Origin of the sequence: Candidatus Methanoprimaticola sp. MG2 (assembly GCF_047501175.1) — an archaeon.
GTDB lineage: Archaea > Thermoplasmatota > Thermoplasmata > Methanomassiliicoccales > Methanomethylophilaceae > Methanoprimaticola.
Map to the genome: position 1 here is coordinate 1 of NZ_JBEQWH010000008.1, position 56,508 is coordinate 56,508.

A 56,508-nucleotide genomic window follows, 5' to 3' on the forward strand; every position below is an offset into this window, starting at 1 on the left:
CGGATCTTCTCCGGTGACCGGACACTCCGGACGCCTCGGCCTCTCTCCAGACCATAGCTTCCCGTGTCCGATCGCGTCGATGCATCCTCGATATAAACCCGAGACCGTCGGGAATTCGGAGGAAGTGTGAGATTATCGGCATGATTCCATCCCGTCTGAGGATGGGGCGGAAGAACGAGGCCGCACGCAGGGCAACGGGCGGACTTGATGCTGAGGCGATCCGGAAATGCCGTCCATCAGATGGAGACGACCTCGGTGCGGCATCTCGGGACCTTCCCGAAGAACGCGAGACCGACGAGGACGACCTTGCCCGTCATGCCGAGATGGTACCTCCTGGAGCGGATCTGCTCCAGGGCACCGTCGACCTCGGAGTCCAGCACGGACTCTGAGTCAGCCACCTTCAGCTCCATGATCATCGGTACGATCCCCTCGCGGGTGGGCGTCAATATGAGGTCGGCCCTCCCGTTGCCGCTCTCCTTCTGCGACCTCACCTCATAGTCCCCTAGGATCCCGTGCATGATCGTCAGGAGCACGAGCTCGTATGACGACTCGTCCCTCAGGTCGAAGTAGCTCGCATCGCACAGGATCGTCTGCAGGATGGACGCCATCCTCTCGGCATCCCCTTCGAGGACGGCCGAGTTGAAGTCAGAGAAGATCGAGTCGCTGACGCGGACGTTCTTGGACATCATGTCGTCCACTATGCTCCGGACCTCCTTGTTCGGGATGGTGATGACGCAGTCGTCACCGTCGGGGACGGCGTTCATGTAACCGGTCATGACCATGAGGGAGTAGAGGTCCTCCTCCGAGGATGCGTTCATCTCCTCGTAGGTCATGGTGAAATGCAGCCTCTGCCTGACGGGATGCCCGTTGATCAGGTTGGCCACCGTCCCCAGGCTGTCGGCGTCCACCCTCTGGATCAACCACTTCAGGGGGACGTCGGCACTCGTGTTCACCCAGTATGCGGCCGGTTTGAAGCCCTCTGCGACGTAGTTCATCACGCTGAACGGGTTGTACACCTCAGCGTTCCCGAAGCGGTATCCGTCGTACCACTCCCTGACCTCGTCGAACCTCTCGGGATGCCCATAGTATCCCAATATCTCCCTGACTTCGGACTCGGTGAACCCGAACCTCTCGTCGGACCTCGTGGAGAACACGTTGTTCACGGTTATGTTGTTCAGTCCGGAGAACATCCCTGCCCTGGCCACCTGCATCACACCGGTGACATAGGCCATCTGCAGGCTGCTGTTGCTCTTGAGCGTGGAGGACAGGAAGCTTCCCAGGAATCCAATGACCCTCTCCTGCAGGGGGGTGCCGAAGGAATCGGTTATGGCACGGTCGTACTCGTCTATGAGGACGATGACCTTCTTCCCATGATGCTTCTCCAACAGATAGCATAGGTTCTTCATGGAATCGATGAGCTCGGATTCATCCGCTGTCTTCTCCAGCAAGGATCTCAACAGATCCTTCTCGTATCTGCCGATTGACTCGGAATCGAGCAGGTATTGGAATCCGAAGCAGATTCTACGCATGACCTCCCCGATCCTTTTGATGAAGAATCCATAATCGGAACTGGATGCGATCGCGATGTCCTTCATGTCCACGCAGATCACCGGAAACGCGTTCTTGTATCCCGCATACTCGGGATGGTCGGATATCGCCAGGCCGTCGAACCAGTCGTTCCCCTCGTACTCGATGTTGAAGAAGGCGTCGAGCATGGTGATGTTGGTGGTCTTCCCGAACCTGCGGGGTCTGGTGAACAGATAGACTCCCCGTTCGTCGTTGTCAAGGACATCCTTTATAAGCAGTGTCTTGTCGACGTAGAACTTGTCGCTTTTGCGGATCTCCTCGAACGTCAGACCTCCCGTGTTCACCTTCTTCATGGTCCGACATGCCCTTCGGCGGTATTAAAGGTTGAGAGGACCCTCTCGGGTGGATAAGTGGTCAGATCGTGATGACCTCGGTGCGGCATCTCGGGACCTTCCCGAAGAACGCGAGACCGACAAGGACGACCTTCCCGGTCATGCCGAGATGGTACCTTTTGGAGCGGATCTGCTCCAGGGCACCGTCGACCTCGGAGTCCAGCACGGACTCGGAGTCAGCCACCTTCAGCTCCATGATCATCGGTACCGCTCCGTCACGTGTCGGAGTCAGCACGAGGTCGGCCCTCCCGTTGCCGCTCTCCTTCTGGGATTCGACCTTGTAGTTCCCGAGGATCCCGTGCATGATCGTCAGGAGCACGAGCTCGTATGACGACTCGTCCCTCAGGTCGAAGTAGCTCGCATCGCACAGGATCGTCTGCAGGATGGACGCCACCCTCTCGGCATCACCGTCCAGCACCGCTGAGTTGAAGTCAGAGAAGATCGAGTCGCTGACGCGGACGTTCCTCGCGAGGCTCCGGTCCACTATGCTCCGGACCTCCTTGTTCGGGATGGTGATGGCGTAGTCATCACCTTCCGTGGGGACCGCGTTCAGGTAACCGGTCATGACCATCAGCGACAGCAGGTCCTCTGTGCTGGAGGTGTTGAGCTCATCATAGGTCATCGTGAAATGGAGGGTATGCGTCGTGGGCTGATCGTTGATCAGGTTGGCCACCATTCCCAGGCTGTCCGCATCGACCCGCTGGATCAGCCATCTCAACGGAACATCTGCGCTGGTGTTCACCCAGTATGCGGCCGGTGTGAAATCCTTCGCGACATAGTTCATCACGCTGAACGGGTTGTACACCTCAGCGTTCCCGAAGCGGTATCCGTCGTACCACTCCCTGACCTCGTCGAACCTCTCGGGATGCCCATAGTATCCCAATATCTCCCTGACTTCGGACTCGGTGAACCCGAACCTCTCGTCGGACCTCGTGGAGAACACGTTGTTCACGGTTATGTTGTTCAGTCCGGAGAACATCCCTGCCCTGGCGACCTGCATCACGCCGGTGACATAGGCCATCTGCAGGCTGCTGTTGCTCTTGAGCGAGGAAGACAGGAAGTTTCCCAGGAACGCGACGATGCTCCTCTGGAGCTCCGTTCCGAACGAATCGGTTATGGCACGGTCGTACTCGTCGATGAGCACGATGACCTTCCTCTCATGATGCTTCTCCAGTGCCTGGCACAGATTCTTCAGCGAACTCGCGAGCAACGATTCGTTGGACGTCATGTCGAATATCGGTTCCAGTCTGTTCTTCTCCTTCTCCCCAAGTCTATCGGAGTCCAGCAGGTATTCGAACCTTAGGTAGGTGTCGCACATGAGAGTCTGGATGTTATCGATGAAGCCATCATAGTCCGACCCAGGCCCTGGCACGACATCCTTCATGTCCACGCAGATCACCGGAAACGCGTTCTTGTATCCCGCATACTCGGGATGGTCGGATATCGCCAGGCCGTCGAACCAGTCGTTCCCCTCGTACTCGATGTTGAAGAAGGCGTCGAGCATGGTGATGTTGGTGGTCTTCCCGAACCTGCGGGGTCTGGTGAACAGGTAGACTCCGTTCTCGTCGTTGTCGAGGACGTCCTTTATGAGCAGGGTCTTGTCGACATAGAACTTGTCACCTTCCCTCATCCTCTGGAATGCGAGACCTCCCGTGTTCACCTTCTTCATGGATTATCATATGCCCCGGGCGATAATAAAGGTTGAGAGACGTCGAATGGAGAAGGCGGGAATCGCTTTTTCAAATATATGCAGCACCATTACGTGTCATGGACCCGTTCACCATTGCGATAGTGTTGGTCGTCATAGGGGCAGTGTTCCTCATAATAGAGGCCTTGACCCCCGGCGCGTTCATGATCATCCCTGGGCTGGTCCTTCTCGTAGTGGGCATCATCGGCCTGGTCTCCCCGGACATCCTCATGTCCGTATGGTCGCCGGTCATAGCGGTCGCGGTAGCGATCCCCGTGACCCTGCTGACCCTGAAAGGGTACCAGAGGCTGGCCAGGCCCGTCCCTCCGTCCACCACGGTCATGGAATCGCTGGTCGGGAAGGAGGGCGTGGTGGTCACGGCCACCGAGCCCGGCAGCATGAGGGGCAAGGTGAGGATAGGTTCGGACACATGGTCCGCCACATCCGACGAGGGGATCGAGGAGGGTGCCCGTGTCACGGTGGAGAGCAGCGAGGGCGTCCACGTCCACGTTCGCAGGTCGTGAGTCAGGAGGTTGAGGATATGGATTTGACAATGATAGCGTTGGCCATCATCGCGATGGTGGCAGTGATCACCGTGCTGCTCAGCGGGGTGAAGATCGTCCAGCCGTACGAGCAGGCGATCTACATGAGGCTGGGTAAGTTCGTGAGGGTCCTGAACCAGGGTCTGAACTTCGTGTGCCCCCTCATAAACCAGGTGGTCAAGCTCGACCTGAGGACGGAGGTCCTGGACGTCCCAAAGCAGGAGGTCATCACCAAGGACAACTCCCCCGTCGCGGTGGATGCAGTCATATACATCAAGGTCACCGACCCGAGGAACGCCTTCTTCGAGGTCACGAACTACCGTCTCGCCACGGTCAACCTCGCACAGACCACGCTCAGGTCGATCATCGGGGAGATGGAGCTGGACCAGATCCTGTCCTCCAGGGAGAGGATCAACGTGAGCCTGAGGGACATCCTCGACGAGAACACCGACAAGTGGGGGGTCAAGATCGAGGCCGTCGAGATCAGGGAGGTCGACCCGGCCAAGAAGGTCAAGGACTCCATGGAGGACCAGACGTCCGCGGAGAGGAAGAGGCGTGCGGCGATCCTGGAGGCGGACGGTCAGAAGAGGGCCGCCATCCTCGAGGCCGAGGGAAAGAAGAAGTCGATGATCCTGGAAGCCGAGGGAAAGAGACAGTCCATGATCCTCGAGGCCGAGGGTCAGAGGCTCGCGACGATCCTGGAGGGACAGGGAGAGGCCCAGAAGCTCAGGATAATGTCCGTCGGGGCCGCCGCAATGGACTCCAAGGCGATGTCGGTGCTGTCGATGCAGACCCTGCAGGAGGTCGGGAAGGGCGAGTCCACGAAGTTCTTCTTCCCGATGGAGCTCACGAGGCTGGTCGAGGGGATATCGGACTACGTAGGGACGGCATCCAGGATACCCGACCGTCCCGTCTCGGACATGAGCGACCTGGAGAGGGCTGTCGGAACGGCGGACGACATACTCGGGCCGATCCCGACGCCGGAGGAGATCCACGAGGAGACCGCCAAGGTCGACAAGCAGGTCCGCGAGGACATGGAGGACGTGGACGAGGTCCTCTCGAAGAAGCCCAAGCAGTGAAACATCGGAGGGGGGCGACCCCTCCATCCCTTTTATCCTTCTAATATGGGCACGGGTCGTACCCGAGGCGGCGCCGACGTGTCGGGACGTCAGTCCCTGTCCTTCCTGCTCCTGCTGTCCTTGTACATCCCGTTGATGTGTATCGCGTCGCAGAACGGCATGTTCCTCGACCTTCCGCACCTGCACAGCACCGCGCGGTTCCTGGTCTCGTACTCGAAGCCGTCTGAACCTATGATGGGTATCCCGCCCATGACGTAGATGCCCCCCGACACGTTCTTCCCGGGGTCCTGGATTATCCATATCGCCGGTTCGGGACACTCGTCGACGATGCTGCCGTCCGGCCTCACCAGGAGCATCCTCCCCGACGGGCACTCCAGGGACCCGCGGACGATCTCCTCGAGGACCGCTGGGTCATCGCTCCTGTCCAGGAGCTTCCAGGGGGTCCCGGCCTTCCTGTGGCAGAACCTGGACATGGAGCATCTCATGTCGTCCTTCAGGACGACCCCCGGCCCCTCGTGGATGTCGCATCTCTCGTCGAACGGTCTCCTGTCGGCGACCTCCTTCCCCTTGAAGCGCTTGTGAGCTCCGCCGTCGCAGAACGGCGGGTCGGACGTCTTCCCGCATCTGCACAGCGAGTACACCGGGCCGTGCTCGATCTCCCTGATGGTCCTCCATGCGTACCCTGCACCCTCGTCGTACGTTATGGCCTTCTCGAACAGGGGAACGTTCCCCTCGACGATGTACGGTCCGTTCTCGACGATCCTGATCCTCATGCCGTCCGTCCCGGTCATGAGGGCGCGTTCGCGGTATGCGATGAAAAATGTATTGGCCCTTCCCGACGGGGGAAGGGCCGTTTGTGCTCAAACGTATCTGACGGCAGTGCCGTAGGCGATGACCTCGGCCGCTCCGGCGGCGACCGTGGACGTGGAGTAGCGCATCATCACGACGGCATCCGCTCCGAGCCTCTCCGCATCCTCCACCATCCTCTTGGTGGCGACCGCGCGGGCCTCGTTCATCATCTCGGTGTAGGTCGACAGCTCCCCTCCGACCATGGACTTCAGCCCCTGGCCGATGTCGCGACCGATGTTCTTGGTCTGGATCATGTTCCCTTTCGCGATCCCGAGGATCTCGTAGCTCTTCCCCGGAATGTTCTCAGTAGTCGTCAACAGCATCGTCCAATCCCTCCTCTATCTCTTGCAGTCTCTCGCGGGTGTAGTACGCCATCCCCCCGGCCAGTGCCAGGTAGATCACGGCGGCGACCGCGACCATCGCGATCGGAGCCTCCAGGACGAAGTACATCAGCGGAATGGTCAGGCAGAGCGCGATGAACATGACGGCGATGAACACCACCGCCATGCGCTTCAGGGCATCCTTCTCCATGCGCGGGGTATCGTCCCCTTCTTAGATAAGGATGTCCCGATGGGTCGACGGGAGGGCGTCTGCGATGCAATTAACTACGATGCCCATCATAGGGCCGGCAGTGCCGGGAGACGGAGGACGGCCGACGGTAGGCGTGAGCCAGCTGAGGAAGTTCCCTCCTCCTAGGGCAAGGTGGATGCGCGTAAGCGCATGCGGCGAGAGCCGTGGCAAGGGCACAGAAACGACACAGATCCGGTCCACAGGATGATCCGCCAGGCGGTGACGTTCCCGGAGATTTGGTGAAACGGCGACTCCCCACCGGAGCAAGTCCGCACAACGGGGAAGACCTGCCCGGGACCCGTGGGTAGGACGCGTAGTTGAATGCCGTCTGAAACAGAAGGGGGGCTACTACCGTGACCCGGCACAAAACATTCTATCACACCGGAGGCAGTGAATGCTGGATCTGAAGCCATGTCCAAAGTATGCGAAAGACACCGGAATAAGGGTGGTGCCCCCAGAGCAGACGCTCGCGAGGGTGCTCCCGCTCCTGGATGCGGCGGGCCTCGGGCAGCCCGAGGACATAACGTCGAAGGACGACGTGGGCATCCCGGTGTTCTCCGTGGACAGGCAGGAGACCGCGCTCGGGATACCCAAGTACTACAACGGGAAGGGCGTCACGAAGGAGCAGGCGGAGGCCTCCGCCGTCATGGAGTCCATAGAGCGCTACAGCGCGGAGATGAGGGATTCCGACGAGGTCGTGTTCGGGACATACGAGCAGGCGAAGGACGTCATGGCCGCCGTGAACCCGGCGGACCTGATCCTCCCGATATGGGCGTTGGACAACCTCCCCGGGGCGGAGATCGCATGGACCCCCGGATGGGAGATGTTCAGGGGGGAGCCGATATGGGTGCCGGCATGCGAGGCGTTCTACCCGTACAAGCCGGACACGGACCTCCAGCTCTACAAGTTCCACACCAACGGCATAGCCGCCGGGAACACCATGGAGGAGGCGGTCCTCCACGCGACGTTCGAGCTGATCGAGAGGGACGCATGGTCCATAGCGGAGTACAGGAACGACCCCGTCCCAGACGTCGTCGTGGACCCGGACTCCGTGCCGGGACAGCTGCTGGAGAGGTTCGGGACGCATGGCATAGAGGTCCACCTCAAGGACCTGACGAGCGACGTGGGGGTCCCGACCATCGGGGCCGCAGCGGACGATGTCGGGACCAAGGACCCGGAGATGCTCACAATCGGGGTCGGGACCCATCTGAACCCGGAGATAGCCGCCATCCGCGCCATCACGGAGGTCGCGCAGAGCCGTGCCACGCACAAGGACGGCAAGAAGATAAACGCCCAGATCCAGAGGGCCACGCGGGAGATGGGTTATGAGAGGATCAAGGCGGTCAACCGCCTGTGGTACACGGACTCCAAGAGGAGGACGCGCCTGTCTGACATGGGGGACGCCTCCACGGACGACGTCCTGGACGATATAGAGGTGGTGTTCGGGAGGCTCGTCGACGCGGGGTTCGACAGCGTGATCGCGGTCGACCTCACCCGTCCGGAGCTCCAGGTCCCGGTCGTCAGGATGGTCATCCCCGGGATGGAGGTATGGACCATGGACGGCGACAGGGAGGGCAGCAGGCTGAAGGGCATGTGGCCGTCCGGGCACTGACGCCCGCGGCATGCCCTCTCCGGGAATCCCGATTTATAGGTTCTCCCACATCACGGTAGCATGGTCGGGCGCTTCAAGGCCGTGGGATTCGACATGGACGGCACCTTTCTCAGGACGCATGTCGACTATGATAGGTTGAACAACGTGGACCGCGAGGTCCTGGCCCGTCACGGCGTCCCGTTCGACGAGATAGACTTCGAGGGCAGGGCGAAGAGGCTCAGGACGCCCATAAGGAGATGGCTGGAGGCCAACGGCCGCGGGTCCGAGTGGGAGGGGATCAATTCGGAGATCGACGACCTGGCCACCGAGTGCGAGTGCGAGTTCGTGGACGAGGCGGAGCCGTTCCCCGGGTCGCTGGAGGCCATCGACGGCATCAGGGCCAAGGGTCTGAAGGTCGGCATCCTCACCAGGGGGAGCCTCCAGTATGCCAAAAGGGCCCTCGGCCCGGCATTCGACGACTTCGATGCGGTCATGGGCCGCGACTACTCCTTCTACGACGATGCCAAGCCATCGCCCGTCGCGATGGTCCAGTTCGCATCGCTTCTCGGAGTGGACCCGTCCGAGATCCTCTACGTCGGGGACAACATCTCGGACTGGCAGTCCGCCGTGGGGGCCGGGGCCGTCTTCGTCGGGGTGCTCACCGGAAGCTGCACCGAGGCCGAATGGCTGGATGCCGATCCGGACATGATAGTGGTCGACCGTGCCGGCGATGTGGTAGAGCTGCTCCGATGACGACGGCGGATCGGACCGATGGTCCGCGCCAAATGCGCGGCGACGCAGGGACCCTCACGGTCGAGGGGATCCTCATGGACAGGCACGGCCCCAGGGAGGGCTGGCTCATCGCCGAGGACGGTGCCGTCGTCCGTTCCGGGACCGGGCAGGCGCCCTCGGAGCCGGATGTGCGCGGGTACATGCTCGCGGACGTCCTGAACATGCACACCCACTGTGCCGACTACGGTCTCCGGATCCCGGAGGGCATGTCCCTGGAGGAGCTGGTGGCACCCCCCGACGGCCTGAAGCACAGGTACCTCGGGGAGGCCCCCGCATCGGAGCTGGCGGATAGCATGCGCAGGTTCGCATCCGATTCCCGGGGGTACGGGTCTGCTACCTTCGTGGACTTCCGCGAGGGCGGGCTGCAGGGGTGCCGGCTCCTGAGGCAGGCGGTGCCCGAGGCGGTCATACTTGGAAGACCAACCTCCCCGGAATGCGACCCCCAGGAGATCGAGGACATACTCTCGGTCGCGGACGGCATAGGGATCTCCGGCATGTCCGACATGGACCCCTCGTATGTGGAGGAGGTCGCAGACATCGTCCGCGAGAGGAGGAAGGTCTTCGCCATACACGTGAGCGAGAGGGCGCGCGAGGACATAGACCAGGTCCTCTCGCTGGACCCGGCGTTCATAGTCCACATGTGCGAGGCCACGGACGACGACCTGGCCAAGTGCGCCGAGGCGGAGGTGCCGCTAGTGGTGTGCCCCACGTCCAACGCGTACTTCGGGAAGGTCTCCCCTATAGCGCGCGCACAGGCTAACGGGGTGGACCTGGCCATCGGGACGGACAACGGGATGCTGTGCCGGCCGGACATGGTGTCGGAGGCACGCGAGTTCCTCCGTATGGCGGTCGGGCAGGGTGGCGACGGGGACGATTCCCTGCGTGCTCTCGCGCGCGTATCTGGAAAGATATTAAATGCGGTCTCATCCAATAGAGGTGCAGTGGTCAAAGGTCCCGTGACAGTGCTTCCGACGACGGAAATGAGCGTTTCCCAGGCATTGGACGGCACGGGTCACAGGATCGTGCTAAGCTAAAGGAGGCTTTGAAATGACATTCAAGAACATATTGGTGCCGACAGACGGCAGCGAGTACACCAAGTCCGCTGTCAAGAAGGCCATGGAGCTGGCGAAGCTCTCCGGTGGGAAGGTCACCGCGCTCTACGTGCTGGACCAGACGATCCTGACGAACATGCCGATGGACACAGCGGTCATGAACGTCTACAACACCCTCGAGAAGGAGGGGAAGGTGGCAGTCGACTACGTCCGCGACCTCGGGGCCGAGGAGGGCGTGGAGGTCGAGCTGTCGATCAAGGAGGGGACCCCCGTCAAGGTGATCCTGGAGGAGTCCCCGAACTACGACATAATCGTCATGGGTACCCTCGGAAGGACCGGGATGTCCAAGCTCCTCATGGGAAGCGTCGCGGAGAGGGTCGTCAGGGCGTCCATGTGCCCGGTGATGGTCGTCAGAGCCTCGGAGGCTTCGAACTAAATGAGCAAGACAGTAGCAGATGTGATGACCGCCGCGCCCATAGTCGTGGAGGTCCCTGGATCGCGCAGCGATGCGATCAACATAATGGTCAGGAACGGACTCACCGGACTCCCGGTCATCCGTGCGACCGACGGGAAGCTCGTCGGAGTCGTCTCCAGAAGGGACATCTTCAGGAACTTCGAGGAGGACCAGCTGTCCCTCGTGATGAAGAGGGAGTGCATAACGATCGGTCCGGACGACCCCATCGAGAAGGCCGCCGAGATCTTCAGCACCCTCAGGATACACAGGCTCCCCGTCGTGGAGGATGGGAGGCTCATAGGGATCGTCACGCCCACCGACCTCCTCAGGCTCGTGAGGGACATGAAGACGACCATGCTCGCGGAGGACGTGATCCGCACGACGTGCGTCACCGCCTGGGAGGGGGAGCCCCTCTCCTACACCATCCCCGCGATGCGTGTCAGCGACGTCCCCGCGGTCCCCGTCCTGGACTCCGTCGGGAAGTTCGTCGGCATCCTCACCGACCGTGACCTGTTCAGCGACCAGGTGAAGGACTCGGACGCGCTGAAGGAGCTCGGCATCGCCGACATAGGGAACATGTCCGGGGCGAGGAACGTCCTTCCCCTGTTCTACTCCGCCACCGACAAGTACCTCAACGACAGCCGCCTCGTCAAGGACGTCATGGTCAGGAACCCGTACTCGGTGTTCAAGAAGACCAACCTGTCCGAGGTCGCCAAGGCCATGATCTCCAACGATTACGGACAGGTCCCGGTGCACGGCAACAAGGACGAGCTCCTTGGCATGATTTATGATGTGGATGTCCTTTGCGCGATTACGGGATCCAAATGAGCGATAACAAAGACAACGCGGTCAACGCAATGGACCTGATGTCCCTCTGCAAGCGCAGGGGGTTCATCTGGCCCTCCTTCGAGATCTACGGAGGGGTCGCAGGGATGTACGACTACGGTCCTCTCGGCTGCACACTCAGGAACAACATCGTGGACACCTGGCGCGCCATCTACAAGGGACGCGAGGGATTCATCGAGATCGATTCGGAGACCGTCAATCCCAGGGAGGTCTTCAAGGCCTCCGGTCACGTGGACGAGTTCGCGGACTACATCACGTACTGCACCAAATGCCAGTCCCCGTTCAGGGCGGACCACATGGTCAAGCAGTACTTCGAGAACCCCGACATCCTCAGCCCCAAGGAGCTGGAGGATGCGTTCGTCAAGTACGGTGTGAAGTGTCCCGAGTGCGGAGGGGACCTCGGGCCGGTGGACGAGTTCAACCTGATGTTCAAGACCAACATCGGTCCCGGCTCGTCCCGTGTCGGGTACATGAGGCCGGAGACCGCTCAGGGGATCTTCGTGAACTATCAGAACCTCTACCGCTACAACAGGGAGAAGATGCCCATGGGTGTCATCCAGACCGGCAGGGGATACCGCAACGAGATCGCGCCCAGGCAGGGCATGATCCGCATGAGGGAGTTCAATATGATGGAGGTCGAGCTCTTCGTCGACCCCGATGACAAGGACTGGCCCCGTTTCAAGGACATCGAGAACAAGACCATCGACCTGGTGCCCAACACCGGCATCGGAACCGTGACCACCACCGTCGGGAAGGCCGTGGAGGACGGCATCATCGCCAACCGTGTCCTCGCATACTTCGTGTACACCACGAGGCAGCTCCTCGTGAGGTTGGGCGTTGACCCGAAGAGGCTCAGGTTCAGGCAGCACGACAAGGACGAGATGGCCCACTACGCCGCGGACTGCTGGGACGCGGAGGCGCTCCTCTCCTACGGATGGACTGAGATCACCGGTATCGCCGACAGGGGATGCTGGGACCTCTCCAGGCACGCCCAGTTCTCCGGGCAGGACCTCACCCACTTCAGGAGGTTCGACGAGCCTAAGGAGATGGAGGTCGAGAAGGTCAAGGCCAAGCACAAGGCCCTCGGCCCCGAGTTCAAGGGAAAGGCCAAGGACATCGCCGCGGCCATGGAGACCAAGACCCCCGCCGACGTGAAGGACGGGAAGCTCGTCATCAGCGTGGACGGCGAGGAGATCGTCCTCGACGACAGGTTCTTCGAGGTCGCGACGGTCAGGGAGAAGGTCGCAGGGGACCGTGTGATCCCTCACGTCATCGAGCCCTCCCACGGTCTCGACAGGATATTCTACACCGTTCTGGAGCATGCGTACTCCCATGACGACGCGGAGGACTACACGGTCCTGAGGCTGAGGCCCGAGGTCGCGCCCATAAAGGTGGGTGTGTTCCCCCTGATGGAGAAGGACGGCCTGGACGACCTCGCGCGCTCGATCTACGAGAGCGTCCATTCCCACCGCGTCGAGGCGTACTACGACGGCGCGGGAACCATCGGGAAGAGATACGCCCGCATGGACGAGGTCGGTACACCCTGGTGCATAACCGTGGACTACGACTCCATGCCCGGAGGACAGTCCGAGGGGACCGTCACCATCCGTGACAGGGACAGCAAGGACCAGAGGCGCGTGAAGATTGCCGATGTCCCCGCCATAGTGGACAGGCTGATCGCGGGCGCACCGTTCTCGGAGCTCTGAGAGCGCATCTCCCGACCGCGACCCTGGCGTGTCACGGTCCGGTCGGGAGGCAACCAGTATTTAATACCTTTCGACTCTGACAAAACTTCTTACTTTTTCTGACACGGACCTGGACCATATCTGGGATATCCGAAGCAAAGGCTACGGATTTCGTATCCAATAGGCAATCTGTTATATCCAATGTACTTGAATATTGAGTTCAGAGGTGTAAAATGGGAGTAAAGGACCTAGAAGACCTGAAGAAGCTGGCTATGCTGAGATCGCAGATCGATGGCATGTCCGTTCAGAAGATCATGTCTGCAGAATTCCCCACGGTCTCTTCCGATGATCGCATCGCGGACGTTCTCGCGTTGATGAAGGAGACCAAGTATCAGGATATTCCTGTTGTGGATGGAGGGGAGTTCCTTGGAATGGTCAGTTATGCATCCATCCTCAGGAAGAAGAGCGTGACCCTGGACGCCAAGGTCAAGGGTCTGATCAAGGGGATGCCTGCAGTCTCCCCCACGATGGAGATCACCAAGATCGCAGAGCTCATGGTCTCCACGAACAGCAGGCAGCTTCCCATAGTGACCGGCAAGAAGGTCACGGGGATAATCCAGAGGAACAGGCTGATCGAGGTCGCGAGGGACATCAAGGCCCTCAAGGAGATCAAGGTCTGGGAGATAATGAGCAATCCCGTGGAGTCCGTCAAGGCCAACGACCTGATGGATGAGGCGCTGGAGCTCATGATCCGCGAGGACTACAGGACCATACCGGTCGTCAACGACATGAACGGTGTCGTCGGAATCGTCGGGATGAGGGAGATCATCGACAACAACTGGAAGAAGGACAACAAGACCATCGGAGACCTGGAGAAGAGCTCCAGGTCCCAGATAACCGTCGAGTCCATCGCCCTGACGTCCGTCAAGACCATCGGGTGGGACGAGGACATCGCGGCCGCGGTCGACATGATGGTCGACAACAACATCTCCACGATACCCGTTCTCGAAGGCAAGGAGCTCGTCGGGGTCATCACCGAGTACGACATCATCGAACTTCTCTCCGCATGCAGGGAGAGGGACATGATGTTCGTCCAGATCAGCGGTCTGGATGACAACGAGAAGGATGCGACCGATGCGATCTATGCGGACATAGAGGAGATGGTGAAGAAGGTCTCGAAGATCTACAAGCCCGAGTCCCTGACCATGCACGTGTCCAGGTACAACGATGCCGGTGGCAACTTCAAGTACAGCATCAGTGCCAGGCTGTTCATCAACGGTACGGCTGTCATGGCGAAGGAGGTCGGTTGGGACCTCATCAAGACGGCAGCAGACCTCATCGAGAAGCTGGAGGACGCCGTCGTCAACATGAAGGACTCCAAGGTCACCTTCAGGAAGAGGAAGAAGTAAGCCCATCATCCGTCGGGATGATGGTAATCGCCCCCATCACGGGGGCTTAAACTGTTTATCCGGAATTTCTCATTCCTTGATCTTCTTGCCGCACTTGGGGCACCAGTCCGCGTTGGCGGGGATCTGCTCGTTGCAGTGGGGGCACGTCACGGTATCCACCGTGGCGTCCACGGATCCGTCGGGATGTGCGACCTCCACGACGACCTCCTCGTCGAAGGACGATCCGCACTTGGGGCAGACCTTCGCATCGGACGGAACCTCGGCGCCGCATTCGGAGCAGGTGAAGAAGTCCTTCTTCTGTGCGCGCATCTCGTCTGGGACGTCGATGTACTCTCCGCATTTCCTGCAGACGACCTCTCCCGGCAGAACCGTCGCACCGCACTTCTTGCAGAGTCCGTATCCCTTGGGGTACAGCCTCCCCTCGGCCTCCATCTTGTCGCGGGTCTTCTCGGCGCTGCGCCTCATGAAGAACGAGAACAGGAGGATGATCATGAACAGGGCCACGATCTCGGCCGTGATGATGGCAGCTCCCTTGAAGAAGACGCTGCGGGCATCGGAGTTGGAGATTCCCGAGTCGTAGTAGCCGCTGGCGATGGAATCTCCTGATCTGACTATGTAGTAGGGGTCCTCTCCTTCTTCCGATTCGTTCCATTCAATTGCTACCATTATGCTGACGATGAACCCGTCCTTCATGTCTGGGAGGGTAGTTGTGCACTTGTACACGCTACCGACTTTTTCCATATCCGCCAATGTGATGGTCTCCCTGTTGGAAGTACTCGGTGCCTGTGGTATTCCGAAACCTATCTCCGATATGTTTCCATAGACCACTTTGACGTGCCAATCATCTTTCGCTTCCACTATGGCGGGGTCAGCGGTGAGGGATATGGAGTATGTCTCCGCAGTCTCATCATAAGATATGCTCATGTCAGTGATGCTCTTGTCATTTGATTCCTGACTAAGCGCATCATTGTCAGGGGGACTCATTATGAAGGTTCCGCTGACAATCGACAGTATGGCAAAGACCACGCACATGATGGTCTTGACCTTCACAGACCCGACACGAACCAGATGAGGAATCATGTACAGTACTACGGCTATGAGTAGAATGCCGAAGCAACCGAACATGAGAAGCCCACTTACCTCCAGGATAAGGGCTATCATTATCGCGACAACGATCGCGACTATCTGCTTGGTGGATAGGGCCTTGAAATCATCGACTATGCCGCCGATGATGGACCGTTTTCCACTGACGTTCTCTGTCATCGTCATCGCATCGCGACGGCATTAAAAGCCTTTCGTAGAAGTCAATCGTATCGGATGTATCATCTTCTCTAATATCCCTTATAAATAGGGGTTTCAGATATGGTAGCTCATATGAGCTTCGTTGTTCTGACCTGTCCCAAGTGTGGAAACAGGATTCTCATGGATGAGAAGGATGGAAAGGGATTCTGCATGTATTGCGGGGATCCCATCGCCGCAGAGGATACGGACGCGGAGTTCCTGGATTCGCAGTCGGAGTCCCTCATCGAGATCATAATCGGCGGCGGGGAGTCCGCCGGATCCGAGAGCAGGCCGTGGTTCGGCCTCATGGCCGATTCCGTGGACCACCTGATGACAGGCGATGCGGAGGAGGCCGGAAGGTCGTTCGCAGAGGCGATCGAGGGTCAGGACCCCGAGGTCCAGATGTCCATGAAGGACGCGATGGCGGAGGCCGTCGCCCAATGGATCCTGAGGACCGTGTACGACGGGGGCTCCTACCACGGGGGCCTGATGTCCGTGGCACCACTGCTGGAGGTCGACGGCATAGCCGACACCGTCCCGTCAGTGCTGATCGAGACCATAATGGAGGCGCTCTGCAACTCGAAGAGCATGGTCCAGAGTGCGGACGATGCGTATAACATGGTCGAATCCGCATACATACTGATGACCGAGTACTTCCTCGCGGAGCCTGCGATCACGAACCAGGCCATCGTCATAGACGAGTTCATTCGCGAGGCGGGGGAGTTCATGGAGGTCGTCGCGGGCACCTCCAAGGGAGACATCCCAGGTGTCAGGAGCTCTATAGAGTGCATGCGCAGGGCGACCGAATCCATCCAGGCCGCCATGGCGGAGGCCATATCCTCGACGGATCAGGAGAGGATCGACGGTCTCGAGCTCTATTGGGGGGACAAGGGGATCGACAGGATCGGGAAGGATGCGTCAGACATCCTGATGCGCGTCTATGACGATTCGTTCGAGGATACGGATCCGTTCTGGACCGCGATGGACGATGATGCGAAAGGGTACGTGCACTCATATTTCCACCCGGGGATCTGAGCAAACGGCAAATACAACACCAGGGATGGCTGAGTAGAATGGCGACAATCGAGGAGCAGATCAAGGAATTGGAGGAGCAGATCTCCAAGACCAAATACAACAAGGCCACGGAGGCCCACATCGGGAAGCTGAAGGCGAAGATCGCGAGGCTGTCCGAGGAAGAGGAGAAGCGTCGCTCTTCGAAGGGACCGACCAAAGGGTTCTATGTCAAGAAGGCGGGGAATGCCACAGTCGCCCTGGTAGGTTTCCCGTCGGTAGGAAAGTCCACCCTGCTCAACCAGCTGACTGGAGCGAAGTCGGAGGTCGGTGCATATCACTTCACCACCCTCGATGTCGTTCCCGGTATCATGCTCTACAACCACGCCAAGATCCAGATCCTGGACATGCCCGGGCTGATCAAGGACGCGTCCCGCGGAAAGGGACGCGGAAGGGAGGTCATCGCGGCCGCACGTTCGGCTGATGTCATCCTGCTGGTATGTGACGTGTTCAACCCTAGGATGGATGTCCTGTTCAGGGAGCTGTACAATGCGGGCATACGTCTGAACCAGAGCAAGCCCGATGTCGTCATCACCCATTCCGATCACGGAGGCATCCTGGTCAAGCCCACCCTGAAGCTCACGAAGATCGATGTGGAGACCATCAAGGACATGACTGCCGCATACGGGCACATCAATGCCACGGTGGTCGTCCGTGAGGACATCAACGTGGAGCAGATGCTCGACGTCCTTGCCGGTAACCGCGTCTACATAAAGGCGATCATGGCCATCAACAAGGTCGATTTGGCGAAGCCCGGGGAGCTCGAGGCCGCCATGGACATGCACAGGGACTACCGCTGCATCCCCATCTCCGCGGCCACAGGATATGGGATCAAGGACCTTCAGCAGGGCCTGTACGACACCATAGACATGATCCGCGTGTATCTGAAGCCTCAGGGACAGGAGGCGGACCTGGACATCCCGCTGATCGTCAAGAGGGGCAACACCGTCGGTGACGTCTGCGAGCTCATCCACCGCGATTTCAAGAACAATTTCCGTTATGCCATGATCTGGGGGAAGAGTGCGAAGTTCCCCGGACAGACCGTGGGGATGGAACATGTGGTTGCGGACGAGGACATCATCTGCATCATCGTTAAACGTTGAGAGGGCCTCGTTTCCCTTTTCTGTGGGGTTCACCCCACAAGCTACCCCACAAGTTACTAAATGACAATTATAGAAATACCCGGGCAGATATGCGGGGTATGTGAGGATCGAAGACATCCCGAGATTCAGGATGGATGTGGCATCGTTCGACAAGGTCGCCGCAATCCACAGATTGGTCGATCAGACAGGCGGGTATGGGGACGTAGTCAGGTCGGTGTCGAGGGAGGGATCCCTGATAAGGTCCATCAATTCGTCGCTCGCCATCGAAGGGAACGATCTCGGGTTCCTGACGGTGAGGGATGTTATCGACGGAAAGGATGTGGAAGGGGACTACATAGACATCGTGGAGGTCAAGAATGCCGTTCGGGCCTATGGGATGATCGCATCAGCGGATCCCTGGTCCATCGATGACCTCCTCTCGATCCACAGCGAGATGATGTTCGGTCTGGTGGAGTATGAAGGGTTCAGGAAGCATGGCGTCGGTGTATACGAGGGGGCAGATAGGCTCGTCTACAAGGCTCCTGACCCGGAGGATGTGCCTGCAATGGTCGGAAGACTGTTCGAATGGGGTCACAATTCCGAACTTCCGGCTCCGATAACGGCCGCGATAGTCCATTATTACATCGAGGCGATACATCCATTCGAGGATGGCAACGGTCGCATGGGGCGTCTTTGGCACACGCTCCTGATGCGCCGTTATGGCAGGATATTCGATCTCATACCGCTCGAGTCCAAGATAAGGTCGCGGCAGTCCGAATATTACGAGGCTCTGGAAAGATGTCAGGGGAGCGATCCGCAGGACTGTACGGGATTCATCGAGTTCTGTCTGGATGTCACGATCTCGTCATTGGAGGATCTCCTCCATCTGAAGGATCCGCGCATGGATAGGTTGCTGAAGGCCATGGGGGACGAGCCGATGAGCGCTCTCGACATCATGAGGTCCATGGGACTCTCGGACAGGAATCATTTCAAGGACATGTATCTCCAACCCGCTGTGGGATACGGGTTCGTAGCCATGACCGAGGCCGATAAACCCAGCAGTCCGAATCAGAAGTATCGGAAGACCATCACTTGAATAGCATAACCGTTATCAACTATCCTGTTGATGCTCCGGCATGGCAAAAAGAGACCTTATCTCCGTCTCGGACATGGAAGACGAATGGCCCTCGCTGGTCGATCTCGCTATAAAGCTCAAGGCAGAGCGCGGGAACCACGGGGACCCTCTCAAGGGAAAGACCCTTGCAATGATATTCGAGAAGCCCAGCACCCGCACCAGGATATCTTTCGACGTGGCCATCACCGAACTGGGCGGACATGCCCTGTACATCGACGAGTCGAAGATGCAGATGGGCGTCCACAGCGAGACGGTTGAGGACACCGCCCGCGTGATGAGCAGGTTCGTCCACGGTATCATGTACCGCGCTTTCGACTACAAGATGATGGACAAGTTCGGAGAGTTCGCGACCGTCCCTGTCATCAGTGGTCTTGACAATCTCGAACACCCCTGTCAGGCGCTCGCCGACATGGTGACGATCAAGGAGAAGCTCGGCGGTTTCCGCGGAAAGAGGCTCGTGTACCTCGGTGACGGGAACAATGTGGCGAACTCCCTCCTGTATGCATGCGCCATCATGGGGATGGACATCGTCATCTGCTGTCCCGCGGTCCGTATGCCCAATGCCGAGATCATGTGGAAGGCATCCAACATCGCTCAGAAGAACGGGTCCAAGGTCATCGTGTCCCATGAGCCCAAGGATGCATGCATCGACGCCGATGTCCTGTACACCGACACGTGGGTCTCCATGGGCGACAGCACACCCGTTGAGGAGGCGATCAAGCTCTTCCAGGAGTATCAGATAAACGATGACCTCCTGAAGATCGCAAAGCCGACATGCATCGTCATGCACTGCCTCCCCGCACACAGGGGACAGGAGATCACCCCCGAGGTCATCGACGGACCCCAGAGCGTCATCTTCGATCAGGCGGAGAACAGGCTTCATGCCCAGAAGGCTGTGCTCTATACGCTGATGAAGGATCAGTGAAACCTTTTTCGGCGGGAGACCGCCGATCATCCAATCATTCTCACCCAATGCAAGGGCAATCTTTGTTGAATCTTGATACAAGAAGTGTCCCGCCCCGAAGGACGGGTAAGTGGTTTCGCTGATCTGAAATCAGGCCAGGCTCTTGACTGCAGCAACGAGAGCCTCGTAGTTCTCGTCGGGAGTCGCGACAGCGATTCCGCAGCCAGAGGAGATGACACCGAATCCGGCCTTGGCGGAGCGGATAGCTGCTTCCTTGACCTCGGCAGGGGTTCCCTGGAACAGGGGCCTGACGGATCCGACGTTTCCGACCAGGACGGTCTTTCCGCCGACCTTGGCGAATGCGTCCTCGGGGGTGACCTTCTCCTCAACGGAGCATCCGGTGACACCGGTGGCGGCCATCTGGTCGAGGATAGGCAGGGTGTCTCCGCAGATGTGGAGGACGGTGTACTTGTCTGCCTTGGGCTTGAGTGCGGTCTTGACGTGCTTTCCAGCAGCTCCCTCGAACATGTCGGGTGCGAGCATGTCGGTGGATCCGGAAGGCTCGGAGCACTGAACGATGTCTGCTCCAGCGTCCATCAGGGCGTGGGTGTACGCGGTGACGTAGGGGTTGACTGCCTCGACCCACTTGTCGACCTCTTCGGGAGCCATCATCATTCCGAAGACGAGGTTCTCGGTGTTGACGAGGTTTCCGGTCAGGGTGAAGGGTCCGGTGTTTCCAGCGACGACGCAGTAGTTCTCGCCGTGGGACTTGGCCATGATGCCCATGGCCTCGATTGCGACGGCAACCCTTCCGGTCTTGAGGAAGTCCTCGACGGGCATGATAGATGCGGGGTCGTCGTACTCTCCCATCATGGGGTCGAACTTGAAGGGGTGCTCCTTGATCATAGGGGCGGCATCCTTCTTGTCAACGGCGACGCGGGCACCCATGGTGTCAGCCTCAGCGGTAAGGCAGAAAGGAGCCCTGACGCACTCGGTTCCGAAGACATCTGCCTGGGCGGTTCCGAGTTTTGCCATCAGGTTGGCATCCTTGTGGGCCTCGGGCCATGCGGCTCCGACCTTGTCCATCTGTCCAAGGGTGGCTGCCTGGGTGAAAATGGCCACGGGGGGCCTGTCCAGGGATTCCTGTTTCATAGCTGCGAGTACTCTCTCTCTAGGAGTCATAGTCATGATAAGTTCTCCTGTTAGCCGATATCTCCTATTCATTCTTAAAGGAAGCGGCACAAAAATGATGGTCGCATCCGACAACATCCAATCTCTTTATGAGCCAGTGTGGAAATGGTATGTTGGAGGAATCCTCCAATTGTGATATCGTGTCAGACCCTCACATCGGAGAGGCTCCGGAGGGTACCGAGGTCCATGATGCCCATGTCCGTGACCCCGTATATCTCCGCGTCGGCATATTCGCAGGAGCGGAGTGCCGGGGCCATGACGCAGCTGTCGTCGAGCACGAGGTCGTTCCCGGACGAGAACGGGCTGAACGGAGGGATGACGATGACACCTTCCTTCGCGGCATGTACGAAGCATTGGATCTTCATGCCGCCGCCCACGGAACCGGGGATCCTGACGGACGGATGCTCATGGCCGATTATCACGGGTCTGTGCCCTGTGTCCTCGTGGCCGTGCTCCATCCTGTATCCCATGACATCGATGTGGTCCACGGCGAGGATGCCGAGGTCCGAGATTATGTTCTGTATGTAGTTGTCGTGGTTCCCCTTGACCACCACGACCTGGGCCGCCTCCGCGATCAGATTTATGATCTCGCGGACCTGCGCGCTCTCCTCCCTCCCGGCACGCCGGAAGTCATGCTTCACATCCCCCAGGAGGACGACCCTCTCCGGCTCGTACAGGCTCAGGATGTCGTTCAGAGCATCGCGTATCGATCCGGTGTTGATCCGCGGGAGATAGAGCCCGTCCTGTTCCAGGGCGCGTTCGTAGCCCAGGTGGAGATCGCCGATGACGAGCGTCGGACCCTCGTCGAGGATCAGGCACTTGTCGTTGGTGATGCGAACCCCGGGACGGATCTCCAGCGACCTCATGGTGAGGGGGCAGAGCGCCCGGGCGTATAAGGGTTAGGTCATCGCTCGGCAGCGGTTCATCCCAGGGTTTTGGCCATCTTGGGGTCTTTGGAGGGTATTGCGGTCTCGATGGGCTGACCGCAAGTCGGACACATTGAGAACGGGTACAGCGATGGGATGTCCTTCCCGCAGAATGCGCAACTCATGAACTGTCGCATGCCTTCCGTCGCCTTAAAGGGGTCCGTAGGTACAGGCATGGGCGGTAACAACAGCCTGTGGTTGTTGGATGGATGAGTCGCTTGGACTGGCTCTTTTCAGAATCCAAAATATTACATATCCTTTCCAGGAGATGGTATGCCCATCTTGGAGAGGTACGATCCCGTGAGGCTGTCCTTGCAGCCGGCGATCTCGTCCGGCGTCCCAGATGCGACTATAGTTCCCCCGTCCGTGCCTCCGCCCGGGCCCATGTCCACCACGTAGTCGCAGTTGGCTATCATGTCCAGGTCGTGCTCTATCACGATGACCGTGGCCCCCGAGTCCACGAGCCTTCCGAACACCCCCACCAGCACCCTGACGTCCAGGGGATGGAGGCCTATCGTCGGTTCGTCGAACACGAACAGGGTGTCCTTCTGCGACCTTCCCATCTCGGAGGCGAGCTTCAGCCTCTGGGCCTCCCCGCCCGACAGGGAGGGCGTGGCCTCTCCGAGAGCGAGGTATCCCAGCCCTAGGTCGGACAGTGTCCTCAGCCTGTCGTGCGCCTTGGTCCCCCTCAGGACATCTGCGGCATCGTCCACGGTCATCCCCATGAGGTCGGATATGGACACCGGCCTTCCGCATGGCGGGTCGATGGTGAACGAGCGGGCCGCATCCGAGTACCTCACGCCACGGCAGTCCGGGCACACGATCTCCACGTCCGGCAGGAACTGCACGTCCATCGTGATGTTCCCGGTACCATCGCATCCGGGGCATCTCAGGGACCCGGTGTTGTACGAGAAGTCGCTCGCCTTCAATCCGGCGGCCTTGGACCTCTCGGAGGATCCGAACATCCTCCTGAGGTCGTCCAGGACGCCGCAGTACGTCGCTACGGTGGAACGGACGTTGGATCCTATGGGGGTGGAATCGATCATCTGCACCCGGGATATGCCGGGGCATTCGATGGACAGGACATGGGGAGGGAGGTCAGTTCCCGACCCCTCGGCGGAGACGGCGGGCACCAGGCTCTCGAGGACCAGGGTGGTCTTCCCGGAGCCGGACACACCTGTGACGGCTATGAGCCTGTTGATGGGCAGGGACAGGTCCAGCGGACGGACCGTGTGCAGACCGGCCGTCCTCATCCTCATGGTCCCTTCGGCGAACATGTCGTCCCTTCCCGCCCTGTCGCGGATCACGGGCGTGTCATCGCCGGACAGGAACGGCCCGATCATCGAACTCGGGTCGCTTCCGACGTGTTCCACGGACCCCTGGGATATCAGACGGCCCCCGTCCGTCCCGGCCCCGGGACCCATCTCGATGATGTGGTCGCACGCCTTGAGCACGTGCACGTCGTGATCGACGACCACGACGGTGTTCCCGCCATCCTTCAGGTCGCGGATCACTCCCAGAAGACCTTCCACATTGGACGGGTGGAGGCCTATCGAGGGTTCGTCGAGGATGTACATCGCGCCTGTGAGGCGGCTCCTGACCGAACGGGCCAGCTGCACCCTCTGCCTCTCCCCGGTGGACAGCGTGGATCCCGCCCTGTCCAGCGACAGGTAGCCCAGGCCGAGCTGCAGGAGCCTCCCGGACGTGCGGGAGAACTCCGACACTATGGACTCAGCCATCTCCCTCATGTCATCGGGCATCCCATCGGGTATGCCGGACACCCGCGTGCAGAGGTCGGACAGCGGCAGGGCGCACATCTCCGGCAGGGTCATTCCATCAAGTGTCACGGAGCATGCGGCCTTGTTGATCCTGCGCCCCTCGCAGTCCGGACAGGTCATGGCGGTCAGGAACCTGTCTATCTTCTCCAGGGACTTCTCGGAGGTGGCCTTGCGCAGCCCCTCCTCCACCGCCCGGCGGGCGTTGCGATATGTGGCGTTCAGTTCGAAGAGCTTCCCGTTGGCGGTGGCTATGGGCGTGATTCTCTGCACCTCCGGGCCATTGAACACTATCTCCCGCTCCCCGTCGGTGAGGTCCCTGAACGGGATGTCCACGCGGACGCCAAGCTCCCCGGCCACGGCGTACATCCATTGGATCCCTGTCTGGTTCCAGGAGGTCACGGCCCCGTCCCTCAATGTCACGGACTCGTCCGGGACGAGTCTCCGGTCGTCTATCTCGCGGACCGTTCCAGTCCCGCCGCATCTGGCACATGCCCCGCCGCTGTTGAAGGAGAAGTCTTCCGCACCCATCCCGGGGAACTCTGCGCCACACGTCCGACAGACGATGTCCCTGCCCATGGCCACGCTGGGGCCGGGCGGTACGGGATGCCCGTTCGGACAGGTGTACGTCCCGAGCCTGGAGAACATCAGTCTGAGGACGTTCATCAGCTCCGACATGGTCCCGAACGTGCTGCGTATCCCCGGGACTGCGGGACGCTGGTGCAGGGCGATGGCCGCTGGGACGTTCGCCATGGAGTCCACCGACGCCTCGGAGGCCTGGGATATGCGCCTGCGGGTGTACGCGGACAGGGCTTCCAGATATCTCCTGGATCCCTCGGAGTAGAGGACCCCCAACGCGAGGGACGACTTCCCCGATCCGGACACCCCGGCGATGCCGACGAGCCTCCCGAGAGGGACGTCCACGTCCACATCGCGGAGGTTGTGGACCCTCGCTCCGCGTACGGCGATGCATCTCCTGTCGGAACCCTCGTTCATGTCCTGTGATGTCATCGGGGGTATGAACCTGTTTGCAATGGGTGCCGGGATGCAGACGCCGCCGATGGATGATACGGCAGTCCGTGACGGTTATCTGACCACATTTAAATGTGCATGGGATGATTTCATGTCCAAGGCCGGACCGGACAGGTCGGACCATGGAGGAGATTGGATGGAATACGACGAATACATAGTGGACCTGAACGCGGACTGCAAATGCGGTTGTCGCGACCTTCACAGGTTCCACAACATCTACCATTTCCCGAACGACCTCGGAGCTTCGGTCATAGCGAACCCCAAGCAGGAGGGGTTCGCGGATGCGGGATACAGGGTGATGATCATCAGGTTCGACGATGCGGAGACGTACAGTCCCGAGACGCCAGAGGGATATGACGGCTACGTGATAGAATCCGACAGCTGGGACGATGTCGTGAGGATATTGGACGACCTCAGGTCCAGGAACTGAGGCCCATGGGATTTGGGCGGGAGGGGCGCGACGCCCCTCCCGGTTTTATCAGCTCTTCTCGTGGTGGGCGATGCTCTTCTCGGTATCGTAGAAGTCTGCGCGTATCGTGTAGGGGATGCTCCACTTGGACGCGATCCCGGGCAGGGTCTCGAGAACGCACTCGCGGATCACATCGTCCCATATCCCGTGGACGATCACGTGCATGACGGCCAGGCACTCCGTGAGGCTGTCCTCGGGGATGTGGTCCTGGATGTTCGTCGGGATGGACGGGTCCACCATGCTGAACATGATGGTGTCGTTGCCCTTCTTGACGAACCCCTTGATGTGTCCGATGAGGTCGGCACCGTGTCTGAAGCAGTCCTCGGTGGCCTGTCTCATCATCTCGTCCATGAAGCCGACGAGCCTCTCCTTCGGTATGCCCGCGGGGTCGGAGACGTCGAGCTCGATGGCGTATTTGCCGAGCTCGTCTACCGCCCTGTGGATCTCCAGGTGCAGCTTGCTTCCCTCTTCCACGGGGTTGTTGTCGTCGTGCGGCATCCTTCCGTCGAGGCCATCACGGTCATGGTCGACTTCGGTGAAGTCGTAGTCGTGCTCGACATGATCGTCATGATCCCCGCTCATGTCATTGTCCCCCTTGGTTGTTGTATTCCAGCTCCAGCCTCTTCGCTTCCATGGAGTCGTCGTATCTCGCGGATGTCCCGTTCTCAATCTGGTCCACGGCGTAGTCTATCCCTTCGCCGGTGACCGCGGACATCCTCTTGATCTCGGCGGTGGGGTTCATCTCCCTGATGGCGACCTCGGACTTCGATATCTGCTCGGCCGTGGCGGCATCGACCTTGTTGATGAAGCAGATGTCAGCCTCCCTGATCTGCGTCTCCACGAGCCTCTTGACGGCCTTGAGCATCAGGTCGATACGGGTGGAGTCCACCAGCGTTATGACCGGGGCATGCTCGATATGGACGACGGTCTTCGCCTCCGAGTACTCCGCGGCCCTCTTCAGGCCCAGGGGGATGGCGACTCCGGACGGTTCGACGATGATTATGTCCGGGTCGAAGGTATCGTGCAACTTGGCGAGTGTCTCCGCGAATGATCCCGCGATCTGACAGCAGATGCATCCGCCCGAGATCTCCTTCGCTTTGAGTCCATGCGCCTCGATGAACCTGGCATCCACGCTGATGTCCCCCACGTCGTTGACGACGATGGCGATCTTGTGGCCACGGGCGGTGAGGCCATCGACGATCTTCATCAATGCGGTGGTTTTCCCGCTTCCGAGGAACCCGGCTATCTGTGCTATCTTCATTTAGACACCTGAGTGATGAAATCCGCTCCTAGCTATATGAACAATATGCATGTATTGTAGGTTGGATATTGGATTGTCCATCCATATCCGTATCTCATCCGCCATGATACGGAGGCACATGCTGGATGCGTCGGGGATATATCACCGGTCCATGTCTGGAGGCGATGTTTCTCCATAGTCTACATATATTAATCAATCGTTTGATTCATCCAATAGCCGTCCGGTGTCACATCGCACGGAGTGGAGGAAGGCAATGACATCAGTAGTCCAAGTGAACATGAAGACCTGCAACAAGACTCACAAGATCACCGTATCTCTCAGGGAGGACGGGAACCTGGACGTCGATATAGTCTCCGACTGCGCTAACATCCAGGCGTACGCTAAGAAGCTCACGATGATCACGATGGAGGATGCCAGCAGCTTCGTCGGAAGCAAGATCGTGGATCCGGAGATCAGAGGGCCCCTGTCCGCACCCTGTCTCGTCCCGAGCGCCGTGTTCGATGCAGCTTGGATGGAGCTCGGTATGCTTTCCAAGAACCTTTGCAAGAAGATCCATTCGAACGAGGTCATCCTGGACCTCGAATGATCCCATGCCGGTCCGTCGACCGGCGAAACCCTATTTCCATTTTCAGGCACGATCACTCATCCAACCTCTGTCATCAATAGTCTGACTTATCTACTTGGATGATATGTCCTACTACATGACCGCCTCCAAAAAGGCAATTCTCGTGGTGAGCTACGGCACCAGCTACGAGGAGACCCGTGAGAAGACGATTGGTGCCATAGAGCGGCACATCGCCGACACTCATCCCGGATGGGAGGTTCGCAGAGCCTTCACCAGCAAGTCCGTCCTCAGGATACTAGAGAAGAAGGGCGTCCACATCGATTTCGTGAGTGACGCCTTGGACAGGATGATCTATGATGGGATAGACACTGTGATCGTCCAGCCCACCCACGTGATGAACGGACTCGAGTATGACATAATGATGAAGGTCGTGCGCGACTACTCCGTGTACTTCAGGTACATCGAGGTCGGGACCCCCCTCCTCACATCCTCTGAGGACTACGACGAGGTCATCGCGGCAATCGAGAGGTCGTTCATAACCAAGTCCAACGAGGTCTGCGGAAAGAACCATGCAATCGTCCTGATGGGGCACGGGACCGACCATTTCGCGAATTCCACTTACAGTGAGCTGCAGCTGAGGCTCATGACGTCCGGTCACACCAATGTGTTCGTGACGACTGTGGAAGGGTTCCCATCGTTCGATGACACCATCTCAATGATGAGGGCCGGAGGGTACGACGAGGTCGCGCTGTTCCCGATGATGCTCGTAGCCGGGGACCATGTCATCAATGACATGGCCGGTGACGATGAGGATTCTTTGAAATGCGTCCTCGAGAACGAAGGGTACAAGGTGACATGCATTGTCAAGGGTCTCGGCGAATATCCTGACTTCCAGGAGCTTTTCAGATTCCATGTCGACGTAGCGATGTCGAGACTTCCGAGCGGATCCGCTTCTGACGTCGTCTCCGGAGCTGTTCCGGAGAGGTCCGTGGCGGGATCCTCGATCCTGCGCTGATCCAAACGATTTTCCTTTTCATTGCCGGGGTTTCCCGGCATTTCTCCCTTGTATGTGGATGCACTGTCCAATTGGTGTCTGGCTACTGTTTCATACTACAAAGTTTTAAATACAGTAGGTTTTGAAATTGAGAGGTTGGATGTAACTTATGCCAAAATTTTTTACAACAAAATTAGTAGTTTATCCGTATGCTCCATTATAAAAAGTTATTGCATGTAAAAATTCAGATCTTTTGCAGTAGGGAGCCTATTCATAGATTTTATAAAGAAGAATAGCAACGAAAACAGACACATTTTAAAAATATTGTAGCTGTCAACGTTTTGAATAATGTACAAATTTTGGTATTTTTCCTTTGGATGTATCATTTCATGTGTATCTTGATCATCCCATCGATATGTTCAAACATTCAACATAATTGGAGTTAATATGGATGAAAAATGAAATTTATTTATATACTAATTAACCAAAATATTAGTAGAAAATAATTTTTAAGAGGATTTATCATCCATCCATACAGTACTTATATATATCGTAGGATGAAATGGTAATTTCAGTTGCAACAGCAACGAAAAGGAGGAAAGGAAATGAGCAAGGAGGAAATACTCGAAGCACTCGCGCAGGCAGTGGTCAACTGTAAGGCGGCAGACGCTAAGGCTGCGGCCGAGAAGGCACTGGCTGAGGGAGTGAACCCTATCGAGGCGATCAACGAGGGTCTCGTCAAGGGAATGTCTGTCATAGGAGACAAGTACGCAGCCCATCAGGTGTACCTGCCCCAGGTTCTGGTCGCAGCCCACTCGATGTACGCCGGACTCGACGTTCTGCTTCCCGCCATCCCGAGCGAGGCACTTGCCGATGCCAAGAAGGCGGCCGCCTGTGTCGTCGAGGGAGATGTTCATGATATCGGAAAGAACATCGTCAAGACCATGCTGACCGCTGGTGGATTCGTCGTTACCGATCTCGGAAAGGACATCTCTCCTGCAGACATCGTTGCACACGTCAAGGCCGACGGAACAGATATCCTGTGCATGTCCACCCTGATGACCCCCACTATGGACAACATGAAGGCGACCATCGACCTTCTCAAGGAGAACAATCTCCGCTCCGACATGACCGTCACCATCGGCGGACCCCCCACATCCCCGTCCTTCGCGGAGGAGATCGGAGCCAACCACCGTGACAACAACGCACAGGACTGCGTCAACTGGCTCAAGGGGGCGAACTGAAATGGTCAAGGAGATGACGCCGTACGAGAGGGCAATCGCTGCAATCCAGAACGAGCCGGTAGATGAACTCGCGTCCTCTCCGCTCGCCTTGGCGCTTTGCAGAAGGCTGATGCCGGAGCAGATCACCTATAAGGAGTGGGCGACCAACCCCACATACTGTGCCGAGTCATTCGCCAAGGGAGCTGAGTACTGGAAGCTTCCCTACACGGTCACTCTGATCGACCTGTCCATCACGGCATCCACTCTCGGAGCACATGTCAGGATGGACACCGAGAACACCCCGTTCGTCGATGACCACATCATCCACAGCATGGAGGACTACGAGAAGATCCAGTGCCCCGACGTCACCAAGGGACGTACCGGTAACCTGATCGAGATGAACAGGGAGCTCGCGCCCCTCATCAAGGGAAAGTCGTTCAACATCGCTTTCCTCGAGGGACCCCTCCTAACTCTGACCCAGGCCGGAGGAGCGGAGAGGCTGTTCATGGACATGTTCACCGACCCTGCACCCGTCCACAAGGCTCTCGAGCAGACCACGCAGCTCTGTCTCAACACATGCGAGAAGATCGCGGAGACCGGAGCCGAGGGATTCTGCTGGGACTACCTCTGGGGTAACTACTCCTGTCTCGGAGATCCCGAGTATGCGGAGTTCGAGGGCGACAAGTACGCGAAGAAGTGTAACGAGAAGACACGTGAGCTCGGAATGGGACTCGGAATCCACAACTGCGCCGACCTTCCCCACCTGGACACCCAGGTGAAGCAGTTCGGAGTGGATATGTACTCCATGGCCTATTACCCCCTCATCCCCGGGAGCCCCACCGCTGCCGAGACGATCGAGAAGGGCTACGCCGACGACTGTCTGATCATGGGTAACATCGACCCGCAGCTCTTTGTCAGGGCCACCGAGGAGAAGATCACCAAGGTCACGCAGGACCTCTGCCAGGAGGTAAAGACCGCTCTGTGCAAGAAGGGTCTCAACTCCAGATACTGCATCTCTTCCGGATGCGAGGTGCCTCCCGACCTAGAGACCAAGATCGAGAACGTCACCGCTGTCCAGAACGCCGTCCACAAGTACGGCCTGATGTGATATCGGGAAGATAAACCACAACCCGCGGGCATCCGCCCGCGGGGACAACATAACGATGGAGATGGAATACATGGCAACAACCTACTTCGATGCGATGAAAGCTCACGGCTTCTCGAACAACACTACGGCATCAGTCAGGAAAGGATTCGTCTGCCCCAGATGCGGGTTCACGTTCTCGCTGGTCTACGCGAGGACCTTCGCATGCCAGGGCTGTTCCGAGGCCGTGCTCGGATGCTCGAAGGTCAGGTGTGCCAAGTGCGATTGCGAGTTCCCTATAGAGTCGTCGTGCGACGTGTTCGGCTCCGTCCAGGAGAGGACCCTGGCGGACCACATGAACAACATCATAACGACCAGGAACGGCGATCTCGGCGTTTCGTCTGTCAAGCGTTGATCATCTGTTTTCCTTAATTTCGTTAAACTCTTTGCAAAATATCTTACGGTTCGGGCGTATTTCCCTTGCTGCGCCCGAATCGATACATCTGTTTGTATGGACGTGACGGCAATGAGCATCGGTCTTGGATTGGACAGTGGCGGGACATATACGGATGCCGTGGTGATCGATTTGGAGACTGGCGAGCTTCTATGCAAAGCCAAATCCCCCACGACACGTGAGGATCTGTGTATAGGGATCAGGGGTGCGATCGAGGCCATGCGCCCGGACCTTCTGAAGGAGGTGGGGGTCGTATCGCTCTCATCCACTCTGGCGACGAACTCCGTCGTCGAAGGGAAGGGTGCACGTGTCGCGCTGGTCAGCATAGGAGGGGACTACGATGGTTCGTGCCCTGCGGATTTCAGTATCACCATAGCAGGCGGCCATGATCTGAAGGGCGAGGAGCTGGCCCCGTTGGACGAGGAGTCAGCCCGCTCGTTCCTGGAGTCCATGAGGGGACGCATAGACGGGGTGGCCATAGCGGGATATCTCGCGATACGCAACCCCGATCACGAGAACCGCGTGAGGGACATGGCGGAGCAGATCCTGGGGATCCCTGCGGTCTGCGGTCACGACCTGTCGTCCGGACTCGGATTCAGCGAGAGGGCGGCCACCTGCATAATCAATGCACGTCTGATCCCCGTCATAGACGATCTGATCCGTTCAGTCAAGGACGTCCTCACCGAGAATCGGATCAACGCCCCGCTGATGATCGTCAAGGGGGATGGGTCCATGATGGGGGAGGCTGAGGCCAGGAAGAGACCGGTCGAGACCGTCCTCTCGGGTCCGGCATCCAGTATGATAGGCGCCATGAAGATCACCGGGCTCAGGGATGCCATAGTGATGGACATCGGCGGGACGACCACCGACATCGGGATCCTGAGGGACGGTAAGCCGAGACTGGAGCCGGAAGGGGCCACGATAGGCGGTGTCCGCACCCGTGTCATGGCCGCCGAGATATCCACATCGGGGATAGGCGGGGACAGTCGCATATTGATCCTGGGACATTCCGTCGCCCTTTCGCCATTGAGGGTCATGCCGCTGTGCTTCGCGGCTAAGAGGTGGGCCTCCGTCCGTTCCAAGCTGGAGGGTCTGAGGGGCAACGCCCCTGTCATGTATGCGATGCAGGACGAGCACAACGTCGTCCTCGGCTGCGAGTTCTTCAGGAGATTGGGCATGCCGTCCAACATCCGCGACTTCTCGCCCGGTGACATCAAGCTGCTGGAGACCCTGCAGGACGAGCCGATGACCTTGCAGGATGCCGCAGACATCATCGGGGTCCACCCGTTCACGTTCAACGTCCGCAGGCTGGAGAGCCTCGGACTGGTCCAGAGGGTCGGTTTCACGCCTACTGACGTGATGCATGCCAGTGATTTCTACACCGAGTTCGATTCCGAGGCGTCCAAGGTCGCGGCAGAGTATCTCGCGAAGGGCGCCAGGACCGACATGGAGGGGTTCCTGGAGATATGCAAGCAGAGGATACGCGAGAAGCTCAGCATCGAGCTGATGAAGGAGCTAGTATCCGAGGAGACGCACTCCATGTCGTTCGGGATAGCGGGCCAGGACCTTCTGATGAAGGCCGTGTCCGGATCCTCCGACCGCGACTACTCCTGTATGATCAAGGTGAACCTGCCGATCATAGGGATAGGTGCCCCTGCGGGAACGTACATCCCCTGGGTGGGGGAGGTGTTCGGGACAGAGGTCCTGATCGACGGGAACTCGGATGTGGGGAACGCCATAGGCGCCGTCTCCTCCACAATATCCGAATCCATATCCATATTGATCCGTCCGTTGGCCATGGGTTCCGAGGAGGGATTCCAGGCGTTCTCCAAGCTCGGGAAGTTCGACTTCCAGACGCTCGACGAGGCCATAGAGGCATCGTCGGCCGAGGCCAGCGCTGTCGTGGCGGACCTCGTCCGTGACAGCGGAGGGGAGGACATAACGGTGACGTTCGACCGCAGGAACAGGGAGTTCTCGTACGGGGATTCCGGGAACAAGTGCCTCATGGAGGTCGAGCTCACGGTCACTGCCGCGGGAAGGCCCAGGCCGTTCTACGCAGGATCGGGGAACTGATCCCAAACAGGGCCTCCGGCCCGTCTTACATATTCTTGCAATTCCTTGACGATATGCCGAAACATCCCTTGTTCCGAGTCCTTCAGGTGAGACGATCCGATGGGACATTACATGGTATTCTGTCTCACAGGGATTGCTCGATTTCCATTCTCTCCCATGATTTTCCATCTATTTTCCGGGATGGAATGCCTCGGTGTTTCCATCACTATTTTATGACTTCGTTCAATTTTATAGCAATCATTAAATAATATGTGTAAAGGAAACCTATTTTATCAAGTTTATTTTCTTTGAATTAACAACAGGTGAACTACTAGTTTAGGATTAATTTCAATAAAAAATACATTCCTTTAAATACTATTCAACTAAAAAATAAGTAGTTTATACAAAAATTTAAGGATATCCCATCCATCCATGTTTATGAATTAAATACCATCCACACAAATGAATGAATCACCCTACCAAGGGAGGAAAACAAATGAGCAAGGAACAGATTCTTGAGGATCTCGCGAACTCGGTCGTCAACTGCAAAGCAGATCTCGCAAAGAGCTCTGCGGAGAAAGCACTGGCCGAGGGCATCAACCCCGTTGAGGCAATCAACGAGGGTCTCGTCAAGGGAATGTCCGTCGTCGGAGAGAAGTACGCCGCCCATCAGGTATACCTGCCCCAGGTCCTGGTGTCTGCCAGGTGCCTCTACGCCGGACTCGACATCCTTCTGCCCGCCATCCCCCAGGAGGCACTGGCAGACTCCAAGAAGGCCGCGACCGTGGTGGTCGAGGGAGATGTCCACGACATCGGAAAGAACATCGTCAAGACCATGCTGACCGCCGGCGGATTCGTCGTTACCGATCTCGGAAAGGACATCCCCTCCGCAGACATCGCCAACAATGTCAAGGACAACAAGATCGACGTCCTGTGCATGTCCACCCTGATGACCCCCACCATGGACAGGATGCCCGAGGTCATCAACCTCCTGAAGGAGAACGGAATGCGCAACGATGTCACCGTCACCATCGGCGGACCCCCCACATCCCCGTCCTTCGCGGAGGAGATCGGAGCCAACCACCGTGACAACAACGCACAGGACTGCGTCAACTGGCTGAAGGCGATGTGAGATGGTCAAGGAGATGACACCTTACGAGAGGGCGCTCGCGACCCTCGCCAACGAGGAGGTCGACGAGCTTGCCGCGTACCCCCTTGCATGCGGACTCCAGAGGAGGCTGCTCCCCGGGACCGTCACCTACAAGGAGTGGGCGACCGATGCCAAGAAGTGCGCACAGTCGTTCGTCGAGGGATACAACAAGTGGAAGTTCCCCTTCACCGTCACCCTCGAGGACCTCTCCGTCACTGCTCACGACCTCGGAGCGAACGTCAGGCTCGATTCCGAGAACACGCCCTTCGTCGACGGACACATCATCCACAGCCTCGAGGACTACGAGAAGATCCAGTGCCCCGACGTCACCAAGGGACGTACCGGACATCTGATCGAGATGAACAGGCTCGTCGCTCCCCAGCTGAAGGACAAGAGCTTTGTCATCGCGTTCCTGGAGGGACCTCTCCTAACACTGTCCCAGGCGACCGGTGCGGAGAGGCTGTTCATGGACATGTTCACAGACCCCGCCCCCATCCACAAGGCGATGGAGGAGACTACCAAGATGTGCTGCACCGCAGTCGAGAAGATCGGCGAGACCGGTGTCCAGGGAATGTGCTGGGACTACCTCTGGGCGAACTACTCTGTCCTCGGTGACACCGAGTACGGCGAGTTCGAAGGCAACAAATACGCAAAGGCCACCAATGAGGCGACCCGCAAGGCCGGCCTCGGTCTGGGTATTCACAACTGTTCCGACATGCCCCACCTCGATACGCAGATCAAGAAGTTCGGGGTCGACGTGTACTCCCTGGCATACTATCCCCTCGTGCCCGAGTGCCCCAACATGACCAAGATCATCGAGGACGGCTATGCGGACAACTGCACCATCTTCGGCAACCTCGACCCGCAGATCTTCATGAGGTCCTCCTACGACGATGTCGTGGCGAAGACGAAGGACCTGTGCCAGGAGGCGAAGACCGCCATGTGCAAGCGCGGACTGAAGTCCCACTTCGTCGTCGCTTCCGGATGCGAGGTGCCCCCTGACCTGGAGTGCAAGATCGAGAACATCACCGCTGTGATGGAGGCGACGCACGAGTACGGGAGGTTCTGAGCCCGGACAACATCCTTACCTGCGGGCAATCCCGCAGGGACCCTGTTTCAAAATTAAGGTGAACACAATGGCTACGACATACTTCGAGGCTATGAGGGACCACGGGTTCTCGTACAACACGACCGCATCCGTGCGCAAGTCCTTGGTCTGTCCCAGGTGCGGGTTCACGTTCTCGCTGGTCTACGCGAGGACCTTCGCATGCCAGGGATGCTCCGAAGCGGCACGTGGCTGCCCCAAGGTGCGTTGCTCCAGATGCGACCATGAGTTCCCCATAGAGTCCTCCGCGGATGTCCATGGGCGTGTCCAGGAGAGGACGCTCGCGGATCACATGGGTTCGATAATCACGACCCGCAACGGTGATCTGGGCATCGTTTCTACCAGACGTTGAATCAGTCAGTGTTTTTCTCCGAAACGTCTTTCCCGGGTCGCTTCGCATCTTGTCGCGCCCGGCCCCCCTCATTCCATCGTGTACTTCGATGCGGGAACGTCGATCTCGAACGCTGTCCCGGTCGTGCGGGGCACGTACTTTATCGAGAATCCGGACGCCGTCACGATGTTGTATATCAGGAACATCCCGAACTTCCCCTCGTAGACGAGGTCGAATATGTTGGCCCTCATGTCCGGGTCGATGCCGATCCCGTTGTCCTCGTATATGATCTTCAGGGACCCGTCAACTATCGTGCACTTGATCGTGATCTCGGACGTGTACTCCCCATGGACCACGGAGTTGACGAACAGCTGTCTGAACACCGATGGGAACGCGGGGTCAGCCAGGACCTTGATGCCGTTGGTGCGTATGTTCACCTTGAAATCCGCGGACACGGTGAAGTTCCTCGCCTCGCGCGCCGCGTCGTTCAGGTCGATCCAGATGGGCTGCATCATGCCGACGTTCTTGTAGTCGGCCATGAAGAGTATGGTCTCGTTCAGCTTGTCCACCGCAACGACCTTGTCGTCGGAGAGGCCCGGCCGGGCCATCAGCAGGAAGGGCCTTGCGGTCAGTAGGCTGTCGAGGACGGGCCCCTCGAGTATGGAGACATGCTCCTTCACTCTGGATGCGACCTCGTCCAGCCTCATGAGGTCGGTGACGTCGGTCATTATCACGGTGAACCCGGGGTGCATGTCCTCCGCTCCCGCCGTGCTGTAGACCGTGATCGAGTAGCTCCGTGTCTTGTTCCCGACCTTCGTGGACACCCCGCCCTTCAGGGACATGCCCCCGTGGGTGCGGAGACGGTTTACCAGATCTATGATCGTCTGCATCTGGGGGGTCTTTATGGATTCGGCGATAACCGGCAGTTCCACCTCCTGGTCGAGTCCCATCGCACGGATGCCGACCCTGTTCAGGAACGCGAGGTCCATCTCGGTGGTTATGAAGGCCAGTCCGATGGGACCCACCTCGGTGAGCTCCTTGACGACCTGCGCAGGGGCGCTGTACATCTTCAGCGTCTCGCGTCTGACGAACATGGAGAACATCTCCCCCAGGAGAAGGCTGAGCTGGCTCTCGTCGGAGTTGGTGTACTCGCTCTCCTTGTTGGCCACCCCTCCGGTCCCTATGATCCCCCCGTCCTCCGCGAACAGCGGCACGAGGAGGATCCTCTTTAGTGCCATGTGCCCCTCGGGTATGCCTTTCTTCAGGAGTCTGCAGTCCCCCTCATAGTCGTTTATGATGACGGACTTGCCGTTGCGTATCGGATCTCCCCAGACCCCGGTGGTGTCCAGTGCGAACTCCACGGGGTAGTTGGTGATGTCGCACCTCTTCATGGCGCCCTTCGACCAGGCGAGCATCCTCAGCATCCGCCTGTCCTTGTCGTACCTGGCCACGAACCCGGAGTCGCTCTTCGTGATCTCGACCGCGGTCTCCAGGGCGTAGTTGACTATCTCGGAGAAATCCTTGTCCGACATCTTCGCCATCTCCACCAGGGAGGCAAGCCTCTTCATGCTGGTGAGACGGTCCGCGGACGCGTGCGCACGCTCGACGGTGATCACGGTCCGGTCGCATATGTTCTTGAAGTACTCCAACGGGTCCTTCCCGTTGCGGTCGACGAACCCTGCCACCCCGTCGTTTATGGCCTCGGAGAGCATGTCGACGTCCGCCTGCTTCGTCACCAGCAGGACCGGTGTAGAGAGTCCCGCGCGGTCCATCGTCCTGATCATGTCCCTGATGTCGTTGTCAGCGGAGTGGTCGAACAGGACGATGTCCACCGCGGTCGCCCCCAGCGTCACCATCGCGGCCCCGACCGAGTTGACCGGTGTGACCTTGATCGACGATTCAAGGTGCGGGATGAACTTCAGGGACAGGTTCGTGAACCCCTTGTCGGTGCTGACTAGCAGGAGACTGTACATTTTATGGACCTCTATGGAGCGATTGCTTGCTGTTTCCGTATGCGTTACAGGGATGATAACCTTGCCGACTCTCCAGGCTGTCTGGACGGGTAGTCCGGGACGGCGTCGGGGGCAACACCGTTTAATCGCACCTCGGATATCCGTCCGGCGTGATACGCAATACATTCGTTCTCCTGCCCTCGGTCGGAGCCAAGAAGGAAAGGGCCATCTGGGAATCGGGGGTCAGGACGTGGGACGACTTCGTGTCGTCCGAGAGCGTCTGCACCATGAAGCCACAGGCCAAGGAGAGGAACGACATCATCCTGACCCAGGCCATGGAGCTGATGGACGACGGCGAATGTGGCGCATTGGCCGACATGACCCCGAGGTCGGAGCACTGGAGGCTCTTCGGCGATTTCAGGGAGGGGGCAAAGTACCTCGACATCGAGACGGACGGTCTCAGCAGGGACGCCCTCGTGACGCTCGTGACCGTCCATTCCCCGAAGGAGACGGTGACGCTCACGGAAGGGATCGACCTCTCCCCCGAGACCCTCGCCGATGCCCTGGATGGCACCGAGATCCTGGTCACGTTCAACGGGAGCTGCTTCGACGTCCCGGTCCTCAGGAACAGCTTTCCCGAGGTGGACCTGGACATCCCGCAGTTCGACCTCCGCTTCGCATCGAGGAAGGTCGGGTACCGCGGCGGCCTGAAGCCGCTGGAGATGGACCTGGGGATCCGCAGGGAGGAGGACATCGACGGAATGGACGGGGCGGACGCGGTCAGGCTCTGGCACGCATGGGCCCGTCACGACGACCGTGACTCCCTGGACACCCTGACGGAGTACAACCGTGCGGACACCGTCAACCTGGAGAGGATCGCGGACGTGATCTACGGAAGGCTGGTGAGGGAACATGCAGGGTTCGTCTGGTGACCTCAAGCGCATGGGCCGTGACCTGGCCGTCGCGGCGGATGCGCTGAGGGATGCGGACACCGTGCGCATCGTCACCCACATAGACGCCGACGGCATCTCCGCGGGGGCGATCGCGGACATGACCCTCGAGAGGATGGGCAAGAGCCATACCATAGGATTCGAGAAGAAGATCACCGATGACGTCGTGGCGAGCATCAACTCCTCCGAGGAGGATGTCGTGTGGGTATGCGACCTCGGCAGCGGGTATCTGTCCGAGTTCGACCGCAGCGGGCTCATAATCACCGACCATCACGTCCCGGACCCCAGGAGGAGAGGGTCCCAGACCGTGCTCGACGGGTTCGGGACGGTCCATCACATAAACCCTCACTGCTACGGGATCGACGGGTCCTACGAGGTCTGCGGGGCGGGGATGACCTATCTCCTCTCCAAGGAGGTCGACCCGTCCAACGTGGACCTCGCGTATCTCGCCGTGATCGGCGCCGTGGGGGACTTCCAGGATTCGAACCATCAGCGCCTCGTGGGTCTGAACCGGACGATCCTGGGGGATGCCGTGACGAACGGCGATGTGATCGTGGAGGAGGACCTGAGGTACTTCGGCAGGGACACCCGTCCCATCAACCAGTATCTGCAGTATTCGTCCGAGCCATCGATCCCGGGCGTCAGCGACAACCCGAAGGGCTGCATGGAGTTCCTCGACATCCTCGGGATCCTGATGAAGGACGGGGGGAGATGGCGCGTATGGACCGGTCTGACCCAGGAGGAGAGGGAGCGTGCGATCGACAGGATATCGGAGCTGTTGGGTCCCGAACTCTCGGAGAGGGCGTTCGGGGAGATGTACAGGGTCACCCGCTACGAGTCGGGCACCGGACTGGGGGATTCCAAGGAGTTCGCCACAGTCCTGAACTCCTGCGGACGTTACGACGATGCGGAGACCGGACTGAGGGTATGCAGGGGCGACATAGCCGCCCTGAAGGTCGCCGAGGAGAACAGGGCCGAGCATAGGAAGCACATCTCGTCCGCCCTCTCGTACATCAGGGAGAACCATCTCCTCAGGGAGAGGAGGTTCATCCAGTGGTTCGATGCGGGATCGGGCGTGAGGGAGACGGTGGTCGGCATCGTCGCCGGCATGCTCCTTTCGTCCGACGACTGCAGGCGCAACATCCCGATAATCGCGTTCGCGGATTCCGACGACGGGGTGAAGGTCTCCGCCAGGGCCAACAGGGACCTCGTCGACAGGGGTCTGGACCTGTCCTCGGTCATGAAGACCGCGGCGGAGATCGTCGGAGGGTTCGGAGGCGGGCACACCGTGGCGGCCGGGGCGACGATACCTCCCGACAGGAAGGACGAGTTCCTGGACATCGTCGAGGACCTGGTGTCCTCGCAGATCGAGTGACGCTCGTATCCATGCAATTCAAAACGTTGGAAATAACCCTTAAATACCGTATCGGGGCATCCTGAGGTCGAGGTATCAAAAATGGCAGTGACTGTCAATGGATCCGACTGTGTTGCATGTGGAGCCTGTGCCGACGTGTGTCCCGAGGGTGCCATCACCATCGAGGACATCGCGGTCATCGATGCCGGTAAATGCGTCGACTGCGGCGCATGCATCGACGAGTGCCCCGCCAGCTGTATCACTGAGTGATCAGGGCGACCCAATGCACTGGGACAAACTTCTTACACCACATTTTCTCGGACTTAACGGCTTCTGACTTCCGCTGTCGAAGGGGTTAGTATTTTACCGTGACCGTTGCGATTCCCATCCCATGTCAGACATCCTGAGCAAGAACAAGGAATATGCGGCCGTCATGAAAGAGGTCCTCCGCCTCAGAGGGGAGCCCGTCGCGATAAGGCTCGTGAGGAAGGGCGAGGAGTTCCCCGAGGGGTACGAGGAGCCCGAGTCGCAGGTCAGCCACTGTCAGGCCGTCTTCAGGGCGAAGGCCGGCGAGTCCTTCAAGCTCCCCCTGTCCAGCCAGAACTGCATGGTCGGGGCGTCCGCCCTGAACATGGCCCCCACCCCGGAGAAGGTCGCCACAGGGGACTTCCATGCAGGGATAGGCATGCACGATTCTCCCGCCGCGGCCGCTAAGATGATCGCGGACAGGAAGATCGTCCCGTTCGAGTCCCAGGGAGAGGTCGTCTGTCCCCTGGGTGAGGCGGACTTCGTACCCGATGTGGTCACCATTGAGGACATCCCGGAGCGTTGCTACTGGGTGGTCCCGCTGTCCACCGCCGAGACCGGAGGCCGCGTGGAGTTCTCGACGTCCCCGTTCCAGTGTGCTTGCGAGGACATCACCGCCATGCCGATCGTCACGGGGAAGCCCAACATCTCCCTGGGATGCTTCGGATGCAGGAAGAAGACCAGCATGGCCGCAGACGAGATGGCCGTGGGGATCCCGTACGCCATGATCCCCGGTTTCGTGGATCACCTCAGGCGCTATGCGGACACCGTGATGACCAAGGCCAAGCGCGACTGAGCCAGAGTATCATAGTCTACGATATTCGTATTACTAACTGTTCACGAATCAGAGTGGGCTTATGCATCCAACTGATTCGATGAAACCTTTTAAATACAGGAAGGGTGGGCCGGGCACGGATTCCGGCTCCACGCCCCCCTTCCAGCAGTGTTCCCTCAGGCTGGCTATGTAATTTTTTTGAGGTTTTTCCAATTCTTTTATATTGTCCTAAAAGGTTGCCCTGACTGCAAGGGGTAAGCGGTCTCGAGAGGGACCGTCTATAGAACAAGGAGGTATGAAATGCCAAAATACGAGGACGTAGTCGACTTGTATGACGACCGCGGAAAGCGCATTGCCAAAGACATTCCGCTCGAAGCCATCAGTCCGCTGCGCAACAACGCGATCAAGAAGATCGTGTCCCTGACCAAGAGGACGTGCGCCGTCAGCCTGGCCGGCATCGAGAAGTCTCTGAAAACCGGCAGCATGACCGGCGGAGGAGTCATCATCCAGGGAAAAGAGATCGACATCCCGCTCGTCGAGAACGCGGACAAGATCGCAGAGGCAGTCAAAGAGGCCATCCAGGTCTACGAGGGAGATGGAACCACCGTCACCGTCAAGACCGGCGGAAAGAACCTCGTCGCTGTCGTTCCCGAGGTCAGGATGGACGCGGGTGTCGAGTACACCACTGGTTTCACCACCGTTGCCGCAGCCACCACCGAGACTATCATTGACATGTTTGACATCCCCATGTACAAGGCCAACATGGTTAAGGCCGCAGTATGGGGAAGGTACCCCCAGACCATCACCTTCCAGGGAGCCAACGTCAAATCCATCCTCGAGGTTCCTCAGAACAACGAGGGAGCTGGATTCGCTCTCAGGAACATCATGGCCAACCACGTCGTCGCTCTCGTCGACAGGAACGCCATGCAGGGAACCGCCCTCTCTGCCATCTACGAGCAGTGCGGATCCTACGAGATGGGTGACCTCATCGGTAACTTCGAGAGGGGTGGCCTGCTGAGCCTTGCATACCAGGGACTCAACGCAAACAACATGCTCTACAGCATCGTCAAAAAGAACGGAAAGACCGGAACCGTCGGATCCGTTATCGAGTCCCTCATGGAGAGGGCAATCGACGACGGAGTCATCCGCGTGAAAGAGACCCTGCCTTCCGGATACAAGGTGTACACCACCGACGATCTCCCCAAGTGGAACGCCTACGCTGCAACCGGAATGGTCGCCGCTATCATGGTGAACGTCGGAGCCGCCAGGGCCGCCCAGGGTGTCCCCGGTACCATCCTGTACTACAACGACCTTCTCGAGCACGAGTCCGGCCTCCCCGGAGCGGACTTCGGACGTTCTGAGGGAGTCGGAGTCGGAATGTCCTTCTTCTCTCACTCCATCTACGGTGGAGGAGGACCTGGACTGTTCCACGGTAACCACGTCGTTACCAGGCACGCCAAGGGAGTTCTCATCCCCGCAGTTACCGCCGGTAACTGTCTCGATGGCGGAACCCAGACCTTCTCTGCTGAGGCCACTTCCGGTCTGTTCAAAGAGGTCTTCGGTGACATGGCTGAGTTCAGGCAGCCCATGCAGTACGTCGCTGCTGAGGCCAAGAAAATGAAGAAGAAACTCTGAGGTGTGATATGTCGAGTGCTTCTAGTCCCGCGGCAGAATACGCCGGAGCGCCTCTCCCCGAGGTGCAGATCATCACCAACCGTCTTCTCAGTGCTGAGACGACAGAGCTGGTACTGAACGCCTTGGATGTTATCAAGGGCATCAGGCAAATCAACATGACCGGTGAAAGCCTCCCCAAGACCATAAACAACGGTCCTGGAAAGGGACTTCAGAACAACCATACCGAAAGGAAGATAATCCACGTCGGTGGGCAGGAGGTCGAGCTCCGCTATCTCGTCGGAGCGTTCTATATAGAGCTCGAGGTCGAGAGCGAGGAGGAGCTGGATTCCAAGCTCGAGGAGATCAAGGCCGCATGCAACGCGAACATCGAGCACGGCTACACTCTCCAGGTTGGAAGGTACTCGAAATACAAACCTACACTACATGATTACAGGAGTGCATAAAATGGCATACAAGAGGCAGTTCTATCCGGGAACCACTGTGCCCGCCAAGAACAGGCGCAGATACATGGACCCCAAGGTCAAACTGAAGAAACTCCGTGACGTCGCCATGGACGATGTCGTCAGGATCATGGGACACAGGAACCCTGGAGAGGATTACAAGTCCATCCACCCCCCCATAGAGGAGGGAAAGGAGCCCGATTGCCCCATCAGGCAGCTCGTTGTCCCCATCGAGGGAGCAAAGCACGGAGACCGTGTCAGGTACATCCAGTTCACTGACTCCGTCTACTTCGCCCCCATCTCGCCCTACCAGAGGGCATGGATGTACCTCTCCAGGTACAGGGGAGTCGACACCGGAACCCTTTCCGGAAGGCAGATCATCGAGGTCCGTGAGAGAGACCTTGAGGTCATGGCCAAAGAGATGATCGACAATGAGACCTTCGACCCCGCCCTCACCGGTATCAGGGGAGCAACCGTTCACGGACACGCGTGCCGTCTCGACGAGCACGGACTCATGTTCGACGGCTGGCAGAGGTACGTCTGGGACGACGCCAAGAAAGAGGTCGTCTACGTCAAGGACCAGGTCGCCATTCCCATCGACAGGAGGATCTCCGTCGGAAAGCCCGCGGACATGTCCGACCTTAAGAAGAGGACCACCATCTTCAGAGCCGACGGTGTCGACATGAGAGATGACAAAGAGGTCACCATGTATGGCCTTAGGATCCACAAGCTGAGGACCCTCGGCGGCTACCAGCCGTGGAAGGTCAAGGGAGAGTGATTACCATGGCAGGAAAAGAAAAGCTGTTCATGGAAGCGTGCAAGAAGAAGTTCAAGGAAGAGCCCACCGACATTTCCACCAAATACTACTGCTTTGGCGGATGGAAGCAGTCGAAATCCAAGGTCGAGTTCCAGAAGTCCGCGGATGAGATCGCCAAGAAGCGTGGCATTCCCATGCTGAACGAGGATATCGGAGTTCCTCTCGGACAGAGGAGCTGGATGCCTTACCAGCTCAGCCACACTGACATCTACGCAGAGGCAGACGACCTGCACTGCGTCAACAACTGTGCAATCCAGCAGGCATGGGACGACATCAGGAGGACCATCCTGGTCGGACTCGACAGCCCCCACCAGACCATCGAGAGAAGGCTTGGAAAGGAGGTCACCCCCGAGACGATCAACGCGTACCTCGAGACCGTCAACCACACCATGCCCGGAGGAGCAGTCGTTCAGGAGCACATGGCCGAGATCAACCCTGCTCTCGTCTGGGACTCCTACGTCAAGGTCTTCTCTGGAGACGACGAGCTCATCGATGAGATCGACCCCAGGTTCGTCATCGACATCAACAAGCTCTTCCCCAAGGACCAGGCCAAGCAGCTGAAGAAGGCAGTCGGAAAGACCCTCATGCAGGCAGTCCGTGTACCTACCATCGTCGGAAGGCTCATGGATGGAGCTACCGTCTCCAGGCACGCCGCAATGCAGATCTCCATGGCTTTCATCTCCTCCTACAAACTCGCAGCAGGAGAGGCAGCCATCGCTGACTTCGCATACTCCGCAAAGCACCAGTCCCTCAACATGGGAACCATGATGCCCGCAAGGCGCGCCAGGGGACCCAACGAGCCCGGAGGAGTTCCCTTCGGATACATGGCTGATATCGCTCAGTCCGACCGTGTCAACCCTGACGACCCCGGACGCGCAGCTCTCGAGGCTGTCGCACTCGGAGCCGCCGTCTTCGACCAGGTCTACCTGGGAGGATACATGTCCGGTGGAGTCGGATTCACCCAGTATGCGACCGCCGCATACACCGACAACATCCTCGAGGACTACGTGTACTACGCCATCGACCAGATCAAATCCAAGTACGGAGGATTCTGCAAACTGGATCCCGCCAACATGGACGAGGTCATGAAACTGGCCGACGACGTGAACTCCTACGCTCTCGAGATGTACGAGAGGTACCCCGCTGTCATGGAGACCCACTTCGGAGGATCCCAGAGGGCTACCGTCGCTGCCGCATCCACCGGTATCGCCGGTGCTATGGCAACCGGAGTCGCCGATGTTGGACTGAACTGCTGGTACCTGTCCATGCTCCAGCACAAGGAGAGGACCGGAAGGCTCGGATTCTACGGATTCGACCTGCAGGACCAGTGCGGTTCCGCCAACTCCTTCGCATACAGGTCTGACGAGGGTCTCCCCATGGAGGTCCGTGGACCCAACTACCCCAACTACGCTATGAACGTCGGACACCTTTCCGGATACACCGGTATCCCCAAGGCTGCCCACGTTGCTCGTGGAGACGCCTTCACTGCGAACCCGTTCGTGAGGGTTGCCTTTGCCGATCCCTCTCTGGTCTTCGACTTCGCCAACGTGACGAAGGAGATCGGACGCGGAGCTCTCAGAGAGTTCCAGCCCGCCGGAGAGCGCAGCGCAGTCATCAAGGGATGATCGCTTGAAGGTTGGAGACCTGTTGAAGTACACGCCGACATCGACTGTCGGAAAGGTGACGGATATCCGTGAGAGGGATGGGAAGGTCTGGGTCAGACTGGACTTCACAGACCTCTACTACGATGCCTCGTTGCTGATCCCCGCCGATCCCTCAGAGTACATCGCGGTTTCCTTCAAGGAGCGCAAGGCCTACGACGGTGGCCGCGAGGCCCTGGAGGACCTCAAGAGGGAGCTCGAGGAGGTGGACACTTCCGAGATGATGCCCTCCGGAGGTGGATGAGCGCTCCGCCTTCAACCAAACCTCTTACCCAAACCATTTACCCGTTCTCACCACAAGTTTAATGTCCGGACCGACGATGGAGGTCTGGTCCGTACGACGATCCGGCTTGGCCGCCTGGGTCCTCTGTCCGGACCACTTATACAAAAGGTACCGCCCGAAGGCGTAAGGGTGTTTCAGATCCTGTCGATGTACTCGATTATGAGATCGGCACATGCCTCGGTCCCGATGGGGCCGGAGTTCAGGGTCACGTGATAGTTCGATGCGCTGCCCCAGGACCTTCCTGTGTATCTGAGATAGTAGTCCGCTCTGGCGGTGTCCTTCTCGATGATGTGCGCGTAGGCATCCTTGGCGGAGGTCCCGTTGCGTTCCGCGGAGCGGTTGATCCTGTCGGATATCGGTGCGGTGATGAACACGTTGACGATATCGTCCCTGTTCCTGAGGACGTAGTCGGCACACCTTCCCACGAATATGCACGGGCCGTTCTTTGCAAACTCGCGGATGATCTCGGATTGCTTCTCGAACAGTGGATTTGCCGAGGGGATGCCCCCGAAGAACAGCTTGGATCCTGTCCTGGGGTTCTCCTCCATCCTCTCCGCCTCTTTCACGGTCATCTCCGCCCTGACGGCGGATTCCTCCACGATCTGTCTGTCGTAGCATTCCAGACCGAGCTTCCTGGACAGGATCTGACCGACCTCGCGACCGCCGCTTCCGTTCTCTCTTCCGATGGTTATGATCACATTGTCCATCACATCGCCTCCTTCTCAGCGTTCTTTGTTTTCAGCATCTTGATGTGCTTGTGCTTCATCGCGTATCTCGCAGCAGGTTGGGCGATGAGCATCTCCACCCAGAACGCGACACAGAAGTTGGTGGGCCAGTTGACAGGCCAGCTGTAGAGTGCTTCGAGGGTGAGCTCTCCCGATAACATATGTCCAATCGTGGGTCCGATGAATGTCATCGATACGGACATCATGAGGACACATGCGATGATGTTGAAGACGATCTTGGTGTAGAAGCTGTCTACGGGCTGTGTGTATTTCCTGACGAAGCAGTCGGCGACGCGACCGACGATGAATGACATCAGTAGCATCACGACGATCCATAGGATCGGGATGCAGATGAGTCCTTCCAGGAATAGGTCCAGACCTATCCTTCCTGCATTCTTGAACAGGTTGAACTCGCACATGATGATGCAGGTTATCACTGCGATGATGCCTCCATAGAGGAGTCCTTCTTTGTTGCTCCAGGGTAGCCTTAGCTCTTCCATTGGGTGACTCTCCAAACCGGGTCTGCCCGTTTCCGCCACTAGAAATGCGGCTTTGTGGTACTTACATCACCGGAGTCCGGCCACAGATGGCCGTATCCATGTGATATGGACGGTGTAAATAAAGACATTTGAACACATAAATCCGACATAAGTACTATGAAGTTTAGAAAAAATACTATATTGTTTGATGTAGAACATTAAGTGGTTTGATCCGGGATGTTCCCGGATCAGTTGATCCTGTCGCGGATCTCCTTCTCCCTTGCGATGTAATCCGCTATCAGAGGATCCGTGTCTGGTGCGGTCTCGCCGTCCCCGAGTCTGTCGAATGCGACGATTACGGATGCGAGCTTGGGGTTGTCCTCAAGGCCGTAGTGCTTGCGTATCATGAGGTCGCACGTGGGTGCAGGGCTGCACGAGACTACATTCTTGCATCCGTTGCTGCTGTTGAGTTCAGGGAATGTCACGGGAGGCATTATGAACGTCTCGCCGCCGTCGGCCGGAACCTTCGGGAACATTACGAAGCCGTCCGAGAGCCAGACGACCTCGTTCTTCTCCATGTACTGTCCGGCCGTGAACGGGAACACCTCCTCTCCAAGGATCTCTCCGTTCCCAGACTGGAGGATCACGGTGGGCTCCGCAGGAGGTCTGAACCTGGGATCCTTCACGATGCAGATCACCGAGTCCCTCTTCAGAGCCTCCGTGAATCCGACATTGTCGACGGTGATGTTTCCCATCGCGCGGACCTTCGCCTCCTCCTCCCTCACCTGTTCCAGGATGTCCCTGCTGAGGTAGAATGCATGAACGACCCCTTTCAGTCCGCGGACGATCTCGAGCTGCGCGTCCCCGGGCGCATCTATATCCATAGCCATACCTCGAAACAACGGAATGGATGTTAAAAAGGGTTTGTGCCAGACGTCTCTCACTCTTCGGTGAAGTTCATCTGCACGTCGCGTTTGACGCCGAGTCCTCCGGCGACCTCCACCGCTTTCACGATGGCACAGGGTGCGGGGCAGGCGACATGAGGGAGCTCTTTGGCCCACTCGTACACGGACGATCCCGCGAATCCGCTGTTGGATATCTCGGTCAGGGGGTCGACCACTGTGAGCTTGTCCTTTATCTTGTTGATGTTGGGGCAGTTGGTCTCGATGTTCAGTTTGACCTTGTATTCGTCGTCAAGGTCCGCGATGATCTTGACCTTCATGCGGCAGGCGCCGGCGTCAAGGCACAGGTTGCACGTCATATCCTCACCTCAGCTTATCTCGACCTCTTCGTCGTCAGCGACGAAGTGGATCGTTGAATCCCTTTTGAGTCCCAGGTCCCCGGCCACTTCCAGGGCCTTGATGATTCCTGCCGGTACGGGGCACGCGGTATGCGGGATGGCATCAGCCGCGAGCTTGTAGACGGTCGATTTGTCGAAGGGTGCCTCCACCTCAGCGTAAGGGCTCATGGGTTCCAGCTTCCAGGACATCTTGAGGACGTTGGGGCAATCGCTCTTGATATCGATCTCTATGAGTCCCATGCCGTTGTCCTTTGCGGTGATCAGCGTCTTCATCTTGCAGACACCGGCATCGACACAGACCCTGCAGTTCTCACTCATTGTCGTCACTCCTCAATCTTATCAGATTGTTGACACCTGCCATCGTGCGGATGTCCACCACGCCGATCGCGGCGATGATGCGGTTGTCCAGCTCGATGGGTGTCACGATCACCCTTATCCCCTTGTAGGGACCGGAGACCGCGATCTTGCGGATTGTGGTGCCTACATTTATTACCTCTTCAAGGACCTGTCCCGTGTAAGCGTTGTCGATGACCGCCCCGTTCTCTATCCTGATCCCGAGGTTGTCCCTGCTCTTGGCACATACCGGAAGACCCCCCACGAGGTCATGGATCGCGAATGCGAGGGATATGAGCTCGTTGCCCGAGTTCTTGGGGGTCATTATGTCCCTCAGGTCACGGTTGAACTGAAGGCCGCCCATTATGGTGAGCCCTGCGGTGACGGCGCCGATCTCCGCTATCTCCCGGGTGGGTCCGGTGCCTATGATGACGACGTCGTCGTTCTTCAGGGAGAAGAGCGACAGCACCTTGCTGGCTATGTCCGTCTCTACCGGATAGTCCGATCCGGGGAACACCAGGCCGCCATCGGTGTAGATCAGGGTCGTAGCCCCGGTCGCCCCCGATTTGATGGCGGCATCCCTCTCCTCGCATCCGAACTTGACGTCCTTGGCGCGTCTGGGCACGCGTACGGCGCAGTCCTTGTCGCCTATGGTGAGGTCGCTTATGCTGACGTCCGCGACGTCCATGTGGTACGTCTTCTTGAAGTTGACACCGCGCTCCGTCAGCAGGATCCCGCTCTTCCCGATCGTGATCATCCCCTGTTCCTGGAGCTGCGACAGGATCGTCCTCGTGCTTCCTTCGCCGATGCCGAGAGGCTGAGACAGTTTCTTCCTGCCTACCGGATTCTCCGAGTCGAGGCATTCGAGTGCTTTCCATATGTGGTAGTCGTTGAATTTGGGAACCGGCCCTCCCAAGCGACTGGCCCTTTGCATCATGGATGGATTCATCATTCATCCAATTTATAAAAGATTCTGATAGCCACATCATATTGCAAACAATGTTTCCGCACATATCCAGCACTGAAATTCAACGGGGTTAACACCCCAATAGATTGCGCGCGCGCTCGGATGGGTTTATATGGGGCAAGGGTTTGGCTGAACTATGGCTCAAGAGTTGGCTGAACTTCTTGTGATCGAGAATGTCTCCAAGTCCTTCAACGGGAACTGCGTTCTTGATAACTTCAGTGCTAGGCTGTCCACCGGCAAGATCCTCGGTCTGATCGGTAAGAGCGCCGCAGGAAAGAGTGTCCTGATCCATATGCTCAGGGGAAGCGAGGAGTACGCTCCGGACAAAGGACGCGTCATCTACAACGTCAACCGCTGCTGCAAGTGCGGCAACCTGGACCTCCCGTTCAAAGGGAAGGAGTGTTCCAGATGCGGCGGGGAGACCGAGACCCTCGCGGTCGACTTCTGGTCCCTCAAGTCCGACGACCCCCTCAGGCAGGCCGTCAAGTCCAGGATCGCGATCATGCTCCAGAGGACGTTCGCCCTCTTCGGTGACATGTCGGTCGTCGAGAATGTCATGGAGGCCATCCCCGCCGACATCACCGGGGATGTCAGGACATCCCGTGCGATCGAGCTGCTCGAGCTCGTCAACATGACGCACAGGACCACGCACATCGCCAGGGACCTGTCCGGAGGGGAGAAGCAGAGGGTCGTCATGGCCAGGCAGTTGGCGAAGGAGCCGCTGTTCTTCCTCGCGGATGAGCCCACCGGGACCCTGGACCCCACCACGGCCGAGATCGTCCACGACGGTCTCGTCAACTACGTCAGGAGCAAGGGCATCTGCATGGTGTTCGCATCCCACTGGCCCGAGGCCATCGAGAGGATGGCGGACGACGCCGTCCTCCTGGACGCCGGAAAGACGACCTGTCAGGGCGCCCCGTCCACCGTGTGTCAGACGTTCATGAAGGACTACCGCTTCGATGCCACCAAGAAGGAGGGCATCCTCGGAGACCCGCTCATAGTCCTCGACGACGCCAAGAAGCACTACTTCTCGGTCGTCAGAGGGGTCGTCAAGGCGGTCGACGGCGTGTCGTTCGACATAAAGGAGAGGGAGATCTTCGCATTGGTCGGATATTCCGGAGCCGGCAAGACCACCACATCCAGGATGATCGCCGGAATGAGCCCCGTGACGTCCGGGTCCGTGAAGATCAAGATCGGGGACGATTGGGTCGACATGTCCGAGAGCGGGTTCATGGGCAAGGGAAGGGCCACGCCGTACATCGGGTTCCTGCACCAGGAGTACACCCTGTATCCGTTTGACACGGTCCTTCAGAACCTGAGCACGTGCATCGGTATGAAGATGCCTGCGGAGCTCGCCAAGATAAAGGCCATCCAGGTCCTCGTCAGCGTGGGGTTCGACAAGGCCAACGTGGAGAAGATCCTCTACGCGTACCCCGATTCGCTCTCCGTCGGAGAGCAGCAGAGGATCGCGTTCGCACAGGTCCTCATCAAGGAGCCCAGGATCATCGTCCTCGATGAGCCCACCGGTACGATGGACCCGATCACCAAGACGATCATCGCGAAATCCGTCATCCGTGCGAGGGAGACCCTGGGCGAGACCTTCCTGGTCGTCAGTCACGACATGGACTTCGTCATGAACTGCTGCGACAGGGCCGCATTCATGAAGGGAGGCAAGGTCGTCACACTCGGGGATCCCAAGGAGGTCCTCGAGGAATTCGGTATGGAGCCCGTTCCCGAAGGTGAATGAATGAAGCAGAAGATGGGGAGATACCTCAGCTTCGTCGAGTGCAGGGAGTCCATGGGGCTCGGTGTCGGGGGCGGGCTGGCCATGAGGGCCACCATCTCCGAGTCCGGCAGGGACGTCGTGGCGATAGCCATGGGTCCTGGTCGCAGGCACATCACCAAGCCGGTGTGCGAGATCACCTACGCGCTGAGGGAGGAGGGCATAGACACCAGCGTCCTGGTCGTGAACGCAGGCTCGGGCGTCCCGGCCGATGCCCCCGACATGACCACCGGGTCGTACTTCGGACTGGACCCGATAGAGGTCGAGCGCATACAGCAGTTCAAGGTCGCGCTGATCCACCTGGGCAACGTGCGCCTTCACATAATCTACAAGGCGAGGCTGATCCTAAGGAACGTGAACATACCTGCCATAATCGTGGCGCAGTGTCCCGTCGACTACGAGGATTTCGCCGCCATCGGGGTGAAGACGTCCAAGGTGATGCCCCCCGATGACAAGATCCAGACCAAGGGCGAGATCGTGGAGATCGTCACCGGCGTCGTCAGGGGAGTGACATGCACCCAGGACAAGCTGGACGAGATCGTCTCGAAGGTACAGTCGATGCTGCCGGAGGGTTCCAGATGAAGGTCCTCGTCAACGGTGTCGAGAAGACGTTGAAGGCGGGATCCACCCTCAAGACCGCCATTGCCGGCGAGCCCTACGTGAAAGGATCACTCATCGCGGTCCATCTCTCGGAGGAGAGGCTCGTCACGGAGACCCGTGACTTCGAGATAGAGACGCCCAGGGGAAGGATGGTCCTCCGCCTCAACGAGAGCCCCGAGGCGGAGATATGGAAGAGCAACCTCGACAGGATGAGCGGCATCAGTTCGAGGTGGGTGACGCACAACATCGTCTCGTTCGGAAGCTTCCCCACCGACATGGAGGTGGACAGGGAGTCGTACTTCTACAAGACCTACGACTGTTTCCTGGCCCTCGGGGGTTTCGACAACCATACGACGTACATCATGATCGCCAGGGACAACCACACCGGCTCGTACGGCGCCGGGAAGGCGGTGATCGGGAGGATCACGGTGGGAAGGCACATCCTGGACGAGATCCGCGAGGGTGACGGCATACTGTCGGTCCGCCCCCTGATGTCCGAGACCAGCAGCGAGAACGTGAAGGTCACGGACGACCTGTCGTTCCGTCTCGAGGACGGGTACCGCATAGAGACGTACATGGGACTCAGGCTCGACCGCAGGTCCCCGGTCTCCGCGGAGCATGCGCTCATACTGTCCGGGAAGGGGAGCATAGAGGTCACCGAGAGCACCGGCAGCTTCGCCGCATGTTCGGAGGACCTGGACGTGGAGATCCCCGTGGAGGACGTCGTGGTCAGGGAATCGGGAGCCGTCACCGTCAGGAACGACGGCCTCGGGAAGGGCCGTCTGTACATGTACAGGCAGAGGCGCCAGCTGTCGGAGTCCCACAACAACGCCGGTGCCGTGTACAATGGCATGGCGCTCCTCTCGTACGTCGGGAAGGGGGACAGGCTGACCGTCGTCACGGACCCCCCGCGCATCCTGGCGGTCGGCATGACCCAGGCCGAGGGGGAGAGGTTCCTGGCGGATGCCGGCATCAAGGTCAGGCGCACCGGGGACGCATCGGACGATGCGATCGTCGTCGAGCAGAGCCCGGAGAGGACCCTCGAGGCGCTGGACGCCGGCGAGGTGGAGCTGTTCGGGGTCCCCAGGGACAGGGTGTTCAGGGTCAAGCTGACGGACAAGGACCGCATCAGCGCGGGATACTTCAGGAAGGTCACCGGGCTCAGCCACAAGCCGGTCGGGATCCTGAAGGTCCAGTTCACGTTCGAGGGTCTCCCCATGGTGACGTTCTACGGCGACGAGGACCGCGGCAAGAACCTGTACCCCCAGGACCCGTTCAAGAAGGTCAAGAGGGGCGACATCGGTCTGACCAATCAGGCCAGGCCCCATCGCGGTCTGATCGGCATAAGGCTGGAGGACAGCAAGGACTACGGTCCCACCGGCGAGGAGGGATACGGTACCAACATCGTGGGAAGGTTCGAGGATGACCTGGACAGGCTCATGAAGGACCTGAACGAGGATGATACGATCTATATAACGGAGGAAGAGCTGTGAGCGCAGAAAGAGAGACAAGACTGCTCATGATATCGCCGAGCTCGATGCTCACGCCGGACCAGTTGGTCCGCATGGTCCATTCTTTCGGGATGGAGGTGATCGTCAAGGAGACCTGCTACGGGTGCCTGATCGAGGCCCCGGCGGCGGTGGCCAGGGAGGTCCTCTCCAGGGTAAGGGAGAGGTATCCCAACGAGGTGTTCTCCAAGATCAGGGCATACAGGTGCAGCGACCCAGTCAGATGCAGGGCGCAGCACGGCACCAGGCCCGGATACGCCCAGCTCGAGGAGGAGTGGGCGTTGCTTTCCAAGATACAGCACGGCCTGGAGGAGGTCGGCCGCGGGGCCGGCAAGATCGAGCCCGTGGAGAAGAAACGTCTTCCCGTAAACGACTTCAAAAAGATCTGCGAGGCGCAGCGATGAAGATTTTCATAGATCCACCTAACAGCCTTGTGCTCTTCGACCTTGTGGAGAGGTTCGGACACGAGCCGCTCAGTGCCATGGCTGCCATTCAGGAGAAGGTTGACAACCTGGAGGTCGACATGCCTCCGATGAACGTCACCCTGGACGATGTCGTCAAGGGACTCAAGTACGCGGGGGTCGAGGTGCCCTCGGGCATCAGGGGAAGGCTGGCCCTCTGGGGTCCCATGATCGAGGAGGCCGATGCGGCGATCATCATGGACGACTGCCCCTACAGCTTCGGATGCGTCGGATGCGAGAGGTCCAACATCATGGTGAAGTACCTGATCAAGAGGCGCGGCATCCCCGTGCTGAACGTCAACTATCCCGAGGACGAGGCCCAGGCCACCGATTTCGTCGCGCGCACAAAGGAATTCCTGGAGGGACTTCAATGACCATCAAGATCGCACAGCTTTCATGCGGAACCGAATACAGCAGTGTCCAGTACGAGATCGAGAAGGCGGCAAGGTCCGTCGGGGCCAAGATCGTGTATCCCGACGTGTCCGCGGCCGATATCGACGACGCGGTGAAGAGGTTCGGATTCTCGCCCCGTTCGCCCCAGCTCAAGCTGATGATCGCGAGGGCGGCCGCCCTTGCCGACGAGAGGTACGATGCGGACGCGGTGTTCATCAGCACATGCTTCAGGTGCGCCGAGGCCGCGCTCGTCAGGAACGAGCTGAGGAGGTTCATCCAGGAGCACACCAGGCTCCCCGTGGTCACATACTCCTTCACAGAGAGGCTCAAGGCATCCCAGCTCCTCACGAGGATGGAGGCCCTGGTGACCATCGTGTCCAGGAAGGAGCTCCTCGCCAGGGAGAGGCAGACCGGGATAACCGCCGGTCTCGACTCCGGGTCGTCGACGACGAAGGCCGTCATCATGGAGAACAACAAGATCATAGGGAAGGACTGGACGCCGTCCGGGGACGTCGTCGCGTCCGCCACCCAGGTACTCAACAACGCCATGAAGATGGCGGGCGTGGAGATGAAGGACATCGAGGCCATCGGGACCACCGGGTACGGGAGGTTCACCCTCGGCCAGCACTTCAATGCCAAACTGGTGCAGGAGGAGCTCACCGTCAACTCGAAGGGTGCCGTCTGGCTTGCGGACAAGCAGAAGGGCGAGGCCACCATCATTGACATAGGCGGTATGGACAACAAGGCCATCACCGTCAGGGACGGGGTCCCCGACAACTTCACCATGGGAGGGATCTGCGCCGGAGCGTCCGGAAGGTTCCTCGAGATGACCTCCAAGAGGCTCAAGATCGACGTCACCGAGCTCGGCGCCCTCGCCGACAAGGGCAACTGGCGTAACGCGAAGATGAACTCCTACTGCTCGGTCTTCGGTATCCAGGACCTCGTCACCACACTGGGTGACGGGAAGAGCTTCGAGGATGTGGCCGCGGCAGCATGCCACTCGGTCGCCGAGCAGGTGTACGAGCAGCAGCTCCAGGAGATCGATGTCAGGCGCCCCATCATCCAGGTCGGCGGGACGTCGCTGATATCCGGTCTGGTCACTCAGGTCGGGGAGGTCCTCGGCGAGAAGCCCATCGTCCCTCCCGACTCCCAGTACATCGGTGCCGTGGGCGGCGCTCTGCTGAGCTCCGGATTCCTGTGAGGGATGCCGATGGACATACAGATAGTGGGTGACGACCAGTACGGCAGGGACGCCTACGCCAAGCTGTTCGATGAGATCATGAGCGACCTGAACAAGGCCGTCCTCATCGACAGGGTGAGGCTGACCCTCCGTCCGGACGTCCCATTGTTCCTGTTCTCCATCGTCCTGAAGGCCGCCCCGGGTCCCAAGACCGTAGGAGACGTCTCCACGGTCAGGACCGATGTCGGCGGAGTTCATGTGACGATCACCGAGGAGCGCTACGCCCCGGACATACTGGAGATGCTCTTCTCCAGGTACGGGAGGCAGAACGTCGTCCAGCAGACCAGGTTCGACCTCGACGTGAAGGGTGCCTCCGAGCCCGACGTGGCATCGCTGGTGGTGTCCTCCGGGGAGGAGGACAGGAGGGAGATCATGGGCGCCCTGTGGAGGACGATGCCCGAGGGGATCAAGAACAGGAAGACCCTGATGACCGGCAATGTGATAACCGTCGTCGCGACGGAGGAGCTCCTCACCGCCGAGATGATCGACGAGGGAAGGAAGGAGCATGTTGCGATGGGAGGTTCCGCAGATGTTTGAGGTCCTGATGTATGACGGAGGGGTGTACCGTTCGGACGAGCTGTACGAGATCATCGACGATGTCGGCGGTGTCGTCCTGCAGAAGAACCGCAGCTCCCAGATGCTCACCGTGGTCATGTCCGTCCCCGAGGAGGACCGTGCCGCCGTAGAGGCGGTGTGCCGCGACATCGGAGGGGAGGTGAGGAGCGTCCCGTTGGCGGGCACGGAGATAGCCGTCGTCGGCCCCACTCTGGGGAGGCACCACATGCCCCATCCGATCTGCGACATCGCCGAGATCCTGAGGAGGTACGGGGCGGTCACCGTCGTCATGGGAATGGCCAGGGGCCGCGGGAAGGCGACCTCCCAGATATCCATGACCGAGAGGTGCATAATAGACGAGTACGACGCCGCGATCTTCATGATGGGCAACTTCAAGAGCTGCGTGGAGACGAAGGCCGAGCTCATGAGGG

The 56,508-nt window shown here is 58.9% G+C and carries 59 protein-coding genes and 1 other RNA gene (1 of these 60 only partly in view); 41 read left to right on the forward strand and 19 right to left on the reverse strand.

Features of this window, described 5'->3' with window-relative positions:
* Positions 1-236 precede the first annotated feature (236 nt).
* Together V5D86_RS06855 and V5D86_RS06860 are read right to left on the reverse strand one after the other, a co-directional pair.
* Entirely contained in the window at positions 237-1,880 is a 1,644-nt protein-coding gene (locus V5D86_RS06855; RefSeq protein WP_414595942.1) for an AAA family ATPase, read from the reverse strand.
* A 61-nt stretch (positions 1,881-1,941) separates the two neighbouring features.
* Positions 1,942-3,588: an AAA family ATPase gene (locus V5D86_RS06860; RefSeq protein ID WP_414595943.1), complete on the reverse strand. Its 1,647-nt coding sequence runs from the start codon at positions 3,586-3,588 to the stop codon at positions 1,942-1,944.
* Positions 3,589-3,686: 98 nt separating this feature from the next.
* Between V5D86_RS06860 and V5D86_RS06865 the strand changes: the two genes are divergently transcribed.
* Positions 3,687-4,130, forward strand: a complete 444-nt coding sequence (locus V5D86_RS06865; protein WP_414595944.1) for an NfeD family protein — start codon at positions 3,687-3,689, stop codon at positions 4,128-4,130.
* Between the two features lie 17 nt (positions 4,131-4,147).
* Positions 4,148-5,227: an SPFH domain-containing protein gene (locus V5D86_RS06870; protein ID WP_414595945.1), complete on the forward strand. Its 1,080-nt coding sequence runs from the start codon at positions 4,148-4,150 to the stop codon at positions 5,225-5,227.
* An 89-nt stretch (positions 5,228-5,316) separates the two neighbouring features.
* On the opposite strand, the gene V5D86_RS06875 is transcribed toward V5D86_RS06870, so the two are convergent.
* The 3 genes from V5D86_RS06875 to V5D86_RS06885 all read right to left on the reverse strand — a co-directional run bounded on the left by V5D86_RS06875 (position 5,317) and on the right by V5D86_RS06885 (position 6,607).
* Positions 5,317-6,018 carry a CDGSH iron-sulfur domain-containing protein gene (locus V5D86_RS06875; RefSeq protein WP_414595946.1) on the reverse strand — a complete coding sequence of 234 codons (702 nt, stop codon included), beginning with the start codon at positions 6,016-6,018 and terminating at the stop codon, positions 5,317-5,319.
* A 69-nt stretch (positions 6,019-6,087) separates the two neighbouring features.
* The gene (locus V5D86_RS06880) at positions 6,088-6,399 is read right to left on the reverse strand and encodes a YbjQ family protein (protein ID WP_414595947.1); all 312 of its coding nucleotides are present in this window, start codon (positions 6,397-6,399) and stop codon (positions 6,088-6,090) included.
* Positions 6,380-6,607 (reverse strand): hypothetical protein, encoded by a 228-nt coding sequence (locus V5D86_RS06885; RefSeq protein ID WP_414595948.1) that lies wholly within the window; start codon positions 6,605-6,607, stop codon positions 6,380-6,382. The genes V5D86_RS06880 and V5D86_RS06885 overlap by 20 nt, the downstream gene beginning before the upstream one ends.
* A gap of 105 nt (positions 6,608-6,712) precedes the next feature.
* Between V5D86_RS06885 and rnpB the strand changes: the two genes are divergently transcribed.
* From rnpB to V5D86_RS06925, 8 genes are all read left to right on the forward strand, one after another.
* Positions 6,713-7,006, forward strand: an RNA gene (gene rnpB / locus V5D86_RS06890) — RNase P RNA component.
* A 34-nt stretch (positions 7,007-7,040) separates the two neighbouring features.
* Positions 7,041-8,258, forward strand: a complete 1,218-nt coding sequence (locus tag V5D86_RS06895; RefSeq protein ID WP_414595949.1) for a YcaO-related McrA-glycine thioamidation protein — start codon at positions 7,041-7,043, stop codon at positions 8,256-8,258.
* Positions 8,259-8,318: 60 nt separating this feature from the next.
* Positions 8,319-8,990 (forward strand): HAD family hydrolase, encoded by a 672-nt coding sequence (locus tag V5D86_RS06900; protein ID WP_414595950.1) that lies wholly within the window; start codon positions 8,319-8,321, stop codon positions 8,988-8,990.
* A 32-nt stretch (positions 8,991-9,022) separates the two neighbouring features.
* A complete protein-coding gene (locus tag V5D86_RS06905; RefSeq protein WP_414595951.1) occupies positions 9,023-10,063 on the forward strand; it encodes a deaminase in 1,041 nt (346 codons plus the stop codon).
* A gap of 13 nt (positions 10,064-10,076) precedes the next feature.
* On the forward strand, positions 10,077-10,517 hold the full coding sequence (locus tag V5D86_RS06910) for a universal stress protein (protein ID WP_414595952.1): 441 nt from the start codon (positions 10,077-10,079) through the stop codon (positions 10,515-10,517).
* The gene (locus V5D86_RS06915) at positions 10,518-11,363 is read left to right on the forward strand and encodes a CBS domain-containing protein (protein ID WP_414595953.1); all 846 of its coding nucleotides are present in this window, start codon (positions 10,518-10,520) and stop codon (positions 11,361-11,363) included.
* Positions 11,360-13,087, forward strand: coding sequence for a glycine--tRNA ligase (glyS, locus tag V5D86_RS06920; protein ID WP_414595954.1), 1,728 nt, complete (start codon positions 11,360-11,362; stop codon positions 13,085-13,087). The genes V5D86_RS06915 and glyS overlap by 4 nt, the downstream gene beginning before the upstream one ends.
* 212 nt (positions 13,088-13,299) lie before the next feature.
* Positions 13,300-14,475 carry a CBS domain-containing protein gene (locus V5D86_RS06925; RefSeq protein ID WP_414595955.1) on the forward strand — a complete coding sequence of 392 codons (1,176 nt, stop codon included), beginning with the start codon at positions 13,300-13,302 and terminating at the stop codon, positions 14,473-14,475.
* Positions 14,476-14,544: 69 nt separating this feature from the next.
* Here the strand turns inward: V5D86_RS06925 and V5D86_RS06930 are convergent, their stop codons facing one another.
* Positions 14,545-15,738: a zinc ribbon domain-containing protein gene (locus tag V5D86_RS06930; protein ID WP_414595956.1), complete on the reverse strand. Its 1,194-nt coding sequence runs from the start codon at positions 15,736-15,738 to the stop codon at positions 14,545-14,547.
* 111 nt (positions 15,739-15,849) lie between these two features.
* On the opposite strand from V5D86_RS06930, the gene V5D86_RS06935 reads away from it, so the two are divergent.
* The 4 genes from V5D86_RS06935 to argF all read left to right on the forward strand — a co-directional run bounded on the left by V5D86_RS06935 (position 15,850) and on the right by argF (position 19,969).
* Entirely contained in the window at positions 15,850-16,791 is a 942-nt protein-coding gene (locus V5D86_RS06935) for a zinc ribbon domain-containing protein (protein WP_414595957.1), read from the forward strand.
* Positions 16,792-16,829: 38 nt separating this feature from the next.
* On the forward strand, positions 16,830-17,930 hold the full coding sequence (locus V5D86_RS06940; RefSeq protein WP_414595958.1) for an OBG GTPase family GTP-binding protein: 1,101 nt from the start codon (positions 16,830-16,832) through the stop codon (positions 17,928-17,930).
* A gap of 100 nt (positions 17,931-18,030) precedes the next feature.
* Positions 18,031-19,005, forward strand: a complete 975-nt coding sequence (locus V5D86_RS06945) for a Fic family protein (protein ID WP_414595959.1) — start codon at positions 18,031-18,033, stop codon at positions 19,003-19,005.
* Positions 19,006-19,045: 40 nt separating this feature from the next.
* Entirely contained in the window at positions 19,046-19,969 is a 924-nt protein-coding gene (argF, locus tag V5D86_RS06950; protein ID WP_414595960.1) for an ornithine carbamoyltransferase, read from the forward strand.
* 129 nt (positions 19,970-20,098) lie between these two features.
* Here the strand turns inward: argF and V5D86_RS06955 are convergent, their stop codons facing one another.
* The 4 genes from V5D86_RS06955 to V5D86_RS06970 form a co-directional block, all read right to left on the reverse strand.
* Positions 20,099-21,136 (reverse strand): MtaA/CmuA family methyltransferase, encoded by a 1,038-nt coding sequence (locus tag V5D86_RS06955; RefSeq protein WP_414595961.1) that lies wholly within the window; start codon positions 21,134-21,136, stop codon positions 20,099-20,101.
* A 146-nt stretch (positions 21,137-21,282) separates the two neighbouring features.
* Positions 21,283-22,005: a metallophosphoesterase gene (locus V5D86_RS06960; RefSeq protein WP_414595962.1), complete on the reverse strand. Its 723-nt coding sequence runs from the start codon at positions 22,003-22,005 to the stop codon at positions 21,283-21,285.
* Positions 22,006-22,061: 56 nt separating this feature from the next.
* A complete protein-coding gene (locus V5D86_RS06965; RefSeq protein ID WP_414595963.1) occupies positions 22,062-22,190 on the reverse strand; it encodes a hypothetical protein in 129 nt (42 codons plus the stop codon).
* A 123-nt stretch (positions 22,191-22,313) separates the two neighbouring features.
* Positions 22,314-24,836 carry an excinuclease ABC subunit UvrA gene (locus V5D86_RS06970; protein WP_414595964.1) on the reverse strand — a complete coding sequence of 841 codons (2,523 nt, stop codon included), beginning with the start codon at positions 24,834-24,836 and terminating at the stop codon, positions 22,314-22,316.
* Between the two features lie 172 nt (positions 24,837-25,008).
* Here V5D86_RS06970 and V5D86_RS06975 point away from each other — a divergent pair, with 172 nt between their 5' ends.
* A complete protein-coding gene (locus tag V5D86_RS06975) occupies positions 25,009-25,302 on the forward strand; it encodes a hypothetical protein (protein WP_414595965.1) in 294 nt (97 codons plus the stop codon).
* 48 nt (positions 25,303-25,350) lie between these two features.
* On the opposite strand, the gene V5D86_RS06980 is transcribed toward V5D86_RS06975, so the two are convergent.
* Positions 25,351-25,923, reverse strand: a complete 573-nt coding sequence (locus tag V5D86_RS06980) for a hypothetical protein (protein WP_414595966.1) — start codon at positions 25,921-25,923, stop codon at positions 25,351-25,353.
* A gap of 1 nt (position 25,924) precedes the next feature.
* Positions 25,925-26,602 (reverse strand): CobW family GTP-binding protein, encoded by a 678-nt coding sequence (locus tag V5D86_RS06985; protein WP_414595967.1) that lies wholly within the window; start codon positions 26,600-26,602, stop codon positions 25,925-25,927.
* 253 nt (positions 26,603-26,855) lie between these two features.
* On the opposite strand from V5D86_RS06985, the gene V5D86_RS06990 reads away from it, so the two are divergent.
* The 9 genes from V5D86_RS06990 (at position 26,856) to V5D86_RS07030 (ending at position 35,581) form a co-directional block, all read left to right on the forward strand.
* On the forward strand, positions 26,856-27,188 hold the full coding sequence (locus tag V5D86_RS06990; RefSeq protein ID WP_414595968.1) for a DUF6951 family protein: 333 nt from the start codon (positions 26,856-26,858) through the stop codon (positions 27,186-27,188).
* Between the two features lie 115 nt (positions 27,189-27,303).
* Positions 27,304-28,182 carry a sirohydrochlorin cobaltochelatase gene (locus V5D86_RS06995; RefSeq protein ID WP_414595969.1) on the forward strand — a complete coding sequence of 293 codons (879 nt, stop codon included), beginning with the start codon at positions 27,304-27,306 and terminating at the stop codon, positions 28,180-28,182.
* Positions 28,183-28,766: 584 nt separating this feature from the next.
* Positions 28,767-29,405: a B12-binding domain-containing protein gene (locus tag V5D86_RS07000; protein ID WP_414595970.1), complete on the forward strand. Its 639-nt coding sequence runs from the start codon at positions 28,767-28,769 to the stop codon at positions 29,403-29,405.
* Position 29,406: 1 nt separating this feature from the next.
* Entirely contained in the window at positions 29,407-30,492 is a 1,086-nt protein-coding gene (locus V5D86_RS07005) for a uroporphyrinogen decarboxylase family protein (RefSeq protein WP_414595971.1), read from the forward strand.
* Positions 30,493-30,562: 70 nt separating this feature from the next.
* Complete coding sequence (locus V5D86_RS07010; RefSeq protein ID WP_414595972.1) at positions 30,563-30,883, forward strand: hypothetical protein; 321 nt, start codon at positions 30,563-30,565, stop codon at positions 30,881-30,883.
* 111 nt (positions 30,884-30,994) lie between these two features.
* Positions 30,995-32,995 carry a hydantoinase/oxoprolinase family protein gene (locus V5D86_RS07015; RefSeq protein ID WP_414595973.1) on the forward strand — a complete coding sequence of 667 codons (2,001 nt, stop codon included), beginning with the start codon at positions 30,995-30,997 and terminating at the stop codon, positions 32,993-32,995.
* Positions 32,996-33,470: 475 nt separating this feature from the next.
* Positions 33,471-34,106, forward strand: coding sequence for a B12-binding domain-containing protein (locus V5D86_RS07020; protein ID WP_414595974.1), 636 nt, complete (start codon positions 33,471-33,473; stop codon positions 34,104-34,106).
* A gap of 1 nt (position 34,107) precedes the next feature.
* Complete coding sequence (locus V5D86_RS07025; protein ID WP_414595975.1) at positions 34,108-35,193, forward strand: uroporphyrinogen decarboxylase family protein; 1,086 nt, start codon at positions 34,108-34,110, stop codon at positions 35,191-35,193.
* A 67-nt stretch (positions 35,194-35,260) separates the two neighbouring features.
* A complete protein-coding gene (locus V5D86_RS07030; RefSeq protein ID WP_414595976.1) occupies positions 35,261-35,581 on the forward strand; it encodes a hypothetical protein in 321 nt (106 codons plus the stop codon).
* Positions 35,582-35,649: 68 nt separating this feature from the next.
* Here the strand turns inward: V5D86_RS07030 and V5D86_RS07035 are convergent, their stop codons facing one another.
* Positions 35,650-37,533 carry a GAF domain-containing protein gene (locus tag V5D86_RS07035; protein WP_414595977.1) on the reverse strand — a complete coding sequence of 628 codons (1,884 nt, stop codon included), beginning with the start codon at positions 37,531-37,533 and terminating at the stop codon, positions 35,650-35,652.
* A 149-nt stretch (positions 37,534-37,682) separates the two neighbouring features.
* Between V5D86_RS07035 and V5D86_RS07040 the strand changes: the two genes are divergently transcribed.
* From V5D86_RS07040 to V5D86_RS07080, 9 genes are all read left to right on the forward strand, one after another.
* Positions 37,683-38,444, forward strand: coding sequence for a ribonuclease H-like domain-containing protein (locus tag V5D86_RS07040; RefSeq protein WP_414595978.1), 762 nt, complete (start codon positions 37,683-37,685; stop codon positions 38,442-38,444).
* On the forward strand, positions 38,425-39,837 hold the full coding sequence (locus V5D86_RS07045; protein WP_414595979.1) for a DHHA1 domain-containing protein: 1,413 nt from the start codon (positions 38,425-38,427) through the stop codon (positions 39,835-39,837). The genes V5D86_RS07040 and V5D86_RS07045 overlap by 20 nt, the downstream gene beginning before the upstream one ends.
* Before the next feature lie 81 nt (positions 39,838-39,918).
* Complete coding sequence (locus tag V5D86_RS07050; protein ID WP_414595980.1) at positions 39,919-40,086, forward strand: DUF362 domain-containing protein; 168 nt, start codon at positions 39,919-39,921, stop codon at positions 40,084-40,086.
* A 121-nt stretch (positions 40,087-40,207) separates the two neighbouring features.
* A complete protein-coding gene (locus V5D86_RS07055) occupies positions 40,208-40,918 on the forward strand; it encodes a DUF169 domain-containing protein (protein WP_414595981.1) in 711 nt (236 codons plus the stop codon).
* Positions 40,919-41,197: 279 nt separating this feature from the next.
* Positions 41,198-42,532, forward strand: a complete 1,335-nt coding sequence (gene mcrB, locus V5D86_RS07060) for a coenzyme-B sulfoethylthiotransferase subunit beta (protein ID WP_414595982.1) — start codon at positions 41,198-41,200, stop codon at positions 42,530-42,532.
* 8 nt (positions 42,533-42,540) lie between these two features.
* Entirely contained in the window at positions 42,541-42,975 is a 435-nt protein-coding gene (gene mcrD / locus V5D86_RS07065; protein ID WP_414595983.1) for a methyl-coenzyme M reductase operon protein D, read from the forward strand.
* Position 42,976: 1 nt separating this feature from the next.
* Complete coding sequence (gene mcrG, locus V5D86_RS07070; RefSeq protein ID WP_414595984.1) at positions 42,977-43,750, forward strand: coenzyme-B sulfoethylthiotransferase subunit gamma; 774 nt, start codon at positions 42,977-42,979, stop codon at positions 43,748-43,750.
* Positions 43,751-43,755: 5 nt separating this feature from the next.
* A complete protein-coding gene (gene mcrA, locus V5D86_RS07075; protein ID WP_414595985.1) occupies positions 43,756-45,414 on the forward strand; it encodes a coenzyme-B sulfoethylthiotransferase subunit alpha in 1,659 nt (552 codons plus the stop codon).
* A gap of 4 nt (positions 45,415-45,418) precedes the next feature.
* Positions 45,419-45,694, forward strand: a complete 276-nt coding sequence (locus tag V5D86_RS07080; protein ID WP_414595986.1) for a DUF2098 domain-containing protein — start codon at positions 45,419-45,421, stop codon at positions 45,692-45,694.
* A 173-nt stretch (positions 45,695-45,867) separates the two neighbouring features.
* Here the strand turns inward: V5D86_RS07080 and V5D86_RS07085 are convergent, their stop codons facing one another.
* The 6 genes from V5D86_RS07085 to V5D86_RS07110 form a co-directional block, all read right to left on the reverse strand.
* Positions 45,868-46,440: an AAA family ATPase gene (locus tag V5D86_RS07085; RefSeq protein ID WP_414595987.1), complete on the reverse strand. Its 573-nt coding sequence runs from the start codon at positions 46,438-46,440 to the stop codon at positions 45,868-45,870.
* Positions 46,440-46,958 carry a DUF2798 domain-containing protein gene (locus V5D86_RS07090; RefSeq protein ID WP_414595988.1) on the reverse strand — a complete coding sequence of 173 codons (519 nt, stop codon included), beginning with the start codon at positions 46,956-46,958 and terminating at the stop codon, positions 46,440-46,442. Before V5D86_RS07090 ends, V5D86_RS07085 begins: the two co-directional genes overlap by 1 nt.
* A 227-nt stretch (positions 46,959-47,185) precedes the next feature.
* A complete protein-coding gene (locus V5D86_RS07095) occupies positions 47,186-47,827 on the reverse strand; it encodes a hypothetical protein (RefSeq protein ID WP_414595989.1) in 642 nt (213 codons plus the stop codon).
* A 50-nt stretch (positions 47,828-47,877) separates the two neighbouring features.
* The gene (locus V5D86_RS07100) at positions 47,878-48,198 is read right to left on the reverse strand and encodes a DUF6951 family protein (protein ID WP_414595990.1); all 321 of its coding nucleotides are present in this window, start codon (positions 48,196-48,198) and stop codon (positions 47,878-47,880) included.
* Between the two features lie 9 nt (positions 48,199-48,207).
* Entirely contained in the window at positions 48,208-48,555 is a 348-nt protein-coding gene (locus V5D86_RS07105; RefSeq protein WP_414595991.1) for a DUF6951 family protein, read from the reverse strand.
* The gene (locus V5D86_RS07110) at positions 48,548-49,507 is read right to left on the reverse strand and encodes a DUF2111 domain-containing protein (protein WP_414595992.1); all 960 of its coding nucleotides are present in this window, start codon (positions 49,505-49,507) and stop codon (positions 48,548-48,550) included. Before V5D86_RS07110 ends, V5D86_RS07105 begins: the two co-directional genes overlap by 8 nt.
* A gap of 166 nt (positions 49,508-49,673) precedes the next feature.
* Here V5D86_RS07110 and atwA point away from each other — a divergent pair, with 166 nt between their 5' ends.
* The 8 genes in view from atwA to V5D86_RS07150 are tightly spaced (at most 9 nt apart) and all read left to right on the forward strand, a layout consistent with a single transcriptional unit that may run on beyond the window.
* A complete protein-coding gene (gene atwA, locus V5D86_RS07115; RefSeq protein ID WP_414595993.1) occupies positions 49,674-51,284 on the forward strand; it encodes a methyl coenzyme M reductase system, component A2 in 1,611 nt (536 codons plus the stop codon).
* Positions 51,285-51,902 (forward strand): methyl-coenzyme M reductase I operon protein C, encoded by a 618-nt coding sequence (gene mcrC, locus V5D86_RS07120; protein ID WP_414595994.1) that lies wholly within the window; start codon positions 51,285-51,287, stop codon positions 51,900-51,902.
* Complete coding sequence (locus V5D86_RS07125; RefSeq protein ID WP_414595995.1) at positions 51,899-53,413, forward strand: methanogenesis marker 3 protein; 1,515 nt, start codon at positions 51,899-51,901, stop codon at positions 53,411-53,413. The genes mcrC and V5D86_RS07125 overlap by 4 nt, the downstream gene beginning before the upstream one ends.
* A complete protein-coding gene (locus V5D86_RS07130) occupies positions 53,410-53,832 on the forward strand; it encodes a DUF2102 domain-containing protein (protein WP_414595996.1) in 423 nt (140 codons plus the stop codon). The genes V5D86_RS07125 and V5D86_RS07130 overlap by 4 nt, the downstream gene beginning before the upstream one ends.
* Positions 53,829-54,263: a methanogenesis marker 5 protein gene (locus V5D86_RS07135; RefSeq protein ID WP_414595997.1), complete on the forward strand. Its 435-nt coding sequence runs from the start codon at positions 53,829-53,831 to the stop codon at positions 54,261-54,263. The genes V5D86_RS07130 and V5D86_RS07135 overlap by 4 nt, the downstream gene beginning before the upstream one ends.
* On the forward strand, positions 54,260-55,483 hold the full coding sequence (locus V5D86_RS07140) for a methanogenesis marker 15 protein (RefSeq protein ID WP_414595998.1): 1,224 nt from the start codon (positions 54,260-54,262) through the stop codon (positions 55,481-55,483). The genes V5D86_RS07135 and V5D86_RS07140 overlap by 4 nt, the downstream gene beginning before the upstream one ends.
* Positions 55,484-55,492: 9 nt before the next feature.
* Positions 55,493-56,059: a methanogenesis marker 17 protein gene (locus tag V5D86_RS07145; protein WP_414595999.1), complete on the forward strand. Its 567-nt coding sequence runs from the start codon at positions 55,493-55,495 to the stop codon at positions 56,057-56,059.
* Positions 56,052-56,508: the start of a methyl-coenzyme M reductase family protein gene (locus tag V5D86_RS07150; RefSeq protein ID WP_414596000.1), read on the forward strand. The gene runs 476 nt beyond the window's last position; the window shows 457 of its 933 coding nt (coding positions 1-457); it begins with the start codon at positions 56,052-56,054; the stop codon falls past the right edge of the window. Before V5D86_RS07145 ends, V5D86_RS07150 begins: the two co-directional genes overlap by 8 nt.

Coding starts and splice junctions, on each gene's coding strand:
- V5D86_RS06925 (WP_414595955.1), top strand. CDS start 13,300: ATGGGAGTAAAGGACCTAGAAGACCTGAAGAAGCTGGCTATGCTGAGA.
- mcrG (WP_414595984.1), top strand. CDS start 42,977: ATGGCATACAAGAGGCAGTTCTATCCGGGAACCACTGTGCCCGCCAAG.
- V5D86_RS06955 (WP_414595961.1), bottom strand. CDS start 21,136: ATGACTATGACTCCTAGAGAGAGAGTACTCGCAGCTATGAAACAGGAA.
- argF (WP_414595960.1), top strand. CDS start 19,046: ATGGCAAAAAGAGACCTTATCTCCGTCTCGGACATGGAAGACGAATGG.
- glyS (WP_414595954.1), top strand. CDS start 11,360: ATGAGCGATAACAAAGACAACGCGGTCAACGCAATGGACCTGATGTCC.
- mcrA (WP_414595985.1), top strand. CDS start 43,756: ATGGCAGGAAAAGAAAAGCTGTTCATGGAAGCGTGCAAGAAGAAGTTC.
- mcrC (WP_414595994.1), top strand. CDS start 51,285: ATGAAGCAGAAGATGGGGAGATACCTCAGCTTCGTCGAGTGCAGGGAG.
- V5D86_RS06880 (WP_414595947.1), bottom strand. CDS start 6,399: ATGCTGTTGACGACTACTGAGAACATTCCGGGGAAGAGCTACGAGATC.
- V5D86_RS07000 (WP_414595970.1), top strand. CDS start 28,767: ATGAGCAAGGAGGAAATACTCGAAGCACTCGCGCAGGCAGTGGTCAAC.
- V5D86_RS06905 (WP_414595951.1), top strand. CDS start 9,023: ATGCGCGGCGACGCAGGGACCCTCACGGTCGAGGGGATCCTCATGGAC.
- V5D86_RS07090 (WP_414595988.1), bottom strand. CDS start 46,958: ATGGAAGAGCTAAGGCTACCCTGGAGCAACAAAGAAGGACTCCTCTAT.
- V5D86_RS06980 (WP_414595966.1), bottom strand. CDS start 25,923: ATGAGCGGGGATCATGACGATCATGTCGAGCACGACTACGACTTCACC.
- V5D86_RS07045 (WP_414595979.1), top strand. CDS start 38,425: ATGCAGGGTTCGTCTGGTGACCTCAAGCGCATGGGCCGTGACCTGGCC.
- V5D86_RS06990 (WP_414595968.1), top strand. CDS start 26,856: ATGACATCAGTAGTCCAAGTGAACATGAAGACCTGCAACAAGACTCAC.
- V5D86_RS07035 (WP_414595977.1), bottom strand. CDS start 37,533: ATGTACAGTCTCCTGCTAGTCAGCACCGACAAGGGGTTCACGAACCTG.
- V5D86_RS06965 (WP_414595963.1), bottom strand. CDS start 22,190: ATGAGTTGCGCATTCTGCGGGAAGGACATCCCATCGCTGTACCCGTTC.
- mcrB (WP_414595982.1), top strand. CDS start 41,198: ATGCCAAAATACGAGGACGTAGTCGACTTGTATGACGACCGCGGAAAG.
- V5D86_RS06875 (WP_414595946.1), bottom strand. CDS start 6,018: ATGACCGGGACGGACGGCATGAGGATCAGGATCGTCGAGAACGGACCG.
- V5D86_RS06865 (WP_414595944.1), top strand. CDS start 3,687: ATGGACCCGTTCACCATTGCGATAGTGTTGGTCGTCATAGGGGCAGTG.
- V5D86_RS07135 (WP_414595997.1), top strand. CDS start 53,829: ATGAAGATTTTCATAGATCCACCTAACAGCCTTGTGCTCTTCGACCTT.
- V5D86_RS06855 (WP_414595942.1), bottom strand. CDS start 1,880: ATGAAGAAGGTGAACACGGGAGGTCTGACGTTCGAGGAGATCCGCAAA.
- V5D86_RS07025 (WP_414595975.1), top strand. CDS start 34,108: ATGGTCAAGGAGATGACACCTTACGAGAGGGCGCTCGCGACCCTCGCC.
- V5D86_RS07010 (WP_414595972.1), top strand. CDS start 30,563: ATGGCAACAACCTACTTCGATGCGATGAAAGCTCACGGCTTCTCGAAC.
- V5D86_RS06930 (WP_414595956.1), bottom strand. CDS start 15,738: ATGACAGAGAACGTCAGTGGAAAACGGTCCATCATCGGCGGCATAGTC.
- V5D86_RS07005 (WP_414595971.1), top strand. CDS start 29,407: ATGGTCAAGGAGATGACGCCGTACGAGAGGGCAATCGCTGCAATCCAG.
- V5D86_RS06885 (WP_414595948.1), bottom strand. CDS start 6,607: ATGGAGAAGGATGCCCTGAAGCGCATGGCGGTGGTGTTCATCGCCGTC.
- V5D86_RS06940 (WP_414595958.1), top strand. CDS start 16,830: ATGGCGACAATCGAGGAGCAGATCAAGGAATTGGAGGAGCAGATCTCC.
- V5D86_RS07105 (WP_414595991.1), bottom strand. CDS start 48,555: ATGAGTGAGAACTGCAGGGTCTGTGTCGATGCCGGTGTCTGCAAGATG.
- V5D86_RS06970 (WP_414595964.1), bottom strand. CDS start 24,836: ATGAACGAGGGTTCCGACAGGAGATGCATCGCCGTACGCGGAGCGAGG.
- V5D86_RS07085 (WP_414595987.1), bottom strand. CDS start 46,440: ATGGACAATGTGATCATAACCATCGGAAGAGAGAACGGAAGCGGCGGT.
- V5D86_RS06975 (WP_414595965.1), top strand. CDS start 25,009: ATGGAATACGACGAATACATAGTGGACCTGAACGCGGACTGCAAATGC.
- V5D86_RS06910 (WP_414595952.1), top strand. CDS start 10,077: ATGACATTCAAGAACATATTGGTGCCGACAGACGGCAGCGAGTACACC.
- V5D86_RS06985 (WP_414595967.1), bottom strand. CDS start 26,602: ATGAAGATAGCACAGATAGCCGGGTTCCTCGGAAGCGGGAAAACCACC.
- atwA (WP_414595993.1), top strand. CDS start 49,674: ATGGCTCAAGAGTTGGCTGAACTTCTTGTGATCGAGAATGTCTCCAAG.
- V5D86_RS06900 (WP_414595950.1), top strand. CDS start 8,319: ATGGTCGGGCGCTTCAAGGCCGTGGGATTCGACATGGACGGCACCTTT.
- V5D86_RS06915 (WP_414595953.1), top strand. CDS start 10,518: ATGAGCAAGACAGTAGCAGATGTGATGACCGCCGCGCCCATAGTCGTG.
- V5D86_RS06960 (WP_414595962.1), bottom strand. CDS start 22,005: ATGAGGTCGCTGGAGATCCGTCCCGGGGTTCGCATCACCAACGACAAG.
- V5D86_RS07100 (WP_414595990.1), bottom strand. CDS start 48,198: ATGACGTGCAACCTGTGCCTTGACGCCGGCGCCTGCCGCATGAAGGTC.
- V5D86_RS07020 (WP_414595974.1), top strand. CDS start 33,471: ATGAGCAAGGAACAGATTCTTGAGGATCTCGCGAACTCGGTCGTCAAC.
- V5D86_RS07095 (WP_414595989.1), bottom strand. CDS start 47,827: ATGGCTATGGATATAGATGCGCCCGGGGACGCGCAGCTCGAGATCGTC.
- V5D86_RS06935 (WP_414595957.1), top strand. CDS start 15,850: ATGAGCTTCGTTGTTCTGACCTGTCCCAAGTGTGGAAACAGGATTCTC.
- V5D86_RS06895 (WP_414595949.1), top strand. CDS start 7,041: ATGCTGGATCTGAAGCCATGTCCAAAGTATGCGAAAGACACCGGAATA.
- V5D86_RS07110 (WP_414595992.1), bottom strand. CDS start 49,507: ATGATGCAAAGGGCCAGTCGCTTGGGAGGGCCGGTTCCCAAATTCAAC.
- V5D86_RS06870 (WP_414595945.1), top strand. CDS start 4,148: ATGGATTTGACAATGATAGCGTTGGCCATCATCGCGATGGTGGCAGTG.
- V5D86_RS07050 (WP_414595980.1), top strand. CDS start 39,919: ATGGCAGTGACTGTCAATGGATCCGACTGTGTTGCATGTGGAGCCTGT.
- V5D86_RS07145 (WP_414595999.1), top strand. CDS start 55,493: ATGGACATACAGATAGTGGGTGACGACCAGTACGGCAGGGACGCCTAC.
- V5D86_RS07015 (WP_414595973.1), top strand. CDS start 30,995: ATGAGCATCGGTCTTGGATTGGACAGTGGCGGGACATATACGGATGCC.
- mcrD (WP_414595983.1), top strand. CDS start 42,541: ATGTCGAGTGCTTCTAGTCCCGCGGCAGAATACGCCGGAGCGCCTCTC.
- V5D86_RS07140 (WP_414595998.1), top strand. CDS start 54,260: ATGACCATCAAGATCGCACAGCTTTCATGCGGAACCGAATACAGCAGT.
- V5D86_RS06995 (WP_414595969.1), top strand. CDS start 27,304: ATGACCGCCTCCAAAAAGGCAATTCTCGTGGTGAGCTACGGCACCAGC.
- V5D86_RS06860 (WP_414595943.1), bottom strand. CDS start 3,588: ATGAAGAAGGTGAACACGGGAGGTCTCGCATTCCAGAGGATGAGGGAA.
- V5D86_RS07125 (WP_414595995.1), top strand. CDS start 51,899: ATGAAGGTCCTCGTCAACGGTGTCGAGAAGACGTTGAAGGCGGGATCC.
- V5D86_RS07055 (WP_414595981.1), top strand. CDS start 40,208: ATGTCAGACATCCTGAGCAAGAACAAGGAATATGCGGCCGTCATGAAA.
- V5D86_RS07030 (WP_414595976.1), top strand. CDS start 35,261: ATGGCTACGACATACTTCGAGGCTATGAGGGACCACGGGTTCTCGTAC.